The following is a 55,010-nucleotide window of genomic DNA, read 5'->3' on the forward strand; positions in this document are numbered from 1 at the left end:
AGTATTTGCCGGTGGATTCCATACAGACTTCATAGCATTCATTAACAAGAAGCCACTGTTTGAATTCAAGTATAGAATTGTTAAAAGTAGAAAAACGCTTTTTCAGGTAGTCAGGTTCTATTCTACCAGAAGTTTTGATGATTGTAGCGACGAGAAAAGATTTGTGAACATCGACACCACAACAGGTTTGGTAAGTAACTTTCATAGTCATGCTCCTTTCTAAAGTAAGATAAGAAGCCATTGACTGAACTGCCACACAATTTAACCAAGGCGTTAAAACAATTCTTAGTGTACGGACTCGTAGTACCACTTATTTGTGCTTGAAAAGGCAGGACTTACACTGATTATAATGCTGTCTAAAACGAGAAAGAATTTACAACTCCTCCTCCCGTGCTTTGTAGTATAGCTTCTTAGAAGCATTATCTCACGGAGTAGAGGTTTTGAAAATCTTTCATTACTATTTGTGCCGCGCCCGAAGGCGCGCGGAATGGAGATTATAATGAAACAGAAACTTGCCGCACTTGCGGCTGCAATGACTGTATTGTCAGCCGGATGCAGGCAGGATCCCGTATCCGGTCCGCCGGCGGCTGCAATACAGAATAAAGCCAATGTAGAACATGAGACAATCACGCAAGCTGCCGGGGAAGCTCCACGTATACTGATCGCCTACTTTACCCGGCTGGACAATACGGAAGCAGAGTTTAATGATATCCTTCAAGGCGGAGGCCCCTATGGTTCCCTGGGAAATTCCCTGGATGAAGCAGACCTGGATGCTGTTTCGTCCGCCAGTATCCAGGTAATAGACGGAGAAGTTGTGGGCAGTACAGAAGCTGTTGCACGAATGATTTACGAAAATACAGACGGTGATCTGTTTTCCATACAGACGGTGCAGGACTATCCTGTGGATTACAATACCCTGATCAGCCAGGGCGGTGAGGAACGGAATCAGGGCACAAGGCCGGAACTGTCAAGTCATGTGGAGAACATGCAGGATTATGATATTATATTTTTAGGGTTTCCCAACTGGTGGCACGATATGCCCATGCCCCTTTACAGCTTCCTGGAGGAATATGATTTTTCCGGTAAAACAGTAATCCCATTTGTCACCAGTGCCGGCAGCGGATTCTCCGGAACCATTGGTACCATTCAGGATACGCTGCCGGAAGCAGTTGTTGTAAAGGATGGATTTCAGGTACAGATGCGTTCTGTTACCGTGGCAAAGCCAGATGTGGATCATTGGATAGACGGACTGAAAATCACCCCTTGATGACAAAACAGTGGAGGTACGTTATGGATAAGAACAGATTTTACAGTTTTTCGGTTTTTCTTCTGTCAGCAGTGCTTTTGGCAGGATGCGGTACAGGCACAGGAGATGCAAAAACAGGCGGTTCCCTATCTCCATCCCAAAATCCGGAACACCTCGAACCGTTGGAGCAATTGGTGACTTCAGGCAGCGCCGGTTCCGGACAGGGTATACAGGGGGAGATTGGTGGGGATGAGTTCATACTTGTAGCTGGTGGAAGCTTTGATATGGGAAGTCCGGAGTCTGAGGCCTGGAGAAGTAATGATGAAACGCAGCATTCCGTTACAGTAGATGATTTTTATCTGTCTCCCTGCGAAGTGACCCAGTATGAGTACCGGCAGGTTATGGGCGCCAATCCCAGTTCTTTTATTGGTGAAAATCTGCCGGTGGAAATGGTCTCCTGGCTGGACGCGGTTAATTACTGCAATACCCGCAGCGAAAAGGAGGGGTTGGAACCGGCCTATGAGATCGGGGATGGCACCATAAGCTGGAACCGTAGCGCTTCAGGATACAGGCTTCCAACCGAGGCTGAGTGGGAATACGCCTGCCGGGCCGGTACAGTGACCCCATTTAATACCCAGACTTCCATCAGTGCGGAGGAGGCAAACTATTGGGGAGATTATCCCTATATGATTGAGGACAACTATTTTTCCCAGGGGAATCTGGAGACAAAGCCGGGCGTATACCGCCAGATCACAACGGCGGTGGGAAGCTTTCAGCCCAATGCCTGGGGATTCTATGATATGCATGGAAACGTAGGTGAGTGGGTGTGGGACTGTTACGGATCCTATGACAGTACCGACAGCGAAAATCCCACAGGGCCGGACAATGGGACCCGAAGGGTCAACAGGGGCGGAGGCTGGAATGACTTTGCTAAAAATCTCCGCTCCGCTTACCGCGCCGCAATGCCGGAGGACAATAAGAGTTATAACATAGGCTTCCGCCTTGCAAGAAATGCAGCGGTACTCTCCGGCGCGGTAGTAACGTCAAAAGGCCGGGAAAAGGAGGACGGCGGAAGTGGAAGGGTGCTGATCGCATATTTTTCCTGGGGAGGAAATACCAGGGGGATTGCCCGGGAAATTGAGCGCCAGACAGGGGAGGATCTCTTTGAAATAGAGATGGTGACTCCTTATTCCGCTGATTACAATACCGTACTTGACCAGGCACAGAATGACCAGAACATACAGGCAAGGCCGGAACTGGCAAACCATGTGGAGGACATATCCCAATATGACATCGTAATTCTGGGATATCCCAACTGGTGGGCATCGATTCCCATGCCGGTAGCAACCTTCCTGGAGGAATATGATCTCACAGGGAAGATTATCATTCCCTTTTGCAGCCATGGAGGCGGAAGGTTTGGGCAGAGCCTGACAGCTATTGCTAAGCTGGCCCCTGCTGCGGAAATCCGGGAAGGACTGGCAATTTCTTACTCCGGCGGTGACCGTATGCCTGGAGACGTGACGGAATGGCTGGAACAAAACGGTATTGATACCCAGTAATATGAAGCCGGATGGAGAGAGGAGTGATTTCGGCAGCAGTGGAAACGGGGGCGAAAGCTAGGAATGGGAAAAAAATACTAATTGCCTGTTTCTCCAATACAGGGAACACCTTAAGGGTTGCAAAAGTAATCCGGCGGATAACCGGAGGAACCTTATGCGTGATATATCCGTGGCAGCCGTATCCATCGGAATATTGCAAACTCAAAAAGCAGGCAGAAAAGGAAATCCGGGAGAACCATAGGCCCAGGCTTCTGCCATTTGAGACAATACCGGAAGGATATGATGTAATATTTATAGGAACACCTTGCTGGAGGGGGAGGATCTCCCCTCCGGCGGCTTCCTTTTTAGAACGGATACAAACAGATGGCAAAATTGTGATCCCATTCTGTACCCACAGAGGGGAAGAACGTGGATGTGTGGAGCAGGATATTGCCGTATTATGCCCAAACGCACAAGTACAAGCTGGATTTCATGTTACCAATGCCGGTGGAGACAGAATAGCGGAAGAACTGGAGTCCTGGATTCAGGGGCTGCAGAGGCAGGGGATGGATAAGATCAAGTAAAATCAGCATGGATAAAACAATAGAGAGGAGTCGATCGTACAATGAAAATGGTGAGAATGTTAGTGGGAATGCTGGGAGGGATGGCACTGATGCTAAGTGCATGCGGTTCGCAGGCAGATCAAGTACAAGAGTCAGAAAAGGGTTCTTCCAACAGTGTACCGGCAACCGGTACCTATCCGGACGGCAGTACCCCACAATTCAGCGGCAAACGGCTGCGTCTTACAGTGGACGGGAACGAGGTCATTATTGCCATGTATGACAATACAGCTGCGGATGCATACCTGGAAAGGCTGCCTTTGGATAACGTAGAATTCTACGATCTTTCCGGTATAGAAAAACCGGCAAGAAATGACGGTGCCCCATTCTCCATTGCTGATGAAGATCCGGGATATGACCCGGTTACCGGAGAGATGGTGATTTACCGGCCATGGGGCAGTTTTACGATTTTCTATGAAGATTTCCGCCACTCTAACGAACTTGTGCCTCTGGGGGTCGTGGAAAGCGGGCTGGAAGTATTGTCCGGGGAAGAGGATGACTTTACGGGGACCATTGAGTTTATGGAGTAAAGAGGAGGAGAAGATGAAATATACCAAACTAGGTAATTCAGACTTGACCGTATCCCGCATTTGCCTGGGATGTATGGGGTTTGGGGATCCACAGAAGGGCCAGCATAGCTGGACATTGGACGAAGAACGTTCCAGAGAAATTATAAAACGGGCGCTTGAACTAGGGGTCAATTTCTTTGATACGGCAATTGCCTATCAGAGCGGAACCAGCGAGCAGTTTTTAGGGCATGCGCTAAAGGATTTCACAGAGCGCAAGGATGTAGCGATCGCCACCAAGTTTCTTCCACGCACCCCGGAAGAAATCGCAAAGGGAGTCAGCGGACAGGAGCATATTCAGCGTATGATGGATAAAAGCCTGGAAAATCTGGGCGTGGATTATGTGGATCTGTATATCTACCATATGTGGGATTACCAAACGCCTCTTTATGATATAATGGACGGCTTAAACCGTGTGGTAAAAACCGGAAAGGCCCGGTACATCGGAATCTCCAACTGCTTTGCGTGGCAGCTGGCAAAGGCCAATGCACTGGCGCAACGGGAGGGCTTTGCAACATTTGTTTCCGTCCAGGGGCATTACAATCTGATTTTCCGGGAGGAGGAACGGGAGATGGTTCCGTATTGCAGGGAGGAAACAATTGCACTGACTCCTTACAGTGCACTGGCAGGAGGACGGCTGTCCAGGAGGCCGGGGGAATCCTCAAAGCGGCTGGAGGAGGACGCTTTTGCCAGATTCAAATATGATAAGACAACTGAGCTGGATCAGGTGATCATCAGCCGGGTAGCAGAGCTGGCAGACCGCAGGAACGTATCCATGACAGAGATCGCGCTGGCATGGCTTCTGACAAAGGTAACGTCCCCGGTGGTGGGTGCCACGAAATTCCATCATATTGAGGGTGCGGCAGCGGCAGTGGAGCTGGAATTGACCGATGAGGAGCTGACTTATCTGGAAGAAGCCTATGTGGCCCACAGCCTGACAGGCGTCATGGCGCAGAACAGGCCGGAGACAATCAGTGACAAGCATTTTGGCCGTAGGAGAACAGAAGATCTGACAAGGAATTTAAGGAGGGAAAGATGGAAATAAAAAGTTTATATGACACGGATCCCGAATTTGTGGAACGTGTGGAATATTTCATACGGGAGGAAGTTACAAAAGAGGAGGGACAGCAGCTGGAAGAACCGGTACGCTCCATGGTAATCCTGGCCTCATTGATTGGATGCCAGGGTGTTGAACTTTTCCGTGAACTCCTTCCGTCAGCCCTTGACGGAGGGCTGACACCGGTAATGATAAAAGAGATCCTTTACCAGTCCACAGATTATGTTGGTCTGGGACGGATGCTGGGATTCTTGACAGTGGTTAATGAAGTGCTTAAAAGCCGGGGCATTTCCCTGCCCCTTGAGGCGCAGGCCACCACCACGTTGGAAGACCGCCTGGAAAGAGGTTCCCAGGCGCAGGTGGATATCTTTGGCGAAGGGATGCGGGACTTTTGGAAAAAGGGACATATAAACCGATGGCTTGCCGCAAACTGCTTTGGGGATTACTATACACGCAAGGGTCTGAATCTGGCCCAGAGGGAACTGATCACATTTTGTTTCCTGGCGGCCCAGGGCGGATGCGAGCCCCAGCTGATCAGTCATGGGGCGGCTAATATGCGGCTTGGCAATACAAAGGAATATTTGATGAAAGTAATCTCACAGTGTTTACCCTATATTGGCTATCCGCGCAGCTTAAATGCCATCACTTGCGTGAATAAGGCGGTGGAAGGGAAATGACAGAGGGGAATAACGGGATTTTTGTGATGTAACAGTATCTCCCAGGTAACTATGGCACAAAATTGTGCTTACTTTACAATCCGTCTGTCCGGTCCTATGATAGTTGCATGAGGAACATAGAAGGGAATCATAGCTATATATGCTAAAGGATCCAGGAGGAAGCGGAAATGACAGGAGATCAGTACTTAAAAATCTTGGTGGAGGATATGCATTCCGCCATCATTGCCACCATTGGAACAGACGGACATCCCCAGACCCGTGTAATAGACATGATGCTTTGGGATGAAAGAGGGGTCTATTTTCTCACAGCAAAGGGAAAAGCCTTTTATGCACAGCTTATGGAGCAGAAGTTCGCAGCTGTTTCTGCTGCTAAGGATAAAAAATCCGTAACACTCCGCGGAAAAATTGAAAATATAGGCAATGAAAAACTGGATGAGATTTTTGAAAAAAATTCGTATATGCAGCAGATATATCCATCCCACACCCGGAGTGCACTGGAGGTGTTCCGGCTTTTCGAGGCCCAGGGAGAGTATTTTGATATCAGTATCCCCTCACATGTGGTCAGGAAACCCATATTGATCGGAAGGCCGAATGCGATACAGACATGTTATGTTGTGGGCGTGGAATGTATCGGATGTAAATTATGCTATTCAGTCTGTCCTCAAAAATGCATTGACATCAGCAGAAAGCCGGCAGTAATCAACCAGAACCAATGCCTGCACTGCGGACAGTGTGCGCAGATCTGCCCAAAGCAGACTATAAGCCGGCAGAGAACAGAAATTTAAACTTATATAAGGACTGATAATCCTGTTTGACAAGCCCGCCAGACTGTCCATCCTTCCTATTTCTATCATAAATTCACTGAACAGGCGCCGATGCTTCTTGAAGCAACAGGCCTGGGATATCCAGCATGGTGCTTGACATGTCCGGAATCGGCATTATAATAAAGGGTGAGAGTAAATTGCACCCCGAAGGTGTAAGAATGAGAGGGATGTATGGAAAGCAATAAAAGGGTATCCATTATCGATGTGGCAAAAAAGGCCGGGGTTTCCATCGCAACTGTCTCCAGGGTCATCAACCAAAATGGTGGATATTCCAAGGAGACGGAAGAACGGGTCAGAAAGACCATAGAAGAGTGCGGATTTACACCTAATGTCAATGCCATTGGCCTGCGGACCAACCGCAGCAACAGTATAGGCGTCATTGTCCCGGACATCACCAATGAATTTTTTGCCAGAATCATACGGGAATTGGATACCTTTCTTTTAAGCCGGCGCTATTCCCTTCTTGTCTGTAATTCCAATGAAGACTATATGCTGGAGAACATGCATATCAAGGGACTGGCTGAAAAGCATGTGGACGGAATCATCTATATATCGGGACAGAATGAGATCAAAGAGATCAGCGAGATCAAGAACCTACCCATTGTCTACATCGACCGGGCGCCCAAGAACGCGGAGGTTCTGATCCTTTCCGACAATGAGACGGGCGGATATCTGGCGGGCAGGGAGCTGATCGCCAAGGGATGCACGAAGATCCTGTTTCTTAGGGATATCCGCTATGCGTCCACGATCCGCAGCCGTAAGGAGGGATTTATTCGGGCACTTGGGGAGAACGGCATATCCTTCAGCGAGGAGCTGGAGATGAGCTGTTTTCCGGAATATGAGGAAACCAGAGGCGTGATGGAGCGTCTGCTGCGGGAAAAGGGATGTTTTTTTGACGGGATTTTCACTACCAATGATATGATGGCTCTGGCATGCATCAATGTGCTGATGGAGAACCGGATCAAAGTGCCTGACCAGGTCAGGGTGGTTGGATTTGATAATATTTCCCTGTCCCAGTTTGCAAGCCCCCAGATCACCACCATTGCCCAGGACACAAAGGAATTGGCCCTCCATGCAGGCGAAACCATACTGAAAATGATAGAAGGAAAAGAGATCAGGAAGAAAAAAACGATCATACCGGTGCGGCTGATCGCACGTGGGACCACATAATTGCATGCAGGCCCAACATAAGTGTACGCGTAACCACACGGTCTCATAAGAACCACATGGTCTTCGGTGAAATTATATGAATAGGAAAACCTTTCCGTAAGGCGGGAAGGCTTTTTTTACGCTTATTGAGAAAACGTTTACTGATATTAATATAAATAATGCACAAATTATCAATATTAATTTCGTCAAAATAGTAGAAATAAACATTTTATATTGACTTTTATTACGTAAAGGTTTACTATTCAGTTACAAGATACGAAAACCTTTACGTAAAACAGGAGGCTGCGGATGGATGAAAAAAAGAAACCTTCTATTGTGGATGTGGCAAAGTGGGCCGGAGTTTCTACGGCTACTGTATCCAGAGTGATCAACCATAACGGCGGCTATTCCAGAGAGACGGAGGAAAAGGTGAAAAAGGCAGTGAATGAGTGCGAGTTTACACCCAATGCCAATGCCATCGGGCTAAGGACCAACAAAAGCCGCTGCATTGGCGTGATCGTACCGGATGTGACCAACGAATTCTTTGCCAGGATCATCCAGGAGCTGGATTTTTATCTGCTGAAGCACAAATATTCTCTTTTGATCTGTAATTCCAACGAGGACTACGAGCTGGAGAATATGCACATCCGGGGACTGATCGAAAAGCACATTGACGGGATCGTCAACATATCGGGACAGAATGAGATCAAGCACACAGGTAAGATCCGGAACATTCCCGTGGTTTACATCGACCGGGCGCCCAAGAACGCGGAGATGCTGATCATGTCGGATAACCAGGAGGGCGGGTATCTGGCAACCAGGGAGATGGTCCGAAAGGGCTGTTTAAGGATTCTTCTGCTGCGGGATGTGCGCTGTGCCTCCACCATCCGATACAGAAAGGAAGGGTATCTGCGGGCGCTGAGGGAAGGCAATATCCCATATAACGAAGAGCTGGAAGTGAGTTGCTTTCCTGAGTATGCCCAGGCGCGCAGTGTTATGGACCGGCTCATGAAGTCCAGGGGATGTTTTTTCGATGGGATATTTGCCACCAACGACATGATGGCCCTGGCCTGTATCAATGTCCTTTTGGAGGCCGGGGTAAAGATACCGGAGGAGGTAAAGGTAGTGGGATTTGACAACATTTCCCTGACACGGTTTACCAGCCCCCAGATCACTACCATCACCCAGGACACAAGGCAGATGGCCCTGGCCGCGGGCAGCACGATACTTAAGATGATACAGAAGAAGGAGATCCGTGAAAAGACAACGATTATCCCGGTCACACTGGAGGTAAGAGGCACGACCTGAGGATGGACTGCAAGTACCGCGCAGGCCAAAAAGAAAAGAGGAGGATTTATGGAGACATTAGTAAAAATGGAAGGTGTTACCAAGGTGTTTCCCGGCGTCAGGGCCCTTGACAACATTTCATTTGAGATCAAGGCGGGAGAGGTTCACGTTCTCATGGGAGAGAACGGGGCGGGAAAGTCCACACTGATGAAGATATTAAGCGGCGTATACCAGCCCACCTCCGGGAAGATAACGGTGAAAGGGAAGGAATTTTCCCATCTGACGCCCACGGATTCCTATGAGTGCGGCATCAGCATCATTTACCAGGAGTTGAGCGTGATCAATGAGCTGTCCATCCTGGAAAACCTGTTTGTGGGAAAGCTGCCCACAAAGCGGGTGGGAGGAATCCCGGTGGTGGATTATAAGGGCATGACGGCCAGGGCCAAAGAGGTGCTTGATAAGGTGGGACTGAAGCGCAAACCCGGCCAGCTGGTGGAGGAGATCAGCATCTCCGAAAAGCAGCAGTGCGAGATAGCCAAGGCCCTGATCTCCAATGCGGATGTAATCATTATGGATGAACCCACCTCCTCCCTGACCACGTCCGAGACAGCCCATCTGTTTGAGATCATCCGGCAGCTGAAGGCGGAGGGAAAAGGAATCGTGTACATTTCCCATAAAATGGATGAAATCAAGGAGATCGGGGATGTGATCACGGTATTGAAGGACGGCACCTATGTGGGCACCAGGAACGTGAAGGAGATCACCCTGGATGATGTGATCCGCATGATGGTGGGAAGGGAGATCAAGGGAACCTACCACAATGAATCCGTCCAGGACTTCAGCGGGGAACCGGTTATCTTTGAGGCCAGGAACATGAACCGGAAGGACGGCCGGGTGCGCAATGTGTCCTTCCAGGTGAGAAAAGGGGAGATCGTGGGGTTTGCGGGCCTTGTGGGAGCGGGCCGAAGCGAGCTGATGAACGCAATTTTCGGAGCCGAGCCAAAGCTTTCCGGCCAGGTGTTTATCGGCGGGGAGGAAGTGACCATCCGCTCCCCCTATGAGGCCATCAAAAACGGTTTGGCCATGGTGACGGAGAACCGGCGCGAGACTGGATTCCTCAACAATTTCAGCATTAAACAGAACATTTCCATTGTCCCCTTTTTAAAGACATCCAGGGCAAACGGTCTGGTGGGCCTGGTGGACAACAAGGCGGAGGAGGAATACGCGGCAAAGCAGAAGCTGGATATGAACATCAAGTGCCGCGATGTGGAACAGAATATAACGGAGCTTTCCGGAGGCAACCAGCAGAAGGTGATCCTGGGAAAATGGATGGCTGCCGAGTCCAGAGTGATCATATTTGACGAGCCCACCAAGGGTATCGATGTGGGAAGCAAGAGCGAGATCTACGTGCTCATGCGGCGGCTGGCGGACCAGGGAAAGGGAGTCATCATGGTCTCCTCGGAGATGCCGGAGCTTTTGTCCGTGTGCGACACCATCTGCGTGTTCCGGGACGGCGAGATCCGCATGACCTATGGGATCAGTGAGGCAACAGAAGAAAATATTTTAAAATCATCAACCGGTGAAGAGTGATCAGGAGGGGAAGAACCATGAATAATCAGACGGAAATAAAAACAAAACCAAGTTTCGGCGTACTTTGGCAGAAATACGGCACCATAGGCATTTTCCTGCTGCTTCTGGGGGTGCTGACCATTGCAAAACCGTCCAGTATCTTTAACCCGGACAGTATTCCGCAGATCCTCAAACAGAGCGCGGTAAATATCCTTCTGGCCCTGGGTGAATTCTTTGCAATCCTGATCGCGGGCATCGACCTTTCCGTGGGCGCGGTGGCAGGCCTGGTGGGTATGCTCACCGCCATGCTGATGGTAAACGGCATCCCCGTGATACCGGCCCTTATCTTAGGCATCCTGATCGGCATGTTTATCGGCTTCTGCAACGGAATGCTGGTCAATAAGACCGGACTTCATCCCTTTATCATCACGCTGGGCACCCAGTCCATCTTCCAGGGCCTGATGCTTGTGATCTCCAATTCCAGGAATATTTACGGCTTCCCGGCATCCTTTACAAGGACCATGAGCGCCAGTATTCTCTACATACCGGTCCCTGTGATCATTGCGCTGATCGTGGCTGCCTTCTGTGCGTTTTTCACCACCAAATGCAAGGCGGGAAGAAACATCTACGCCCTGGGCGGAAACATGGAAGCGGCCTGGTACTCAGGCGTCAATGTAAACCTTCACCGTCTTCTGGTATTCATGATCTCCGGAACCTGCGCCGGAATCGCAGGCATCGTGCTTCTGGGACGCGTGGGAGCGGCTGCGCCCACGGCAGGTACGGGATATGAGACATACGCCATTGCGGCAACCATCATTGGCGGCACCAGCTTTATGGGCGGCAAGGGCAAGATCCTGGGCGTTGTGATCGGCGGTATGATCATCGGTATTATCAACTACGGCATGACGGCCCTGATGATCCCCAGCAGTTACCAGAAGATCGTAATGGGAGCCTTGATCATCATATCCGTGGCCATTGATCATTTTGTAGCGAAAGCTAAGAAATAAGGAGGAGAACTACAATGAAACCAATGTTTAACCCATCTCTGATGTGCATGGACCTGCTCAATATCAAGGAGCAGCTTCAGATTTTAAATACAAGGGCTGATTTTTACCATGTGGATATTATGGACGGACACTATGTGAAGAATATCACCCTGTCCCCGGATTTCTGCAAAGCCATCCGTCCGGTGTGCCGTATCCCCCTGGACTGCCATTTGATGGTCACAACCCCTGATGATTTTATCGAACCCCTGGCCAAGGCGGGGGCGGGATTCATCTGCCCTCATGCGGAGACCATTAACGCGGATGCGTTCCGTATTGTGAACAAAATCCGCTCCCTGGGGTGCAAGGTGGGTGTTGTGCTGAACCCGGCCACCCCGGTATCCTACATCCAGCACTACATCCATCTGCTTGATAAGGTGACGGTAATGACCGTGGACCCCGGCTTTGCAGGACAGCCCTTTATCAGGGAAATGCTGGATAAGATAAACGAACTTAAAGTACTGAAGGAAGAGAAGGGATACAAGTATCTGATCGAGGTGGACGGCTCCTGCAATGAGAAAACCTTTGGGGATCTGGCAAAGGCCGGCACAGAGGTTTTTATCGTAGGCACATCCGGCCTGTTTCATCTGGACCCGGATCTTGCAACAGCATGGGATAAAATGATGGATAACTTTAATAAGGCTGTAAGTCGGTAAGGTGGGAGCAATATGGGACTTGTAATAGGGATTGACATCGGAGGAACCAATTTCCGTCTGGGCTGCGTGGCAAAGGACGGAGTGCTAAGCCATTTTGAAAAAAAATCCAGCGCGTCCATGCTGAAGGAAGGCGCTGTGGAGATCCTGTGCAGGGAGATCAGGGATTACATGGAACGGTACTCTCTGGCAGGAAAGGTGGACGCCATATCCGTGGGAGTGCCGTCCGCTGTCAGCAAGGATAAGAGTTTTGTGTACTCCACCCCCAATTTAAAGGGGCTGGAAAATGTGGACCTGGGCCATCTTCTGGAAAAAGGCCTGGGAATCCGGGTGTTTGTGGACAGGGACGTCAACTATCTGCTCTGCCATGATATTAAGAAATATAATCTGGACCCGGAAGGGGATAAAACCATACTGGGCATGTATCTGGGCACCGGATTCGGCAACGCCATCTATGTAAACGGACGTTTCCACGCTGGCAAGAACGGGGTGTCCGGGGAGCTGGGCCATGTTCCATTCTTCCATCTGAAGGAAATATGCCCCTGCGGCAACGAGGGGTGCGCGGAGCTTCGGTGCTCGGGCGCCCATCTGCAGCGGATCCGCAACCAGTACTACCCGGAGACGGAGATCGGGGATATTTTCACAAAACACGGAAATGAGCCTGCCATCCGTGAGTATGTGGAATACCTGGCCTACCCCATCAGCACGGAGGTGACGATCCTGGACCCGGATTATGTGGTCATGGGGGGAGGCGTCATGATCATGAAGGATTTCCCCATGGACAATCTGATCCGGCAGGTAAAAAAGAGAACGCGCCATCCCTATCCATCGGAGAACCTGGAATTCATTTTCCCGGAGCACACACAGACCAGCGGTGTGGCAGGCGGCGGACTGGCGGCTTTTGACGCTATGAAGAGACAGTGAAATTCACGTCAGGGAGCGTGGCCGGGCTATCGTTCAGTCTGTGCTTCAGACATGCCCCCGTGGACGGGAAAAATAAAATCAAGATAAAAAAGGAGAGGTAAAAATGAAGAAAAGAATGTTAGCAGCAGCACTTTCAGTGGTAATGGCGGTAAGCCTTTCAGCGTGTACGTCCGGCGGTACGGCCGAGACAACAACAGCTGCGGCAAAAACCGAGGAAGCAGGGACCGAGGCGGCAAAGGACGGGGAGAGCGGGGCAGAATCCACAGAGGAAGCCAAAGAAGCTTCCGCCGGCACCAGCGACAAAAAATACGCGGTTATCTTAAAAACACAGGCCACGGACTTCTGGGTTAAGATGTGGAAGGGCGTTGAGGCGGAGACCGCGGCAAAGGGCGTGAAAGTGGACCTGTACTCCGCGCAGAGCGAGGATGACTTAGAGGGACAGCTCACCATCCTGGAAAGCTGTATCCAGCAGGGATATGACGGAATTGCCATCGCCCCTCTTTCCAGCGTAAATGTGCTTCCGGGCATTGGCGAGGCAACGGAAAAGGGCATTATCATCGTGGATGTGGATGAGAAATTTGACGAGACAGAGCTGGCTAACCAAGGCGGCGCATGCGTTGCGTTTGTTGCAACCGACAATGTGGCCGTGGGCGCCAAGGGCGCACAGTACATTGTGGACACGGCAGGCGAGGGAGCCAAGGTGGCCATCATAGAGGGGAAATCCGGCAACCAGTCCTCCGAGGACAGGACACAGGGCGCAAAGCAGGCATTTACAGACGGTAAGATGGATATCATCAGCAGCCAGGCAGCTGACTGGGACCGCCAGAAGGCCATGGATATCGCGTCCACTCTGATCCAGCAGAACCCGGATCTTAAGGGAATCTACTGCTGTAATGACGGCATGGCATTGGGCGCTGTCCAGGCTGTGATCAACGCCAACAAGCTGGGCGAGATCATGGTAGTGGGAACGGACGGGGATGCAGAAGCGGTTTCATCCATTGCAAACAATGAGCTTAGCGCAACCGTTGCACAGGATCCGGCACAGATCGGAGCAACCAGTCTGGATCTTCTGATCGATGCAGTTGCAAGCGGAACCAAGGGCGAGGTTGGCAAGTTCCCGGAAAAGACCCCGGTTGAGTCTGTTCTGGTAACTGCTGATAACGCAGCTGATTTCCAATAATGATATGAGAGATGGGGGCTGCATCAGACAATGCAGCCCCTGTTTTAATAAAACAGAGTACAATTTTGACGGAACAAAGCATTAATTTGACGGAGCATAGCACGAATTTTACAAATGCAGGAGGCGGAATATGAGAGTTGGATTTGGTAATGACCATGTGGCGGTTGAGCTTAAGAACGTATTGATGGAGCATTTGCGGGAAAAGGGATATGAGTGCATTGATTTTGGACCCTCTGATCCGGCGGACAAGGTGAATTACCCGGAGCCGGGCCGTCTGGTGGCGGAGGCCTTGATGCGGGGTGAGATCCATAAGGGCGTACTGATCTGCGGCACAGGGATCGGCATATCCCTGGCAGCCAACAAGGTGCCGGGCATACGGGCCGCCGTGTGTTCGGAGCCGTATTCTGCAAAGCTTACAGTGGAGCACAACAATGCCAACATCATTGCCATGGGCGCAAGAGTGGTGGGCACAGAACTGGCCAAGATGATCGTGGACGAATTCTTTGCAGCCCGGTTTGAGGGGGGAAGACACGCCATGCGTGTGGACATGATATCTGAAATCGAAGCAAAATACGGGGCAAAATGGCATGAGTAAGCTGATCGGTGTGGAGATAGGAGGTACAAAGCAGCAGATCGCGGTGGGCACGGCGGACGGGACCATCCTGGATGTAAGACAGGTCAAACTGGGCGAAAAGACAAATGCCGCTGATATCCTGGCCTGGATCAGGGAAAATATCTGCCTGATCATGAACGAGTGTGAGGTGGGAGGCATTGGAGTGGGGTTTGGCGGTCCTCTGGAGTCTTGTTCCGGCCGGGTGCTGTGTTCCCTGCAGGTGCCGGGATGGAAGGATTTCAGGCTGAAGGACTGGTTTGAGGAGCATTTTAATGTGCGGTCCGTGATTGTCAACGATACGGTGCTGGGAGGGATCGGGGAACTGATCCTGGGAAATGGAGCCGGGAGCAGCCGGTTTTTCTACACAAATATCGGCACCGGAATCGGCGGAGGACTGTATATCGACCGCAGGTATTATGACGGATCAGGCTACGGCGCCTGCTATCTGGGGAATACATGGGTTCCTGACTGGAGAGGCGCCGTGATGGGAGAGTGCTCCGTACCGGGAGCCGGGACCAGGCTGGAACTGATTTGTTCCGGGAAAAGCATTGAGGAACGGCTGAATATTCCGGGCTATGTCCCTGCCGGGTCTGTCCTTGCAAAAAAGGGCGGAAGGATCACATGCCAGGACCTGGCGGAGGGGGCGGGGAGGAATGACCGGTTCTGCCGTGAAGAACTGGAACGGACCGCTTCCACCTTTTCCATCGGTCTGGCCAATGTGCTGGCCATCGCAGCACCTGACCGGATCGCCATAGGCGGCGGTGTTGCCAAGATGGGAGAACCGCTCTTTTCGCGCATCAGGAAGTACACGGATGAATATTCCTTTGTGGCGGACCGGGGACATTATGAGATCGTGGAAAGCAGTCTCATGGACCATGCGGTGCTGGCAGGGGGACTGTTGGTGGCGGGAAGGCCGCAGCTGGCCGGGTGGAAAGGCGAAAAGGAATAGATGAAACTGCTGACACTTGAGGTTTTATACTCAAGTGTTTTTTATATCACAGCAAATAAATACAAATATAGACAGAGTTGCATATCTATGGTTATATTATGATCCGTCACTCGGGTACAAGGGATTAGGAGAAGTAAAAGATAGCTTTTATCAACAGGAATGTTGTCTGATTCAGGCGCTTATGCTATAATAAACAAATATGGACAGAGGTTCAAAGAGGCTGCGCCGCATACAATTTCGCCGGGCCATTCAGGTTCCTGATTATCCTGCCTCTTATCATCAAACAAAGGATATTTTACTCCATAAATGAGTTGAAAATACAAATGATCCGTCATGCCGTTTAAGTCCTGTACAAAACAAATGCAAAAGGCGTTGGCGATTAACCGGATGTGGAAAGGATGGTAGAGATGAAGAGTACAATGACAGCATGGGAGACGCTGCTCGAATTTTGCCGTGCCTGGTTTGAGCAGCGCAACGCTGAGGAGGCCCATGCCTTTTTAGCGGATGAGGTCTGCTTTGTGGGTACGGGAGAGAATGAGTTCGCCAACGGACTGCAGGAAATGCGTGAATATCTGGAACATGACATCCGGGAAATCCCGGAGCCTTTTTCTGTCAATCTCACACTCTATCAGGAGCAGGAACTCAATGACCATGTACGCAACTTGTCTGTTGGGATAACGCTCATCAATACGCAGTACAGCTGGAGGCTGAGGGGATTTTTTACCCTGGTCCGGATCAAAGGGCTCTGGCGCTTTTGCACGCTGTGGTTTTCGGAACCCGGAGGCAGCCAGCGGGGGGATGAGCACTATCCACGTGCTCTGGTTATGGAGAACATCGTCCGCCAGCGTCAGGAACTGCTTAACGATTCCCTGCCCGGAGGCATGATGGGCGGGTATCTGGAAGAGGGATTTCCGTTTTATTTTGTTAATAAACGGATGTTGGAGTACCTGGGATATGACTGCGAGGAGGAATTTGTTACCGATATCCACGGCATGGTCTCAAACTGCATGCACCCGGATGACAGGTCCATGGTGGACGGGGAGGTGGTCCGCCAAATGGCCAAAGGCCGTGAATATACGGTGGAATACAGGATGAAGAAACGGGACGGAACCTACATCTGGGTTCATGACCAGGGCCGCGAGACAACAGCGGAGAACGGCAAGCGGGCTATCCTGTCGGTGTGCATTGATATTACAGCGCAAAAAAAGGCCCAGGCTGAAATCATGCACTTGTATAATAATGTACCGGGCGCCGTGTTCCGCTGCCGGTTTGATGACGGCTTTACGGTTGCTGATGCAAACGATGGCCTGTATGAGTTTTTAGGTTATACCAGGGAGGAATTTGCCGCCCTGGGGAACCGGATGTCCTCTGTGGTCTGCCCTGAGGATATGGAGGCCATGAAATGCAAGATCGCGGCGGACACGGGCCGCGAGGGCGCCATACGGGACGAACACCGGTTAGTCTGCAAGAATGGGATCGTAAAATGGGTATCCCTGAAAGCCCAGATGTTCATGGAAGACGGCGAGCAGTATTTTTATGGCGTTTTTGTGGATATTACCGAAGAAAAGCAGGTGCAGAAACGGGTCCGGGAACTTTATGAAAAGGAATTGGCCTATTTTGCTCAGGCAGCCTCGGCAAAGGGGAGCATCCAGGGCCGTGTCAATGTCACGCAGAACAAGGTGGAGAACTACATGGCTGCATCTGATACCGCCATTGCTGCGCTGGGGGATTCCTATGAAAAAACCATAAAAAAGCTGGCAGGTTCCGCTGTGGATCCCGGTTATGGTGAGCATATCCGTACCGTCCTTTGCAGAAAGCGGGCGTTAGCCAGTTTTGCGGCAGGGAAAACGGATTACCACTTTGAATTTCTCCGCAAACGAAATGGCGGTGGAGCCTTTTGGAGCAGCACAAATTTCCGGTTTCATCAGAACATGGAAAGCGGAGATATCATTGCTTTTTTCTATACCCTGGATCTTACGGAGCAGAAATTACAGGAGCAGCTGCTCAACCGTGTTACAAATCTGGGGTATGATATTGTAACGGAGATCAATCTTTTGACCGGAGAATACCGGCTGGCGGGCCGGTCCAGTGATTGGGAAATGACGGTTCCCGTCCAGGGTGATTTTGGGGAGGAGGTCAGGCGGATCGCCCAAACCGCTGTTCATGAAGACGGACAGCGGGAGTTTATGGAAAAACTTGATTTTGAATATATGAAGCAGCAGCTTTCACAGCAGGATTCCTATACCTTTATCGTGGAATTGATCCAGGATGGCTGTGCCAGGGTCAAACGGTTCCGGCTGCTCTATATCAGTAAGGAATTGGGGCGGGTATGCATGACCCAGTCCGACCTGACAGATGTGATCCGGCAGGAACAAAGGCAAAAGGATGCGCTAAGCGCGGCTCTGGCAGCCGCAGAACAGGCAAATGCGGCCAAAAGCGATTTTCTTTCACGTATGAGCCATGAGATCCGCACCCCCATGAATGCCATTATCGGAATGAGTGCCATAGCGGCGCAGTCAATTGGGTCCGGGGATCATGAACAGGCAGCGGACTGTATTTCCAAGATCGGCATCGCCTCCCGTTTTCTGCTGTCACTTATCAATGATATCCTGGACATGAGCCGGATCGAGAGCGGCAAAATGCTTCTGAAAAATGAAAAGATCCCTACAGAGGAGTTCCTGGGGGGGATCAATTCCATCTGCTATTCCCAGGCAGCGGCAAAGGGCGTTGAATACGAGTGTATCGCGGACCCTGTGCTGGATGACTATTATATTGGGGATGCCATGAAGCTGCAGCAGGTCCTGCTGAATATCCTGTCCAATGCCATCAAATTCACAGGTGAGAAGGGCAAGGTCACCCTGTCCGCAGAACTTCGCAAAAAAGATAAGAGCGGAGCGGAACTTCGTTTCATTGTCAATGATACCGGGATTGGGATGGGGGATGAGTTCCTTCCCCATCTGTTTGAACCGTTTGCCCAGGAGTCCATGGGTACTACTTCCCTGTATGGAGGGACCGGGCTGGGCCTGTCCATTTCCAAGAATATCGTGGAACTGATGGGCGGAAGGATCACAGTGCGGTCCATCAAAGGAATCGGATCTGAGTTTACCGTGGATGTGCGGCTTGGGATCACCGAGGAGGAAAAGCTTCGTTACAACAAGAAAAAACAGACATATAATTTTTCTAATTTAAAAACCCTGGTGGTGGATGATGACGTGGCCGTATGCGAAAGCGCGGTGTCTACCCTGAGGGAGATCGGCATCACCGCGGAGTGGGTGGACAGCGGACTTAAAGCCATTGAACGCGTCCGCCAACTGTGGGCATCGGGCAGATATTATGATATCATCCTGGTGGATTGGAAGATGCCCGACATCGATGGGATTGAGACAGCCCGGCGCATACGGGAAATTGCGGGGCCGGAGGTCACCATTATCATAATGACAGCCTATGACTGGGTCGCCATTGAACATGAGGCCAGGCGGGCAGGCGTCAATCTGCTGATGAGCAAGCCGATGTTTAAATCCTCACTGATCTCCGCCTTTTCCAAGGCGCTGGGAGAAAAGGAGGAAAACCATCAGGAGGACAAGCCCGCCGTGTTCGACTTTACCGGCTGCCGCCTGCTCCTTGTGGAGGATAACGCCATCAACACAGAAGTGGCTGTTGTCCTTTTGGAACACAGGGGATTTGCCGTGGACACGGCTGAAAACGGACTCCGCGCTATTGAAATGTTCAGCAAGGCGGAGCCGGGCTTTTATGATGCGATCCTGATGGATATCCGGATGCCGCTGATGGATGGTCTCACTGCAGCCACAAACATCCGGCATATGAGTAATGCCGATGCCAGGACCATTCCTATTATTGCCATGACAGCCAATGCGTTTGATGACGATATGGAAAAGAGCAAAGCAGCCGGAATGAACGCACACTTGGCAAAGCCCATCGAACCGGAGCGGCTGTACCAGGTTTTGTATGATTTTATAATGGGCAGAGAGGAGTCATAGGCAAGATCGGAGCTGAAAGATGCCTGAGTTTTTTGTCAAAGTGGAAAGGAGGCGCGCAGCATGATGGGGGAACTCTCCTTATCCGGGACGCCGGAGAACAAATCGAAAGAGGAATGGGCCAACCTGCAGAATGAAGAACTGAGGGGAATCCTCAGCAGTATTCCCGGCGGGCTGGGCGTGTACCAGTATGACGGGGAACGCATTACGCCGGTCTTTCATAACCCTGCGTTTTATGCCATTATGGGGTATTCACCGGAGCATGCCCGGCAGGCGGAGCGGGAAATGACGTATCTGGGTGTGCACCCGGACGATATTCCAGTGTTAAACGGGCATGTGCAAAAGGCGCTCCGGGATAACGGGCGGCTGGAATACACGTGCCGCCTGTGGAATGATGAGCGCCAGGAGTACCGCTGGCTGCACACCACAGGTGTAGCCAAGCCCTGGAAAAACGGGAAAAAGCTGCTGTACAATATTTATGATGATGTAAGTGAACAGCATCAGCTCAAGGAGGAACTGGTCTCGGCCAATGAGAAAACCCAGAATATCATAAACGCAATCCCTGGCGGCATTGCCATCTACCGGGTCTCGGATATTTTTGAGACAGTATATTTCTCCGATGGCGTTCCGGCCCTGTCCGGTTACTCAGTGGAAGAGTACAGGGATCTGGTCCAACAGAATGCGGCACTTATGATCTATGAGGAAGATCTGGGACTGGTGGAAGCAAAGGCAAGGGAGATTATTAAAAGCCGCAAAACGGCTGTGATGGAATTTCGCAAAAAACACCGTAACGGCTGCCTGGTATGGGTCCGGGCCCAAGCCAAGTGGATGGGCGAGGATGGAGGGTATCCGCTGCTTCACTGTGTTTTCCACAATATTTCAGACCTCAAGGACGCGCAGTTTGAGATGGAGCAGCTGTTGAATTCCATTCCCGGCGGGATTGCCAGTTACCGGTTGGAGGAAGATCGTCTGATCCCTGTTTTTTATTCAGACGGAGTACCGGCCTTGTCCGGCCACAGCAGAGAGGAGTATGACACCCTGGTGGGTGAAGATCCCCTCTCTGCCGTCTATCCTCTTGACCGGGAAAGGGTAAGGGACTCTGTAACCGCGGCGCTGCTCAGCGGAGAAGTCCTGGATGTCTCCTACCGGATGTATCACAGGAATGGAAAACTGATCTGGCTTCATATGAGAGGCCGGCGCATGGGTCCGTTAACCGAAACAGCCAGATTCTATGCGGTGTTTACAGGCATGTCGGAGGAGACCCGCCTGTTCCAGAATATGGCCAACGACACCGCGGACGGCATTTACGTGATTGGAAAAGACAATTATGAGCTGTACTATGTAAACGAGTCCGAGGATCTGTTTGCCAAAGACCGTTCCTGTCTGGGACAAAAGTGCTATACTGCGCTTCACGGCAAAAATGAACCATGTGAATTCTGTACGTTGAGAAGCCATAAGCCGGACGGGAAAGAACACGAAATGGTCATAAAAGATACCGGCAAGATCTTTACCACACACTTTCGGGAAATAGACTGGAATGGAATACCGGCCTATGTGAAATATATCCGTGATGCCACAGAGGAGGCTGAGATGCGCAGGGAACGTGACCGTCTGGAACAGCATTTTCAGAACATGCTGAAAAATCTGCCCGGCGGTGTGGCTGTGGTCCGATATGAGGAGGATGGGAGTATGGTCCCTGAGTATATCTCAGAAGGCCTTGCGGCCACCACTGGAATGTCTTTGGAGGAAGCCTGGGCGCTCTACCGGAAAGATGCACTGACCGGTGTCCATCCGGACGACCGGGAGCATGCGCTGCAGCAGTTGTCCGAGTACCTTGCCAGCGGCAGGAAACGCTGGGAGATCGAATACCGGCTGTTGAATGGTTCCGGGGACTATGTATGGGTCAAGAATACACTGTCCCTCATTCAGCACAGAGGCGGGGAGCGGAGGATCTATTCCGTCTACAGTGATATGACAAAAGAACGGGAGGAAAGGGCCCGCGTCCGGCAGCAGTATAACGACCTGATCCTGCAGCATTATCAGAAATCTGATCCCAACGCGCTGGTGCTGGGCCACTGCAACATCACACAAGATTATATTATAGAGATCATAGACCGGACCGGTATGGACCTTAGAAAGACCTTCGGCTCTGTCCGTGAGGAATTTTTCACCGGTCTTTCCACCCTGATCCCAGATAAAAAGGAACAAGAGGGATTCCTGCATATCTACCTGCGCGAACCGGCCCTGGCCGCCTTTGAACGGGGAGAACTGGAACATACAAATGAATACTATGTGGAACTGCCCCATGAGGAGAGCGGCCGGTATATACAATTTAAGATGCACATGGTTTCCACACCTGACAGCGGGGATGTTACCGGAATTTTGACGGTAAGGGATATCACGGAGCAGACGGTTTCTCACCGGATCCTGCATCAGCTTTCGGTTACCGGTTATGATTTTGCAGCCGATCTGGATCTGACACGGGACACCTACAAGATCCTGTCCCTGGACGCCAACGCCCGATTTGTGCCTCCCAAACAGGGAAACCATTCCCAGTGGACAGAATATATGATGGAGAACCGGGTCGTTCCAAAGGACCGCAAGCAATATTGGAACAGTCTGAACCTGGACCAGATGGCCCGGCGCCTGAAACAGGAAGGCGCCTATACATTTTCTTTCTCCCTGATTGATGATGATGGGGATATCAGGACCAAGAACATGACGGTTTCCTCCATTGACCTTCGGCTGGGACGGGTCTGCCTGTCCAGAACAGACATTACAGAGTCTATCCGGGAACAGCAGCGCCTGCTGCGGGTGATCGCCTATACCTGTGAACTGGCAGGTTTCATTGACGTTTCCACAGGCAGTCTTTCCATGTATACCAGGCAGATGGTCTTAGAGAACCTTCCGCCCCATACGGCACCGGATTATAACGGAGTATTGGATAATTTGGTAGGTTACTACGAAGCAGCAGCGGACCGCAAGGCCATAAAACGGCAATTTTGCCTGGAAACCCTGATGGATCAGCTGGAGGAAAAACCGGAGGGCTATGATCTTGTTCTGCCTTATCAGTGGAAGAACAGTTTGCGGTACAAACAGGTCAATGTATTGTGGGGAGACCAGAACCACCGGACGGTCTGTCTGGTGCGGTCTGATGTGACGGAAATGCTGGCCGCAGAGCGGGCATCGAAAGCAGAGCTGGAGCGGGCGTTGTCGCTGTCCAGGGAAGCCAGCCGGGCCAAAAGCGATTTTTTGTCAGCAATGAGCCATGACATCCGCACCCCTATGAATGCCATCATGGGAATGACCACCCTGGCAAACGCCAATATAGGCGATCCCGACCGTGTACAAAGCTGCCTGCAGAAGATAGCCACATCTTCCAAGCATCTGCTGAGCCTGATCAATGATATCCTGGACATGAGCAGGATCGAGCAGGCCAAGATCAGACTGAACCGGGAGCGGATCTGCCTGCCCAAACTGACCCAACAGGTATCGGAGATCATAGAGACTCAGGCGGATGAGGCCGGACTGCGGTATGACGTCCGGATCGGCAGGATACATACCCCGTATTTCTATGGGGACGCCCTGCGCATCAGCCAAATTTTGATCAACATCCTGGGAAACGCGGTAAAGTTCACGCCAATGGGGGGAACCATAGGATTTTCTGTGGAGGAGCTTTCCCCTGCAAAAGGGAAACACCAGGCATGCTATCGCTTTACGGTCAGCGACACCGGGATCGGAATGTCGGGCGAAACCCAGGCGCAGCTGTTTGAACCATTTATCCGAAGCAATGCGGTGTCCAGGGTAGAGGGGTCCGGGTTGGGTCTGAGCATTGTCAAGGGATTGGTGGATCTGATGAATGGGACTATATCCGTACAGAGCGAACTGGGAAAGGGTTCCGCCTTCACGGTAGAGTTGGAAAGCGAAGCCGCACCGGCCCCGAAGGATGAGGGGATTGAAACAGAAAAGTTGGAGGAACCGGCGGGCCGGCCCTTTGCCGGATGCCGATTCCTGGCGGCGGAAGACAATGAGCTCAATGCTGAGATTCTGTGTGAGATCCTTCGGATGTACGGGGCGCGGTCCGAGGTTAAAGGAAACGGGATACAAGTGTTGGATGCATTTTTTGCCGCAGCCCCCGGAACCTATGACGCGATCCTTATGGATATCCAAATGCCGGAGATGAACGGCTATGAGGCGGCCCGGGCCATCCGGTCCGCCGACCGTACCGATGCCGGGACGATCCCGATCATTGCCATGACCGCCAACGCCTTTGAGGAGGATATCAGGGCCGCTATGGAGGCAGGAATGGACGCACATATCGCAAAGCCTGTGGATATAGAAGTACTGAAGACAACATTAGGCAAAACGCTGGCAGGCAGCCGGGAAAGGAATATGACGTGAGGCTAGGAAAAACGAAAAGATTCCCAAATCCATCAAAACACCTGACAGGGATGCTGGCAATGGGCCTGGCCATAGGGGTCCTGGTCACCTTACTGTTGTTTATACGCGCTTACCAGAAATTAAATGCATCCATCCTGAATGAACGGGTGGAGGCAGTGCAGCAGTTAGGGTTTCTTCTCTCCGACAAGGTGGCCATGCTAAAGGATGCTTACGCGGATGAGACCAGGCAGCTGGCTTTCATGCTGGAGAATTCCCAAGTGACCAGCAGGGAGGAGATGCGCCGCATGTTTTCCGGCAGCGGTGATATCCTGCTGGTGACGGCAGCCGGAAATCTTCAGGCAATGGACGGGAGAATGTGGATCATTAAAGATGATGATCTGCGCATCAATGTCTCTCAGGGGACAAATGTGGAATCTTCCTTTGCAACGATCCAGACACAGGGGGACTTTTGGCTTTTTTCCCTGGGATTAAAAGGCGTAACCCTGGACGGGGAGGAGATCGCGGGCCTTGTTAAGCCGGTGAATGCGCAGGAATACGCCGATATTGCCACCATCCCCCTCTACAATGGGATGGGGGCTTCCTATGTGATAGACAGAGATGGGCGTATCGTGATGCGGCCCAATGCAACGGAGGCCAATGATCTGTTTAATGGGTATAACCTGTACAGTATCATGGCAAAAGAAGGCGTAAGCCTTACGGAGCTGGAACAGCTGAAAACAGCGGTAGCCCAGGGGCAGTCCTTCCAGTTTGTCACATCCATGCGGGACATGACATGGCTGATCCAAAGCGTCAGCACAGATGCGAATCGCGGGATCATAATCGCAGTTCCCATCTCGGTCACTGCAAAGGATACCTATGGTCAGATGCGAAGCGTTATTTTCCTTATTACCCTAGTGGTGCTGTTCCTGGCCGCCCTGGTGCTTTCCGCCCTGGTGCTGATGATCAAGCGGAACCAGGCGGTAAGCCTGGAGCAGGCAAAAGCCAGGGCGAAAAATGATTTCCTGGACAAGATGTCCCATGATATCCGTACCCCATTAAATGCCATCATAGGAATGCATGAACTGGCCCTGGGTTCCCCGGATGATCCGGGTCTGGTAACAGACTGCCTGAAGAAAGCAAAGATGTCCAGCGAATATCTGGTTTCTGTGATCAATGATGTGCTGGATATGAGCAAGATCGAGAGCGGGAAAATGACTGTCAGCAACCGGCAGTTTAACATGGAGGAGCTGCTGGACCACGTGATGCAGATGGAAGAGAACCCTGCCAGGGAGAAAAGGCTGTCCCTGTTTCTTGACCTGGAAAGCCCCATTGATACGGATTTCATCGGTGACCCGCTGCGCATACGCCAGTGCCTGATCAATCTGGTATCCAATTCAATAAAATTTACACCGGAGAGCGGGGAAATCCATCTGTCCTACCGGGTGGAGCCCATAGATGAAACATACTGCCTGGGCCGGTTTAAGGTACGTGATACCGGTATCGGCATGAGTGAGGACTTCCTTGAGCGGATCTTTACACCCTTTGAGCAGGAGTATTCTTCACTTACCAGTTCCTATGTGGGAAGCGGGCTGGGCCTCTCCATTGTAAACAGCCTGGTATCCCTGATGAATGGAACGATCTTTGTTGAAAGTGATTTGGGGCATGGAAGCTGCTTTACCATTTCACTGCCCTTGCCCATGGCCCCCAAGTCAGCCGCCTCCAGGCCGGTAATGGATGAAGAAGGACTTGTGGAGCAATTAAAGGACAGGAGGGTCCTGGTAGCCGAGGACAACGATATCAACAGAGAAATCATCTCTCTGATGCTGGAAAAATTGGGCCTTGCGGTTGACACCGCGGTCAATGGCCGGGATGTATTGAACAAATTTACGCAGTCTTCTCCGGATTCCTATTCCATGATCCTGATGGACATCCAGATGCCTGTTATGGATGGCCTGGAGGCCGCAAGACAGATACGTGCGTCCGCCCGTCCGGACCGCAGGATCCCCATTGTAGCGCTTTCCGCCAATGCCTTTGACGAGGATACACAGCGCTCGCTGGATGCAGGGATGCAGGCGCATCTGGCAAAGCCCGTGGACATCATTGAGTTAAAACGGATACTCAAACTATATATAAAGTGAGGACAAAGGATGCAAAACAGATGTCTTAGAAAAACAAGAAGAGCAGCAGCCCTGACGGCCGTATTGCTTTTGTTGGGAGGATGCTCCCAACAGGCTCCAACACCCGTATCAGATTCCGGCAGCTATTGGAATCTGACTGCGGACAATGAGATTATCAGCTATGCACCGGTGCAAGCCGGTAAGACGATCATCACTATCGGGAAGTATCAGGCTTTTGATGAAACACCTCTTGAAAATGCCATCGAAGCTGAGTTCCCGGATCTGGACATCATTTTTGTGGAGTCTCTTGGGGGATCGGATCCCATTGCCTATATGGCCTTACAAAGCCAGGCTGATGCCCTTCCGGACCTGATGCTCTCCACCCGGTCGGCACCGGATAATGAGTTTTTATACGACTTGTCGGCAGAGAGTTTTGTCAGCCGGTACAACCTTTCCTCACTGAATGTCATGGATATCGGAGGAAAGCTTTTCCAGATTCCAGCAGCCAATACGGTCATCGGCATTGCTTATAATAAGACCTTGTTTGAACAGAACGGATGGACGGCGCCCGAGTCCCTGGAAGAGTTTTATTCGCTGTGCGACACCATTGCCGCAAACGGGATCCGTCCTTTTGTTCCCTGTCTGAAATACTATACCACCTTAGAGTCCATAGGCCTTGGGCTCAGCTATGACAGTGTTTTCTCTGATTTGGAAAAACAGACCCATTACAATGCCTTTATCAGGCAGGAGGCGTCTTGTGAGGGGCTGATGGAGCCTATGTTTGAAACATTGAGAACACTGTATGAAAAAGGCATCATCACGGAAGCGGATTTTTCCTCCAGTGCCACGGAGGTCCGCCACAGCTTATATGCCGGCGAATACGCCATGATGGCCACAAACCTGGATATCGTTGCCCTTTATCAATCGGAACAGCCGGACTGCGAGATCGACTTCATCGGTTTCCCCACCAATACACCGGGAGAGCGTTGGATGCAGATGGTATCAGGGACAAAACTGTCCGCCTCCAAAAAATCCATGGAGGACACGGGAAAACAGCAGATCCTCCTGGATATTCTGGATTACTTCAGCACGGACCAGGGGCAAAGCGCCCTGTTCCAGTCCTTTTCAGGCGTCAGCAGCCTTACCTCCTATCAGCAGAAGGCTGTTTTTGCTTATGAGGATATTCAGACATGTATCCAATCAGGCCGCATTTTCTTTGCAGATTACTTTGGGTCCAATGATGATATTCCTGTGTTCAGGGATTGGACAATGGGTAAAATGGCCATGGCGGAAATGATAAAGGCGGTTGATGATTTTAAGCCCATTGACGAGTTGAAGCTGTTGGAGGAAGATCCCATTGGGACTGCGAAGGAGGCATTTACCAGACTGGAGACCAGCATCTATATGGCGGATGTAATGCAGCAGATTACAGGTGCGGAGATTGCCTTAATGCCCAATAATTATTATTACCGCTCCAATTTTGCGGAGATATTTCAGGGGCCCATTGTTTATCCTGAGAGGTTTATCCTTAAGGGGACCGGCGCCAAGGATTACCTGGCTACTTACCAGATCACCGGCGCCGCGCTGCGGGAACTGTTGGAACACCCGGTCATCAATGGAACACAGGTCAATGTTCTATATGCCCCTGCCGGGCTGAAGCTGGAGTACGCACCCTGGGCGGATATGGATGAAAATGTGCGCAGCATTACCTTGGCTGACGGCACTGCTCTTGACAATGACAGGTTGTACACAGTTGCGGCAAGAGCCGGATGTATCGATGAACAATACATCACCGGACCCGTTAAGGAGTATCCTGAAGCTGGATCCAACCAGGAGATGATGACCGCGGCCATCCGGGCTGCAGGTACGATCAGCCCGGCAAGAGACGGCCGGGTGAGCCTGATCTGGGAATAAACAAATAACCATAAACAAAGATGAATAGAGACAAATAAGAGACACGTAAGAGACAAGTAAGAACAAGTAAGAGGATGGACGGGAAGGGCGGAAGAAGAATATGGGAACCGATTGTGAACGCTATAAAATTGTATATGAGTGCTATGAGTCAAGGATACTGTTTGGTTTCTATGCCTATGACGACCTGCTGCCTCCTGTCCCCACAATATGTAACTATTTCAGAATGCCCATGGCTACGGTACGTTTTGCACTGGCCCGCTTAGAGGAAGCGGGGTATATCCAAATAACGGACCGGAAGCCGGCAAGGGTTGTCTATAAAGCAAATTTACAAAAATACCGCCGGAACATGGCGGAGTATTTTGTGATGCGCAGGGATGGGATCGCAGATCTTCTTGCATCCGGCGGACTTATGCTGTCCCAGCTTATTGAGTCGGAACTGGGAAAATGGGGTGAGGACAACTGGAACTGCCTGAAGGATGATTTATTCCACCCGCATTCCGGAGGGGTATCCGCCGCTGTCCGGTTTTACGCCCTGGTTTTTGAAGGGACGGGGAATCATCTGCTGCCAAACCTTTACTCGGAGATCATACGGTATCTTGGGTTTCCCTATCTGGCGGAGGATGATGCACCGGAACAGGTGAAGGAGGCTGCTTCCCGGGAGGAGGCTTTGGCCTTGTTTCTAAAAAACTTTCAGGCGGACCGCGATTATGCGGTTGCCAAATTGTATGATTTTATCAACAGGGCCGGAGAAGAATTTTCTTTGACAGAGGAAGAGCAGATCCCGTTTCGTTGGAATGTTTACCGGAACCGGCCTCAGATGAGATATACGGCGGCTTCTTTTATCATACAGGAGATCATTGGCGGGCAATACCCTGTGGGCAGCTATCTGCCCTCCCTTCCCCTTCTGGCGCAGCAGCATGAGGTGGGCATCAATACGGTGCGCAGGGCCCTTGAGATCCTGAACAAGATGGGAGTGACCGAGACCTTTCACGGAAAAGGGACGCTGGCCTGTATGAAACCAGCGGAGATTGATTTTACAGATCCCGACCTGAGTGAGGGGCTTCACCTGTTTATGGAGAGCCTGCAGATGCTGGCCCTGACCATACAGCCTGTCCTGCTCCATGTTCTGGATACATCCGCGCCGGAACAGAGGAAAGCCCATATACGGAAGTATGCATATTTGAGAAAAAAACAGGAGAGTTACCGGGGGATCGATGTGTGTATGCGTTTTATTGAGGAAGTCTGTCCTATGGCCTTTATTCGGGAATGCTACCGGAAAATACGGGAACTTCTGGCCTGGGGATACCCGATTGCCATCCTGCGGGCCAAGGAAGAAGGGCGGAGCATCCATGAAATTTACGCAGGATCAATGGAGAGGATCGAGACTTATTTGGAGAAAGGGGATGATCTGGCTGTTTCAAACGAGTGGAAGCAGGTTCTGGAGGCTGACGTAAAAGCCTATGTCCCCAGATGCTTCCCATAGGCGTCCTGGGACGGGCAGATAATGAGCGCCCGCTGTATGCCGGATTTTGATTCCAATAAACCGTGATGTCATTTACTGCGGTGTTGAGGATCCCATACGCGGCTACACAAGAAAGAAACTGGAGTATCGCTATTATGACCGAGATGAGCAGATGGTCCTTTTATCCAGAACCGACCTGACGGACCTTTATCTGGAGCAGCAGAGGCAGCAAAAGGAATTACAGGAGGCGCTGAAAACAGCGGAAGAAGCCAACAGGGCCAAGAGTCAGTTCTTTTCCAACATGTCCCATGACATCCGTACGCCTATGAATGCCATTGTAGGATTTGCCACCCTTTTGGAGAGGGAGGCATCCAACAAGGAGAGGGTGCAGGAATATACGGAAAAAATCCTTAACTCCAGCAAGCTGCTGTTATCATTGCTCAATGATGTTTTGGACATCAGCCAGATTGAAAGCGGAAAAGCCGTGCTGAATATCTCCATGATCAGTATTTTAGAATTGGTGAATGAACTGGATACCATGATACGTCCCCAGGCACAGGCACGGAAACAGGAGTTCCATGTGCAGATAGAGCCAATGGCACACCGGTATTTCTCAGGAGATAAAATACGCATCACCCAGGTTCTGATGAACATACTAAATAACGCGGTCAAATATACACCGGATGGCAGGCGGATTGACTTTATGGTCAGCAGTTCAATACATCGGGCCGATGATCAGGGGGAGATCTGTTTTGTGGTCAAAGATACCGGCATTGGAATTGCACCGGACTTTGTAAAAGATCTGTACGAACCTTTTTCCAGAGAGTCCAATCCAGTTGTGGACCGAATCCAGGGAACAGGGCTGGGTCTGTCCATAACCAAGGATCTGGTGGAGTTGATGGGCGGCGTGATTCAAGTGGACAGTGAGAAGGGAAAGGGAAGTACATTCACAGTCCGGTTCCGGTCACAGGTCTCCGAAGAAAGCAGCATTTCTCCCAGGACAGAAGGAAGAGAAGGGCAAAAAGCCGCCGCGGCCGGCTATCTGCCCTTGCAGGGAATCCGTGTATTGGCAGCCGAGGACAATGAACTGAATGCCAAGATCCTCTCAGAACTATTGCGCATAGCGGGCGCAGAATGCGAAATTGTCCCCAACGGACAGGCAGCGGTCCGGCGTTTTCAGGAATTACAGCCGGGCGGATGTGACCTGATCCTGATGGATGTCTGCATGCCGGTTATGGACGGATGTGAGGCAGCCTGCAGGATCAGACAGCTGGACTGCGAACAAGCCGGGACCATACCCATCATTGCCATGACCGCCAATGCCTTTACGGAAGATGTCAGGAAGGTATTGGATGCCGGGATGGATGCCCACCTTTCCAAACCTGTGGATGTGGAAAGACTGATCAGTACCATTCGGAAGTATGTGTATTCGTAGGTATTTGCAGCAGCACGCGGATTCCGGTAAAAGGATCATTTCGCCCCATGTGCGGTTGCCAAATCAACATAACATTTGCTATGTTTTGTTATATAGAAAAGCCTGGGGATTTTTGTCCTCAGGCTTTATAACACATCTTTATATTGATCTAAAATACTGCGTCTTCATGACTGCTAACCTTTGCTTTTTCCGGAAGGATCAGCAGTAATCCAATCACGGAGAATGGATCAGATCCTCCAGTGTGATCCCATCCAGATAATCGTTGATCAATGTGTCCAGCTTCTGCCACACAGGCCGTGAGAGGCATGTTTCGCGCCGGGAGCATTCCCCAAAGGATTCCTCCACGCAGGCCACGGGCGCCAGACTTCCCTCTGTGAGGCGCAGGATCTCACCCAGGGTATACTCGCCGGGCTCCTTTGTCAGGCGGTAACCGCCGCCTTTTCCCCGCAGACCGGTGAGCAGATGATTTTTCACCAGCACCTTTAGTATGATCTCCAGATACTTTTCAGAAATATCCTGGCGGTTGGCAATTTCTTTTAATGGAACATACCGGTCCGTTGTCTGCTGGGCCAGGTCCAGCATGACCCGCAGTGCATAACGCCCCCTTGTGGAAATGATCATTCCATATCCCTCCCTCTGATGATCCAAATCTTATATTCCTATTATACAACAGGGGAAATAGGAATATCAATAGCAAATATAATTATAAACCTATTGACAAAGTAGGTTTATAATATTATGATGTTTATAAACCAAGTGAATTAGTAGGTTAATATAATAAAACGAAAATAGCGGGAGATGGAGGACAACTATGTCAAATCAATTGCTGGAAATAAAAGGACTGTCTGTTCATGTGGAAGATAAAGAAATTCTTCATGGAATCGATCTGGAGATCAAAAAAGGGGAGACTCACGTACTCATGGGGCCTAACGGGGCTGGAAAATCCACCTTGGGCTACGCGCTGATGGGAAACCCGCGCTATGAAGTGACGGCGGGAGCGATCCGGTTTCAGGGAAAGGAGATCACCCGGGAGGCGCCGGACAAACGTGCCAGGGAAGGGATGTTCCTATCCTTTCAAAACCCTGTGGAAGTTCCCGGGCTGACGCTGGGAACATTTATCCGCAATGCCATGGAACAGCGCAGGGGAGCCAGGGTACGGCTTTGGGACTTCCGAAAAGAGCTGGAAAAGGCCATGGAGCTGCTGCAGATGGACCGGGCTTATGGTGACAGGGACCTGAATGCAGGTTTTTCAGGCGGTGAGAAAAAGAAGGCGGAGATCCTTCAGATGCTGCTCTTAAAGCCCAGCCTGGCGATCCTGGATGAGACGGATTCCGGCCTGGATGTGGATGCGGTCCGCACCGTGTCCCAGGGTGTAAAGGAGTACCAGAAGGACCGGGACGGAGGATTGCTCATCATTACCCACAGCACCCGGATCTTAGAATCCCTGCAGGTGGATAAGACCCACATCATGGTGGATGGCAGGATCGTAAAGACAGGGGACGCATCCCTGGTGGAACGGATCAACCGGATGGGGTTTGAACAATTTTTGGATGAGGCGGACCAGAATTCCCTGTGCCCGGAAAGGATGGAGGACAGCGATGGAAGAAAAAACATATGTAGATGATATAGACAGAAGCATATATGATATCCGGAATGAGGAAAGGGATTCCTACCGCATTGAGGAGGGGCTGAGTCCGGCCATTGTGGAACAGATCTCAAAGGAAAAAAAGGACCCTCTATGGATGGAATTGTTCCGCCTTCAGTCCCTGCAGATCTATAACAACATGAATATACCGGACTGGGGACCGTCCCTGGACGGCCTGGATATGAACCATATCGCCACCTATGTGCGTCCCAACACCGGTATGAGGGCTAAGTGGTCTGATGTGCCGGATGAGATCAAGGACACCTTTGAGCGCCTGGGGATCCCTCAGGCGGAGCGAAAGTCCCTGGCAGGGGTAGGCGCCCAGTATGACTCGGAATTGGTATACCACAATGTGCGCCGGGAGGTGTCGGAGCAGGGCGTGGTGTACACGGACCTGGAGAGCGCATTAAAAGGCGGATATGGGGACATGGTGAAAAAACACTTTATGAAGCTGGTGAAGCCTTCCGATCATAAGTTTGCGGCCCTTCACGGAGCAGTCTGGTCAGGCGGTTCCTTTGTCTATGTGCCGCCCGGTGTTACCGTGGAAATACCCCTGCAGTCCTACTTCCGGCTCAACGCCCCCGGAGCCGGGCAGTTTGAACATACGCTGATTATCGTGGACGAGGGCGCCAGCCTTCATTTTATCGAGGGCTGCTCAGCGCCCAAGTACAATGTGGCCAACCTCCACGCCGGATGTGTGGAGCTGTTTGTGGGCAGGAATGCAAAGCTGCGCTATTCCACCATTGAAAACTGGTCAAAGAACATGTACAACCTGAATACCAAGCGTGCCCAGGTGGAGGAAGGAGGGACCATTGAGTGGGTATCCGGTTCCTTTGGATCCCATGTTTCTTACCTTTATCCCATGAGTATCTTAAAGGGACGCGGCGCCAGGATGGAATTTACAGGGATAACATTTGCGGGACAGGGACAGAACCTGGATACCGGTGCAAAGGTGGTCCACGCCGCTCCGGAGACCACCTCCTACATAAATACAAGATCCATATCCAAAAGCGGGGGCGTAAGCACCTTCCGAAGCTCCGTGGTGGTAGCCAAGGGAGCAAAAAACAGCAAAGCCGCTGTTTCCTGCCAGTCGCTGATGCTGGACCGGATCTCCCGGTCGGACACCATCCCCGCCATGGATATACGGACCCCGGACGCGGATATCGGGCATGAGGCAAAGATCGGACGGATCAGCGATGAAGCTGTCTTTTACCTTATGTCCAGGGGAATGAGTGAGGAGGATGCCAGAGCCTTGATCGTAAGCGGTTTTGCGGACAATGTATCCAAGGAACTGCCTCTGGAGTATGCAGTGGAAATGAATAACCTGATCCGGCTGGAGATGAATGGGAGTATAGGGTAATGGGAGCGATAAGATCAATACGTTTGACAGGCTTGATGGGATCACAGGTTTTCCCCGGAAAGCGGAAAGGAGGTCCCCTATGGGACTTGGACTAAATTTAAAAGTAAACAGGCTCCCTGCCAGGACATGGAACTGGCTGGACATGAATGAGGCAAGCCTGAAGCAGATAGAAGCAGGAGATGAACACACGGTCATAACAGAAGGGATTGCAAAAGAAGTTACGGGAACAGAGGCCTGGCAAAAGGAGTTCTCAGCCATCGCCACAGGAATGGGCGCAGATATGGACCGTCTGGCCAGGGAGGCCAATGTTTCCCCCATACGGATCCAGTCCGCAGCTCAGTCTGCAGCTCAATCCGAATCTCAGTACGGATCTCAGTACGGATCCGGGTCCGGGGCATTCCAGGATAACAGGCGTGCAGCTCTTCACTTTGTCTTTGGAGACGGGAAAAAAAGTTTCCAGCCCGTGGAGATCCTTGTGAGGGAAGGGGAAATGCTGACCGTTGTCATGGATTTTACCTCCGCGCCTGAAGCCGGAGGTTTGGCGGCGGTGCAGACCCGGTTCAGGGTGCAGGCCAATGCCAGGCTTCGCCTGATCCAGATGCAGCTTCTGGGAAGCGGCTATACCATGCTCAATGATATGGGCGGACGCTGTGACACAGGCGCCTCTGCGGAGGTGATCCAGATGTTTTTAGGCGGCGATAAGACCTATGCGGGCTGCCGGACCGATCTGTCCGGCAGGGAAAGCAGTTTAAATGTGGATGTGGGATATTTGGGCAGGGACGGCCAGCATTTTGACATGAACTATGTGGCGGACCATTGGGGAGAAAAGTCTAAAAGCCGGACCCGGGCCAAGGGTGTGCTTTCTGACAGGGCATTTAAACTCTTTCGCGGCACCATTGATTTTAAGGCCGGGTCCGTGGGAGCAGAAGGCGAGGAGACGGAGGATGTGCTGCTGATGGGTGAGGACGCAGTCAACCAGACCATACCCCTGATTCTTTGCGGCGAGGAAGATGTCCAGGGCAGCCATGGCGCTACCATTGGCAGGCTGGATGATGAACTGCTGTTTTATCTCTGTTCCAGAGGTATGAGCCGGCAGGCTGCCAATAAAATGATCACCCGGGCCAGGCTGGATGCTGTCTGCCGCAGGATGGAGGACGGGCCGGCCACACAAATGGTACAGGATTACTTAGAGGAGGTAATAGGAAATGAATCATAAAAATCAGTATCGCAATGATTTTCCCCTTTTAGCGGAAAATCCGCTGGTCTATTTAGACAGCGCGGCCACAGCCCAAAAGCCTTCCTGCGTAATCCAGGCGGAACGTGACTTCTATGAGCGTTACAATGCCAATCCCATGCGCGGTTTCTATGCCCTGAGCCTGGAAGCCACGGACCGGCTGGAAAAGGCCAGGGACGAAGTGAGGCGGTTTATCAATGCGTCATCGGCAGATGAGATCATCTTTACCAGAAATACAACGGAGAGCCTGAATTTGGCGGCTTACAGCTACGGGCTGTCCCATTTGAAGGCCGGAGATGAGATCCTGGTAAGCGTGATGGAGCATCACAGCAATCTGCTTCCATGGCAGATGGCAGCCCGGCAGACAGGGGCAAGCCTGCGCTTCCTTGAATGTGAGGAGGACGGCAGGATCACTCAGGAAAGGCTGGATCAGGCATTTTCCCGCCATACCAGACTGGTGGCCATCGCCCATGTGTCCAATGTGCTGGGCTGCGTCAATCCTGTTAAAGAGATCGTGTCCATGGCCAGGAAGCATGGAGCCGTGGTGGTTTTGGATGCGGCCCAGAGCGCTCCCCACATGCCCATCGATGTCCGGGCGCTGGATGTGGACTTTCTGGCATTCTCCGGCCACAAGCTCATGGGCCCCATGGGCATCGGAGTACTGTACGGAAAACGTGCCCTTTTGGAGGAAATGCCGCCCTTTCTCACCGGAGGGGAGATGATCGACTCCGTTACCAGGACCAACGCCGTATTTGCTCCGGTTCCCCATAAGTTTGAAGCGGGCACGGTCAATGCAGCCGGAGCGTGGGGGATGAAGGCAGCCATGGATTACCTTAAAACCATTGGTTTTGATGAGGTGCACAGGCAGGAATCAGCCCTGACCACCGCGGCTCTGGAAGGACTCAGGCAAATTCCCCATGTACATGTATTAGGGTCTGAGAAACCGGAGGGGCACTGCGGCATACTGACATTTACCATAGATGGGGTCCACCCCCATGATGTGAGTGCCATTCTGGACTCTGACGGGATCGCTGTCCGCGCAGGCCATCACTGTGCCCAGCCGTTGTTTGAATATCTGAAGGTCAGCTCCGCAACCAGGGCCAGCCTTTGTTTTTACAATACCCAGGAGGAGATTGCCGCATTTTTAAGAAGTGTATCCGGGATCAGGAGGAAAATGGGATATGGAGAATAGGAATTTTTACAATGAGATACTGACGGAGCACAACCTCCGTCCCGCCCACAAGCACGACCTGCCGGACGCCAACCTGGTGCTGGAGGGTGTGAACCCCAGCTGCGGGGATGACATCTGGCTCAAGCTGAAGGTGGAGGAGGGCGTGATCCGGGACGGCGCTTTTGTTGGGGACGGATGTGCTGTGTCCCAGGCTTCCGCGGATATGATGCTGGATCTGGTGATCGGGAAAAAGAAGGAGGAGGCCGTGGAACTGGCTGAAAATTTCTTCAGCATGATCCGGGGAACGGCAAAGGAGGAGGAACTTCAGGCCCTGGAGGAGGCCTCGGTCCTGCGGGACATTTCCCATATGCCTGCCCGTGTAAAATGTGCGGTGCTGGGCTGGCGGACATTAAGTGAAATGTTGGAAGAGAATATAAAGTGAAAAAATCCTGGGGAACCGGTTCAGTTCCTCAGGATTTTCCATGTGCTTTTGCCGCTTTTCTTGGCCTGGTACATGGCGGTGTCCCCTTGTTCTTATTCACAGTCGGGTTCCAGGACATCTCCTGACACAGGATACCCATGTGAGATGTAAAAAGACGCGGCCCGGTGCGCGGTGCGGATGCACTTCTCAGGCGCCCATCCCTTTAATTTGGCATAACAGTAGCCTGCGTTAAAATTGTCGCCCGCACCGGTGGAGATCACAGGATGGTCCACATGCAGGGTTGGGATAAGGTACTCCTTTCCATGGACCAGGGAACGCGTAACTTTATTGGAATGGACAACGATCTCCGGGATCCGGAAGGTCTGCTGGAGCAAGCGTATGATCTGACCGCAATCAGATGCGCCAAACAGCCTTTTCCCAATCTGCAGGGCCTCATTTTCATTGACACTGAGGATCGCGTAACGGCAGGTTCCATATGTTTCCATGGTGTTAAGCATGGCCCGGATCTTGGTTTCATCATGGGAGGAGACATCGGCCGGGTCAAAAAATATGATGTCCTGTTCATCCTTCACAGTGTCCTCTCTTAATTGGGAAAAATACTCACAGAAGATTTCCTCCCACAATGTCTGCATAAAGTAGACCTCGCCCCAATTGAGAAAGGCCAGAAGATTGGATGCAAGGGCATCTTCTAAGGAAAATCCACAGCGGTCAGCCCCTTGGAGCAATGCTTTAAGGGGCTTTTTCAGGTCGGGCGCCGTGGGGCACATCATCACTTTCCCATCCTCAAATTCCAGCGCAAGTGTTTCCATGGGATCGGAAAAAGAGCATAATTCTTCCGGAGAGAAAGACTCCGCAAAAAGAGGATGAATGGTATCCGCTCCAAACATGCCTGCCAGTTTCACATTAATTCCCATCTGTTTTAAGGTGCGTCCAAAGATCGGACCATTGCCGCCTAGCCGGCTGGAAACCCGGTCCAGCTGGATGGAGCAGCTTTTCCCGCCTTTTCCTATTATGTATTGTCCCATGTCGCTGATGGTGGTGAAATAATCATAGCTGCGGCCCTGTACAGAAGAAATAGGCCTTAAAATCTGGTCAATATAACCATCAAATCCAATAAAAGCTGTTTTTTTCATACAAATTCTCCTAAAACAATTGACAAATATTATATACTTATAATATTATATGTTTATAAGGTTATGATATCTTATTATAGCACAGTATCTCTAATAACACAACAAATTACAGGAGGGTACAAAATGAAGAAGTATGCGGGTATGATCGTGGGAGGAATGGCGTTTACAATGGCGGCGCTGTCCGGGTGCGGGCAGAATGTAAAGGTGGAAACCACCGCGGCTGCGGTACAGACACAGACCGCTGCCGCTGAGACAAAAGCGGATGAATCTAAAACAGATGAATCTAAACCGACAGAAGGGGCGACATGGAAATTCAGTTGTTTTGACGCGGAGGGGACTCCTTATGTGGAAGCTTATAAAGCCATGTGGGATCGTGTTGAGGAGGAGACCGGCGGTAAGATAAAAGTTGAGATATATGACCTGGGACAGCTTGGAAATGAATCCGACCTTTTGTCCATGCTGCAGACAGGGGGAATTGACGCGGCACAGATCGGCGCCTCCCTGCTGGCAGGGTATGACGATGCATTTAATGTGGGGGACCTTCCCTTTATCTTTGATTCCTATGAACACGCGGACCGGTTTGCCAAGACTCCGGAAGCGGAAGAGATGTACGCAAAACTGGAGGATGACGGACTGAAAATGTATTATATGGGGATCATCGGATACAGGCAGCCTAATCTGGTTAAAAAGGTGATCAACTCCCCGGACGATTTTAAAGGCTTAAAATGGAGAGTTATGGATTCCCCCATCCAGATCAAGACCATGGAAGCGTTGGGGGCCAATCCCATGATCGTTGCATACAGCGAGATCTATTCAGCCCTGGATACAGGAGTGGTGGATGCGTGGATGAATGACGGTGTTGCCTTCAAGAACCTTTCTATTGCAGAGGTTGCGCCATATTATACGGATATGCCTTTGTTTGCCTCCACCCAGACCTGCATTGTCAGCAAAAAGTCTCTGGATGCGCTGGATGAGGAAACCCGCAATACGGTGGAGAGCATTTTGAAAGAGGATCTGCCGGGTGTTGTAAAAGCAGGGTGGGACCAGAATAAAGCCGGACTGGAAGACTTAAAGGCCAATGCCTTTAAAGAATATTCAGTGGTGGAAGATACGGCACCATACCTGGAAAAAGTGCAGGGTGTATATGATGATCTGGTAAAGGATTACCCCGATTGCCAGAAGTACATAGATGCGATCAACAGTGTCCGTTAGATGATGAGAGGAAGATACGATGCTGAAAAAGCTAAGCGATTTTATTTATAAAATAACCGGCGTGTTTATCTCAGTGGATTTGGCGGTTATCGTGGTTTTATCCTTCTCACAGGTGGTATCCCGGTATGTATTTTCATTTTCCATTTCATGGGCCCAGGAACTGGTGACCTATCTTTTGGTATGGCTGGTTTTTATGGGATGCTGCATGGGGCTTAGGGACAATGAGGTGGCCGCGCTCACCATTGTGGTGGATAAGCTTTCACCAAACATGAAAAAGACGGCAAGGATCCTGGTGCAGGTGCTGCTGATCATGTTCTGTGTGGTGGGCTTCTGGGCGAACCAGGAGATCATTGCAAATATGTGGAATAAAAAAAGTTCCATCCTGCGCATGAATTTGGGCTATGTCTCATTAGCATTTTCTGTCTCAAATGTAATCATTATATTCAATGCGGTATTGGAGATCGGAAACATTTTAAAGTCACTGATAGTCAAGCCGGGAGAGGAGGACAAAGAATGAATATTGCGGTTATGTTTCTGATCTTTCTGCTGCTGATGGTCATCGGAATGCCCATTGCGTATTCCCTTGGGCTGTCTTCCCTTGCCTATCTGATCTCCAACGGACAGCCTCTGACCCTGATTCCCCAGAAAATGACCGTGTCCCTGGAAAGCTTTTTGTTCGTTGCCCTTCCTCTGTTCATTCTCTGCGGTGAGATCATGAATACCGGGGGGCTGACACGGAAGCTGGTAAATGTGGCAAGAGCTGTTGTGGGCCGCTTTAAGGGAGGGCTGGCCTATGTAAACGTGGTGGTGAGCATGCTTTTTGGCGGCGTCCAGGGCCTGGCAACCGCGGATACGGTTGCCATCGGTTCCGTGCTGATCCCGGCCATGACAGAGGAGGGCTACAGGAAGGATTTCAGCGTTGCGATCACCGTGGCGTCCTCCACCATTGGGGCCATCATTCCTCCCAGCCTGCTCTTTGTAATATACGGATCTGTCACAGGCGTTTCCATTGGAAAAATGTTTATGGGCGGTCTGATCCCCGGAATCTTACTGGGGCTGGGGCAGATGGTGTATGTCTTTTATCTTGGAAAAAGCAGGAAATACAAAGATTACATTCCGGTGGGTGAAAAACTCCCCTGGAAAACCTGCCTGAAATATTTGATCGAAGGCATTCCCACCATGATCCTGCCGCTTATTATTATCGGCGGTATTGTGGGCGGTGTGGTAACAGCGGCGGAATCCGCGGTACTGGCCGTGGTATATGCCATTATCCTTGGATTGGCGTCAAGGGAACTGAAACTCAGGGATCTGCCGGGGATTTTCTGGAAGTCGGCCAAGACGGTGGGGTCTGTCATGATTATTTTAAGCGCATCCACTATCTTTGCCTATATCCTGACACAGGAAAAGGTTCCTCAGATGGTGGTGAACATTTTGCTGAATATTACGGACAACCGGATCCTCCTTCTGCTGATCATCAATGTGTTTTTACTGTTTGTGGGTACCTTTATGGATTCAACGCCTGCTGTTACGATCTTGGCGCCCATCCTTCTCCCGGTGCTCACACAGATGGGGATGAATCCTGTCCACATTGGGGTGTTTATGTGCTTTAACCTTATCATGGGACTGATAACCCCGCCGGTGGGTTCCTGTCTTTATCTGGCATCCGGGATCAGTCATATGTCGGTGGAAAAAATTTCAAAGGCCATGCTTCCTCTATATGGCGTTAACTTTTTGATTTTAATGCTGGTCACCTATATTCCAACCCTGTCACTTCTGATTCCCTCTATGCTGGGAATGGGATAAGGAAACTATACGGACAAAAAGGAGCAAACACATTATGACTGGATTTTATGAGGAAGTTATGACACAGCCGTCAAAGCTGGCCGGACTTTTGGAAATCTATAAACAGGAGGGCTATGAGACGGTCAGGGAAGCGGCTGCAATGATCACACAGGGAAACCATGTATATTTCGCAGGAATGGGGACTTCCCTGAACGTGGCTTCCTGTATACTTGGACGCCTGAGCCAACAGGTAAGCGCCTCGGCGCTGGAAGCAGGGGAGCTGCTGGAAATGCCCGGGCTGCTGAGAGAGGGAGATGTGCTGGTGCTGATCTCCCAGTCAGGAGAAAGCATTGAGATCTGCCGGCTCTTTGAACAGATAAAAGGAAGGGTAAAGATCATCGGTATCACAAACAATGAAGGATCTGTTTTGGCCAAAAACAGCGACCTGGCGCTTTTTCTCTATGCCGGAACAGAAGAGAGCATTACAAATAAAACCTTTACCAACACCATGGCCGTCTTATACATGATCGAATCCGTGATCAATGGAAAAGATCTGAGTGAACTGGAAGAAAGGCTGTACTCAGCCATTCCCGTCATGGAAGAACTCCTGAAAACAGGGAAAGAGGAGATCCGGCAGTGGGCACAGCGGCTTTCCCCCGCAGACGTGATCCACTTTATCGGTGCAGGGGCGGCCGCGGCTTCCCTTGCCCAACAATCAGCTTTAATCTTCATGGAAGGGGCCCAATGCTCGGCAAGGGCATTTTCCGTGGGCGGGTTCAGACATGGCCCCATTGAGATCTGTTCTAAGCAGCACCGGGTGGTTTTATATCTCAGTGACGGAAAATATATGGAAAAGATATTGAATTTAGCCAGGGAAATGCAGTATTATGGTAGTGAGGTGGTAATCGTTTCCAATCAGTCCATGGATTTTGGATCCCATTTCTTTGTGGGCAGCATGGCGGAAGAAGGATTTGCGATGGCTGGTGCGCTTTTTATGGAGATCCTTTTATACCAGGTGGCGTCCATGAGAGGTGTGGCAGCCGGGGAATTCCATATTACCAATAAAATATGTAAAAAGGAATAATAAATCTTATGAAAAAGTTAGAACGGGAAGGTCCATTGACATTAACCTATCAGTTGACGGAAGAATTAAGGAAACTGGTAATGACCCAGTACAAACCGGGCGATCTGTTTTTAAGCGATAAGGAGATCGTAGAAAAGTATGGGGTCAGTGTGATCACTGTGCGCAATGCGGTGGAAAATCTTGTGTCCGAAGATCTGCTGGTCAGAAAAAGGGGGAAGGGCACCTTTTTGACGGATAAAAAGATTTCCAACAATATTACGGTACTGCAGAGCGGGACTGAACTGTTCAAAGCAATGGGAATCGAAAGCACCATAGAACTCATATCCGCGGAGCAGATCAAGGCGGATCATCTCCTTTCCAAACGGTTTGAAGTTCCCTTTAAGACGGAATTATATAAACTTGTAAGGGTCAGGAAGATTGCCGGGATTCCCTACAGCATAGAGACAAATTACTTTACAACGGAAACCTGCAGGGATATCATTCATTTATATCAGGGGAATTCCCTGTACGCATTTTTAAAGGATACGTATGATATCTGTGTGCTTAAATCACATGAGACATATAACGCGGTGCTGCTGGATGAGGAGCATGCAAAGCTCCTGGATCAGAAAAAGAAGTCCCCTGCATTTCGTATGGAAGGCAGGGTCTATGACCAGTACGACAGGCTGATATCCCTGGAAGAGAGTATTTACAGGGCTGACAAATATGAGATCGTGGTTGATACGGACGCCGGACAGCACCGGGCCACTTATGTGATCGGGGAGTGACGGCTGCAGACATAATAAGGCGTACTCTTGGAGTTTCCAAGGGTGCTCGAATATGTATTGGAGGAAGTTATGGGCAAACATTTTCAGGGAATCATGGTCCCTGTCTTAACGCCGTTTGACATCAACGGCGAAATAGCGATCAATGAATTTAAGGAGCACCTGCTGTTTCTGCTGGAACACCAGGTGGATTCCCTCCTGATCCCAAGCGGAACAGGGGAATTTGCTAACCTGACATTTGAGCAGAAAAGGCAGTTAATAAAAGCTGCTGCAGACACAATAAAAAAACGGGTGCCTCTTGTGGCGCTGATCAGCGACTGTTCCACCGCAAATGTACTGGAATTACTTAAAATGGCCCAGGAGGAAGGGGCGGACGAAGTAATGCTTACCCCTCCCTATTATTCAAGGATCGACCAGAGGGCCATACTTACGTTTTACCAGACAATTGCCGACAAGGCAAAGGTGCCCCTGTGGATTTATCAGCAGCCGGGGGAAACCAAACTGAGCCTGGATCCTGAAACTGTGATGGCTTTATCAAAGCATCCCAACATCTGTGGAATCAAGGTGGCATGCGGGGATGATTTCTTTTACTTTACCAATCTTGTACATACAATGAAGGGCGATCCTGAGTTTTCCGTCTTAAATGGGGAAGACTACTGTACGCTTCCCTCATACTGTGTGGGCGGGGACGGCTCTGTCTCCTCCATAGCCAACGTGATACCCGGAGAGCTTACAGGCATTTGGAGCGCCCACAACCAAAAAGATTATGAGAAGGCAATGGCCCTGCAGGATCGGATCATGGAGTACTGCACCTTCCTGGAGATGGTTGACACCGGCGCATATCAGAGCGCATGCAAGACGGCTCTGCGGGAGATGGGCCTGTACAGTACCAACAAGGTCAGCCGCCCCTTTGTGGAGGTGCTTCCACAGGAAGAAATGAATATCATAAAAAGGATAAAGGAAATGAACCAATCATAAAAGATCCCAAAGCCTCCGGCGGATTTGCCCCGGAGGCTTTCTATGTTATACGGCTCATCACATACAACTCCTGCACCAAAAAAATATTTGTATTTGCCCCAGGTTATGCTATACTGATTTAAGGAAATAATGCAGGAATTCAGATAGATGGAGGGCGGATGAAAAAACATTCAGGCATTCTGATCATGGTTTTGATATGTACCGTATTTATGGCATTGGCCATACCTACGGTATCTTATGGACAGAAAAACAGTAACCCTGAGATGCTTCGCGTTGGTTTCTTTCAATATGACGGTTATCATGAGATGGATGACATGGGAAATAAAAGCGGCTATGGTTATGAGGTCCTGCAGCTGCTGGCCCGATATGAAAACGTCACTTACGAATATACAGGATATGAAAAGAATTGGTCCCAGATGCTTGAGATGCTGGAGGCCGGTGAACTTGACCTTCTTACATCAGCGGAGAAAACATCTGAGCGGTTGGAAAAATTTGATTTTTCAGAGCGTGACATAGGTTCCAGCAGCACCATTTTAACGGTTAAAGCCGGCAACGACAGACTGGTGGCAGGTAATTACGCCACCTATGACGGAATCCGTGTGGGAATGATCGCTGACAACAGCAGAAATGACCGCTTTGCAGATTTTGCCAGGGAACATGGGTTCAGCTACGTCCCTGAGTATTTCACATCGGAACAGGAGTTGACAGATGCCCTTCAAGACCAAAGGATAGACGCTGCCCTGACCAGTAATCTCAGGACATTAAGAGATGAATGGATTTTAAATGTGTTTGAAATGGTCCCCTTCTATGTGATGGTAAAAAAAGGGGATTCCCACATGCTGTCCATGGTAAACAATGCTATCGAGAAATTGGATATGGATTCGCCCAAATGGAGGGATGGACTTTACAGTAAATACTATCAGAGAGACATGGGCGAGCAGCTTCATCTGTCAGTGGAGGAGCGGGAGTTTTTAAACGACCAGAAGGACACTGTGTTTAAAGTTGCAATGAACCCGGACCGCTATCCATATTCCTGGTTTGAGGACGGAACGGCGAGGGGGATCATGCCGGAACTGTTTGCCGAGATAGCCAGGAGGGCAGGCATCCGCTATGAGATCATAGAGACAGCCAGCCGCCCAGAGTATGTGGACCTGCTAAGTTCACATAAGGCGGATCTGTGTATGGACATTCATGACGATTTCTCCAAGGCGGAATCCATGGGGATGAAGATCACCGACAGTTATTTATTAACTGATTTTTCCTGGGTCGTCCGCAAAAATTTTCACGGGACAATGGAACGGGTGGCAACCATTGGCCCCAGCGCTGCAGCTACCACGGTTTTGCCTGAACTGGTGGGAGATGCCCAGGTCCTTTATTTTGACTCGGTGGCAGAATGCCTCAATGCGGTGCGCAGCGGGAAGGCGGACGGTTACTATACATATACCTTCCAGGCGGAACGGTTTGTGTTTGATGATGTACACAATGAACTGGCAACCGTGCTCACATCCCACTATGAACGTTTCAGTATTGGCGTTGGTCATCATCTGGATTCCAATCTGCTTACGATTCTGAATAAAGGCGTAAACAGCCTGGATGCTTATTATTTGGAAAATGTAACCCGGAGGAATACGGAATTCGGAGAGCGTCCCATGAGTCTCACCAGATTGTTCTACGAGTTTCCTCAGTTGATGGCGGCCATGTTCCTCTTTCTGGCCGTAATCGCGGTTTTATGTACAGCCACTATAGTGCAGAGACGGTATCACCGGAGGCTCAGACTGGCCCTGCATGATGCGGAAATAGCCAATCAGGCCAAGACCGATTTCCTGGCCAATGTATCACACGATATCCGTACTCCCATGAACGCTATCATCGGGATGGCCACCATTGCCGGGATGGAAGAGGACAATGTGGACCAAATGCGAAGATGCATACACCAGATCAAAAAATCCTCCATCCACCTGCTTGCCATTATCAATGATGTTCTGGATATGAGCGCCATCGAGAAGGGGAAGTTTACCGAGAAGAGGGCACCCTTTCAGATCACAGAAAGGCTAAGCGGACTTGCCGGTATCGTGGAGCAGCAGACCAAAGACAAATCGCTGAGATTTGAGATGGACATGTCCGGTCTCCTCCATGACCACGTGATCGGGGATGGGGATCACTTAAACCGCATTGCCATGAACCTGATTAACAATGCTGTAAAATTCACAAAAGCCGGCGGGTGGATCAGGGTAAGCTTGACGGAACAGGAATGGGATCAGGAAAATATGGCCGCATACCAGCTAAAGGTCAGCGACAATGGAAGGGGCATGAGCAGAGAATTCCAGCAGCGGCTGTTTGAGCCGTTTGAACGGGAGCACAGCAGCACGGACAGCAAGCTGGAAGGAACCGGTTTAGGACTGTCTATTGTCAAGCATATCGTGGATATGATAGGCGGGGAGATCCAGGTGGAAAGCGAGCTGGGAAAGGGGACTGAGATAACGGTTTCATTCCGCCTTGAGATCGATACCTGTCCGGCTGAAACAGAAAAGGAGAGATCAGAAGCGCCCCTTTACAATGACAAGCGAGTCCTGCTGGTTGAAGACAATGAAGTGAACAGGGAGATCGCGGCCACCATTTTGTCACACGCCGGACTCACGGTTGACACTGCCTCCGATGGTTTGGAGGCGGTGGAGATCATGGAATCCATGGAAAAGACGGGCCCGGGGACGTATGACCTTATCTTTATGGATATTATGATGCCGCGGATGGATGGATATGAAGCATCCCGCCGCATACGCAGCCTGGGAGTATCAACCCCCATTACAGCCATGACCGCAAACGCCTTTGCGGAGGACCGGAAAAAGGCAATGGAAGCCGGGATAGACGAGTATCTGGCAAAGCCTCTTGAGATGGAAGAACTTTACCGGGTGTTGAGGAGATTTTTGGGGTAGGAGAAGGATAACCCGGAGATCAAGGACATTGCCGACTGGATTTTCAGTCTTCCCTAATATCCGATTTCTGATATTACCCGCAGAATAAGCAGAATAAAAAAAGCAAAAAACCGTATTCACAGGAAATGTTGTGGATGCGGTTTTTTGATTCCGAAACATACCGGAAAATAACCCCCCGGTTTTTTGATGAATAAATATACCTTACAATAAAGAAACTAAAAAGGTCATATTAAAAGATTAGTGTATTCTCGTAAAGCAGGATGCTAAGGAGACTTTGGGAGTACACGACCATGAAACGGAGGTTGTTATGGAAAGGGAAAGGCTTATAAAGGAATTTGCGGATTATCTGCAGATGGAGGAGAAATCAGATGCCACTATCAGTAAATATCTGCATGATGCGGCGGAAATGTTGGATTTTATGGATGCTGGGAAGTTTGGGGAAATAAACAAAGAAATGCTCATACAGTATAGGCAGTATCTAAGCACACAGTGCAGGGCACAGACAGTGAACGGAAAATTATCAGCAGTGAACTCGTATTTAAGATATATGAACATGGAGATGTATAAAGTCAAATTCCTGAAGGTCCAAAGAAAGGCATATGTGGATGAAAAGAGGGAGATGACCGAGCGCGATTATAAGCGGCTTCTGGAAACCACCATCCGCCAGGGAAAGACCCAGATGTATTTCCTTATGCAGGTTCTATACGGCACCGGGATCAGAATCAGTGAACTTCCCTATGTAACTGTGGAAGCAGTGGACCAGGGAAAAGCGGAAATATATTTGAAAGGAAAGTACCGGGTGATTATTTTTCCAAGAAATCTTGTTAAAAAGCTGAAAGAATATATAAAAAACATGAAAATACAAAGCGGCTGTATTTTCAGGACCAGGAGCGGACGGTGTCTGGACAGAAGCAATATATGCCATTCCATGAAAAAGATATGCCAGGAAGCAGGGGTGGAGAAATCAAAAGTATTTCCCCATAATTTCCGTCACCTGTTTGCTAAAAGTTTTTACGCGATTGAAAAAAACCTGGCTCATCTGGCGGACATCCTGGGCCATTCCTCCATTGAAACAACGCGGATCTATGTGGCAGCCAGCATAAAACAGTATGAAAAGGTGATGAACCGGATGAACATTGTGGTGGACGAAAAAATACCACAGAATATTCATTCTGCGGTCAGCCAAATTATGGAAATACCACAGAATATTCATTCTGCGGTCAGCCAAACTATGGAAATACCACAGACTATTCATTCTGTGGTGCCATGTCAACATATTTAAATAATTAGGACTTAGACTCCTTGTATTTTATAACAAAAACTGGATGGAGTCAATATACATACACTTATTTTTCTCAAACCAAACAGACCGGGAAGGAAAATATATGCTTGCCGGCCTGTTTGTGCGTCAAAAAATACAATTGTTGTTTTTTCAATATACGAAACATCCCCCCATGTCCATCTCAACCTTGAAAAATACTATGGAAGTACCGCAGAATGAATAGTCTGTGGTAACCAAAATCAAATGTCGTGTCCGATTAAATAAATATAAGGAATCCCAGGCGGTTCTGAGTATAGAAAGGAAGATGTATGGACGCGGGAATGCTTGAAGACTACATCATTGCGGAAGACGATATCCCAAGGGACGGCGGAAAATATCCCGAATATACAGCCACCATGTTTATTGTGATCGAATGTTATTACAACAGTATCGCAAAAGGCTATCTGCAGACGTTCTACCAGGAGCAGCCGTTCCCCTTCTTTGGCCTTGACAATATGCTGATACAGCTTGAGCGCATTATGGACATGGCAGGTGTGCCGAGCAAGTGTAATGAATACAGGCATATGGTGAATATTTCTTCTGCAAGAAAAACAAAAAAAGATTTACCACACATGGAATCTGATCAAAAATTTCAGCCTGTTAAATTCAATCCCAACAACATATGCGCGGCCAAACATCTTTTTTCCATCAGAGTATATTCCAGGCGGAACGCAAGTATTCAGGGCATACTGAGAAATGCTAAAAAGCAGATGAGTTTCAGAAGCGGGATCGATGTGATCCGAGGGATCCATGAATGCATGAGCGAGGTGCTGGAGGAAGGAAATCATGTTGAATAAAGGATGGATCGATATACATGCCCATGTATTGCCTGGAGTGGATGACGGGGCGCGGGACTGGGAGGAATCCAGGGCACTGTTAAAGCTGGCATATGACCAGGGGATACGGCACATCATAGCTACCCCTCATTATACATATAAACAGGATGTGGAAAAACTTCAGGATTTAGGCTCACGCCTGGATCTGGAGGCAAAATCCATTGCACAGGATTATGGGGTCAGCCTTGGGCAGGAGATCATGTATTTTGAAAACCTTACAGCTTATCTGGACCAGAATAAAGCACTTACCCTGGCCGGAAGCAGATATGTGCTGGTGGAATTTGAACCATCGGACAGCCTGGGCAGGATCCAAAGGGCAGTGCGCCAGTTGATACAGGCTTCCTATTTTCCCGTAATCGCCCATGTGGAGCGTTATACATCCCTTAACCATCTGGAGGATTTGGCGGAATTGGTTGAATGCGGGGCATATCTTCAGATGAATTCCCGGAGTCTGGATGGCGGATGGACGGATCAACGTGCCAGGAGGTGTAAGCGATGCTTAAGAAAAGGGATCATTCATTTCATTGCCACTGATATGCATAATCCATGGAACCGACCACCGGACATCAAAAACGCAATTTCATGGATTGAACGCAATATAGGGGGGAACACAGCGCTTCAGGTGACCATGGTAAATCCTGAATTCATTCTTCTGGACAGAATGATATAGCAAAAGAAAGTATGGAAAAGGTAACAGCAATGGAAAACAACATATATGAAGATCGGAACGAGAACGAAATTGAAATTGATGTATTAGAGTTATTGTTTGTATTTAAGAAAAAAGCATGGGTGATCATTTTGGCCGCGTTGGCGGGATGCCTCGGATCCGGTATATACAGCAAAATGATTTTAAAACCAGTGTATACGTCCACCTCCATGGTGTATGTACTGTCAAAGGAGACAACTTTGACCTCCCTGGCCGATCTGCAGATAGGAAGCCAGCTCACAAAGGATTACAGTGTAATGATCACCAGCAGGCCTGTTTTGGAACAGGTGATTGAAAATCAGGGGCTGAATCTATCATACACCCAATTAAAAAATATGATACGCATCTCCAACCCTGCCGATACAAGGATCCTAAACATGTCAGTATCAGACACTGATCCGGTAAGAGCCAAGGCCATTGTAGATGCGGTGGCCAAGGCGTCCTCAGATTATATTGGGGATATTATGGAAATGATCCCGCCTAAGATCATAGAGAACGGTGTGGTTCCCTCTGTCCCTACATCCCCTAATATAAAGAAAAACGCGGCGCTGGGAGGGCTGGCCATGATCGTGGCAGCCTGCGGTATCATATCCCTCCAGGTTATTATGAACGATACCATACGCTCTGAGGAAGATGTGTCCCGGTATCTGGGGATCAGTGTTCTGGCCGCCATACCTGAAAATGGGGAAACGGAAAATAATCCGTTGGTCCAAAAAAACAAGCGAAAGAAAAGCCGGAAAAAACAGAAGCCCATATCAAAAAAGGGCTGAGAGGAGAGAGACAAGGTATGGATCAAATATTAAATCTGAAAAATACAGGGGAGAAGAATTATCATTTTGAAGAGTCCATCAAAACGCTCCGGACCAATATGCAGTTTTGCGGAAGCAGCCTGAAAACCATCATGTTCACAAGTTCACTGCCCAATGAGGGGAAAAGTGAGATTACATTTTCAGTGGCCGCCTCCCTTGGCAGCATAGGAAAAAAAGTATTGATGATCGATGCGGATATACGCAAATCTGTACTGATAAAAAGGTATGAGATCAAGGGCAATCCCAATGGGCTCTCCCAGTATCTCAGCGGACAAAAATCCCTGGATGAGATCTGTTATGCCACTGACGTGGAAAATTTTGACATCATCCTTGCGGGTCCCTATTCCCCAAATCCGGCTGAACTGTTGGAAGACTCATTGTTCCGGGAATTGTTGGAAAAAGCTAAGGAAAGATATGACTACATCATCATTGACACACCGCCAATGGCAAATCTCATTGACGGGGCCATTATTGCTAATCAATGTGACGGGGCAGTCATTGTAATAGAGAGCGGTACTATCAGCTATCATTTGGTCCAGAAAGTAAAAGGTCAATTGGAAAAGAGCGGGTGCCGTATTTTGGGAGCTGTGTTGAACCGGGTAGACAAGGAATATGAGAATGGATATTACAAAAAATATTATGGGAAATACTATGGGAAATATGGAGAGGCGTAAAAATATAATGGATTGATGCAGGCAATGAGCAATATGAGGAGAACAAAAAGCAGACAGCGATTAAAAGATAGGAAATGGAAGAATATGGCAGCGACATCCATTTCACTTCTGGCAGCATTTTTAATTTACCGGACAGGTCAGCTCTATACAGAAAACCGAACAGCGGTAGAAGATGCAGTGCAGTGGCGCCAGGAACAGGCAGAAGGCAGATTTGATAACACAACCCAACGGATAGAGTACCAGGGGAATATATATCGCCGCAATACTTATGTAAAGGCCATATTATGTATGGGAATAGACAGACCCGGAAGTCTGAAAGAAACCACGGTTTCCGGTTCCGGAGGTCAGGCTGACGCAATTTTTCTTATTGCTCAGGACATTGCCAGAGATAAGGTGAAAATCCTCATGATACCAAGGGATACCATGACGGAAATAACGCTGACGGATCTGAGTGGGAATGTTTTAGGCAGAAATATCCAGCATATCACCCTGGCTTATGCCTACGGAGATGGCAGGGAAAAGAGCTGCCAGTATATTACGGAAGCTGTCAGCAACCTGTTGGGAGGCCTGACCATAGATGGGTATATAGCAATCAGTATGTCGGCTTTACCGGTGGTCAATGACGGGGTGGGGGGAGTCACCGTAACTATAGAAGATCAGAGAATGGAACAGATCGCCCCTGAATTTGGTTATGGAAAGACGGTTACACTAAAGGGCAGACAGGCGGAGGCATATATCCGCTACAGAGATACCGGGCGGACACAAAGTGCGTTGGACCGTGCAGAACGACAGAAATCTTATATACAGGGATTTCTGCAGTCCGCCAAGGCACAGGCTGCAAAAGATGACAGCTTCGTTTCAGAAATAATGAACGATATATCACCATATATGTTAACAGATATGACAAAAGACAGATACATGGATATGGCGCTGGCCTTTTTAGGAAGCGGACAGGATGTGGGTATGTCAGATATGACCACACTTCCCGGTCAGGCAATGGAAACAGCAATCTATGACGAGTATTATCCTGATCAGGAAGGGATACAGCCAGTCATTCTGGATATGTTTTACCGGCAGGAATGAAATTATGGTATGTTTCGGACATACGTCATACGTGTGCCGGACATGTACCGGTTTCAAACTAATGAAAATAGGTATGCAATTAATACTTATTATAAATAGTCAATTTGATTTAAGAAAGGAAGGATAGGAATGATGAAAAAAAAGCTTACAACCATAGCGTTAGCTGCTGCACTTGCAGTATCACAGGCTGTTTGCTCCTATGGAGCCAACAGCCCGGGAACAGGACCGGTTATTGGGGATAACAGCGGGGATAGTGATTATGATATTGGGGATCGGGTGGATAGCGTCACAGGCGGCGGTTCAACTGCAGGAAGTTCTTCTGTTCCCGGATCTGGGCAGGGAACCAATACAGTTGGAATCGGGGTTGGGCAGACCGCCGGTGAAACAGCGGTTACCACAAACAGCAGAGGTCAGGCCGTAGTGGGGGATACTGCACTTGAGTTTATACAAGGAAGCGATAGCGCCGTGTCAGGACTTCCTGAAACCGTTGTAAACACAATCAATGGCATTAACAATGGACAGCCCTTAAATGAGGTGGTTCCCGGTGTGGACTTATCCGGGTATAACGCTCTTGTAGGAACACATGCTATATTGACAAAAGATGCAACGGCTAACACAGAAAAGGCTGGTCAGGTGGAAGTCCCTCTATATGTTCCGAATCTGGTGGACGGACTAGGAGATGTTCAGGTGCTCTTTTACAATAACCTGACAGGCACCTGGACTGTGATTCAACCAAACAGGATTGATACGGCTTCTAAGATGATTTGGTTTAGTATTCCAAACTCAGGTACTCTTTCCGTTATCTACAAACGTTAACGCCAGCGCTCTGATCAGCTGAAAAAAGGTGGGTATGAAAGTGGCATGTAAAAACAAACTTGTTTTAGAAAAATGTCTGCCCCATAGCAAACGGGTAAGAATGGGGGTCCTCTGGGCCTATGACATGGCAATGGTCTGGATTTGTGCATGCCTGGCTCTGGGGCTTAGATTTGACCTGAACCTGCCGGCCGTCCCGATCCAGTATGCCAGGGAACTGTGGAAGTACGGTTTTCTGCAGATGGCAGTGGTGTCCCTCGTATTTTACGGGGGACACCTGTACGCCATCATGTGGGGAACAGCCGGTATACGGGAAATGGTACTGGTAGGCCTGTCCTGCCTGTCGGCTGCACTGGTGCAGCCGGTTGGGATACTGCTGTTTGATGCACGGATGCCCAGAAGCTATTATGTGCTGTGGTTTGTGCTTATGACGGCAGCGTCCATGTGGGGGCGCAGCAGTTTTCAGGTGATGCAGAGAATCGTAAACAGGCTGAACCGGGCGATGGACAAGGAAGAGCCTCCCCGTGTCATGATCATTGGCGGAGGAAAGGCAGGGACCCTTATTGTCCGGGAGATGAAGGGCAGTGAGAAGATCCACGGCCTGCCTGTGTGCATTGTGGATGACGACAGGGACAAGCAGGGCCGGATGATCGATGGTGTTCCCATAATGGGGACCAGGCAAGACATCGCAAAGCTTGTAAAAGAAAAGGAAATAGATAAGATATACGTTGCCATCCCGGCCGCCGCGCCTGAGCAGATACGAAATATTCTTGGAATATGTCAAAAGACAGGATGCCAGGTTAAGACACTTCCCGGCGTATATCAGCTGATGAACGGCGAGGTGAATATTTCCAGGCTCCGGAAGGTAGAGATCGAGGACCTTTTAGGCAGGGAGCCGGTCCGTACCAATCTGGATGAGATCATGGGCTATGTAAAGGATAAGGTAGTCCTGGTCACCGGGGGCGGTGGTTCCATTGGCAGCGAGCTGTGCAGGCAGCTGGCGGGACACAAGGTAAAACAGCTCATTATATTTGATATATATGAAAATAATGCCTATGAGATCCAGCAGGAACTGAGACGTAAGTACCCGCAGATGGATCTGGTGGTGCTGATCGGTTCCGTGCGCAATACAAACCGTCTGGAATATCTGTTCCGTACATACAGGCCAGACATTGTATATCATGCAGCGGCCCATAAGCATGTGCCTCTGATGGAGGACAGTCCCTGTGAGGCCATTAAAAATAATGTGATGGGAACCTATAAGACAGCCAGGGCAGCCATCAAATATGGGGTAAAACGCTTCATTCTCATTTCCACGGATAAGGCGGTCAATCCCACCAATATTATGGGCGCAAGCAAACGGCTCTGTGAAATGGTTGTGCAGATGAGCAACCAGAAAAGCAGTACGGAGTTTGTTGCGGTCCGCTTTGGAAATGTTCTGGGAAGCAACGGAAGTGTCATCCCGCTGTTTAAAAGACAGATTGAAAGCGGCGGACCGGTAACTGTGACACATAAGGATATCATACGGTACTTTATGACCATACCGGAGGCGGTCAGCCTGGTGATACAGGCAGGAGCCTATGCAAAGGGCGGGGAAATATTTGTCCTGAACATGGGAAATCCGGTCCGGATTCTGGACATGGCCGAGAACCTGATCCGTTTGTCCGGCTATGAGCCGTACAAGGACATTGATATCTGCTTTACCGGACTCAGACCCGGGGAAAAACTGTATGAGGAGCTGCTCATGGATGAAGAAGGTCTCCAGAAGACGGAGAATGAGCGCATTTTCATAGGAAAGCCCATAGAAATGGATTATGACAGGTTTGAGCGGG

At 50.0% G+C, this 55,010-nt stretch carries 44 protein-coding genes and 1 pseudogene; 42 read left to right on the forward strand and 3 right to left on the reverse strand.

The genetic code is table 11. From position 1 onward, the window contains the following. A pseudogene (locus tag HMPREF9469_RS28855) lies at positions 1-205 on the reverse strand (IS110 family RNA-guided transposase); the annotation flags it as partial. Positions 206-499: 294 nt separating this feature from the next. Between HMPREF9469_RS28855 and HMPREF9469_RS28860 the strand changes: the two are divergent. The 22 genes from HMPREF9469_RS28860 to HMPREF9469_RS28965 all read left to right on the forward strand — a co-directional run bounded on the left by HMPREF9469_RS28860 (position 500) and on the right by HMPREF9469_RS28965 (position 31,198). Further along, positions 500-1,267, forward strand: coding sequence for a flavodoxin (locus HMPREF9469_RS28860; RefSeq protein WP_007870924.1), 768 nt, complete (start codon positions 500-502; stop codon positions 1,265-1,267). Positions 1,268-1,290: 23 nt separating this feature from the next. Further along, the gene (locus tag HMPREF9469_RS28865) at positions 1,291-2,805 is read left to right on the forward strand and encodes a flavodoxin (protein WP_007870926.1); all 1,515 of its coding nucleotides are present in this window, start codon (positions 1,291-1,293) and stop codon (positions 2,803-2,805) included. An 11-nt stretch (positions 2,806-2,816) separates the two neighbouring features. Beyond that, entirely contained in the window at positions 2,817-3,368 is a 552-nt protein-coding gene (locus HMPREF9469_RS28870; RefSeq protein WP_082197821.1) for a flavodoxin, read from the forward strand. A 41-nt stretch (positions 3,369-3,409) separates the two neighbouring features. Further along, the gene (locus tag HMPREF9469_RS28875) at positions 3,410-3,934 is read left to right on the forward strand and encodes a cyclophilin-like fold protein (RefSeq protein ID WP_007870932.1); all 525 of its coding nucleotides are present in this window, start codon (positions 3,410-3,412) and stop codon (positions 3,932-3,934) included. Positions 3,935-3,947: 13 nt separating this feature from the next. Further along, the gene (locus HMPREF9469_RS28880) at positions 3,948-5,015 is read left to right on the forward strand and encodes an aldo/keto reductase (RefSeq protein WP_007870935.1); all 1,068 of its coding nucleotides are present in this window, start codon (positions 3,948-3,950) and stop codon (positions 5,013-5,015) included. Beyond that, positions 5,006-5,704 carry a carboxymuconolactone decarboxylase family protein gene (locus HMPREF9469_RS28885; RefSeq protein WP_007870938.1) on the forward strand — a complete coding sequence of 233 codons (699 nt, stop codon included), beginning with the start codon at positions 5,006-5,008 and terminating at the stop codon, positions 5,702-5,704. The genes HMPREF9469_RS28880 and HMPREF9469_RS28885 overlap by 10 nt, the downstream gene beginning before the upstream one ends. Before the next feature lie 167 nt (positions 5,705-5,871). Next, the gene (locus tag HMPREF9469_RS28890) at positions 5,872-6,489 is read left to right on the forward strand and encodes a 4Fe-4S binding protein (protein WP_007870940.1); all 618 of its coding nucleotides are present in this window, start codon (positions 5,872-5,874) and stop codon (positions 6,487-6,489) included. 210 nt (positions 6,490-6,699) lie between these two features. Continuing rightward, a complete protein-coding gene (locus HMPREF9469_RS28895) occupies positions 6,700-7,698 on the forward strand; it encodes a LacI family DNA-binding transcriptional regulator (protein WP_007870945.1) in 999 nt (332 codons plus the stop codon). A 288-nt stretch (positions 7,699-7,986) separates the two neighbouring features. Further along, a complete protein-coding gene (locus HMPREF9469_RS28900; RefSeq protein WP_007870947.1) occupies positions 7,987-8,985 on the forward strand; it encodes a LacI family DNA-binding transcriptional regulator in 999 nt (332 codons plus the stop codon). 48 nt (positions 8,986-9,033) lie between these two features. Then, a complete protein-coding gene (locus HMPREF9469_RS28905) occupies positions 9,034-10,554 on the forward strand; it encodes a sugar ABC transporter ATP-binding protein (protein WP_007870948.1) in 1,521 nt (506 codons plus the stop codon). A gap of 17 nt (positions 10,555-10,571) precedes the next feature. Next, entirely contained in the window at positions 10,572-11,540 is a 969-nt protein-coding gene (gene alsC, locus HMPREF9469_RS28910; protein ID WP_007870950.1) for a D-allose ABC transporter permease, read from the forward strand. Between the two features lie 14 nt (positions 11,541-11,554). Continuing rightward, positions 11,555-12,232, forward strand: coding sequence for a D-allulose 6-phosphate 3-epimerase (gene alsE, locus HMPREF9469_RS28915; RefSeq protein ID WP_007870952.1), 678 nt, complete (start codon positions 11,555-11,557; stop codon positions 12,230-12,232). A 12-nt stretch (positions 12,233-12,244) separates the two neighbouring features. Further along, a complete protein-coding gene (alsK, locus tag HMPREF9469_RS28920; RefSeq protein ID WP_007870954.1) occupies positions 12,245-13,153 on the forward strand; it encodes an allose kinase in 909 nt (302 codons plus the stop codon). A 103-nt stretch (positions 13,154-13,256) separates the two neighbouring features. Then, complete coding sequence (alsB, locus tag HMPREF9469_RS28925; RefSeq protein WP_007870956.1) at positions 13,257-14,333, forward strand: D-allose transporter substrate-binding protein; 1,077 nt, start codon at positions 13,257-13,259, stop codon at positions 14,331-14,333. 130 nt (positions 14,334-14,463) lie between these two features. Then, a complete protein-coding gene (gene rpiB, locus HMPREF9469_RS28930; RefSeq protein ID WP_007870960.1) occupies positions 14,464-14,928 on the forward strand; it encodes a ribose 5-phosphate isomerase B in 465 nt (154 codons plus the stop codon). Then, positions 14,921-15,895 carry an ROK family protein gene (locus tag HMPREF9469_RS28935; protein ID WP_007870963.1) on the forward strand — a complete coding sequence of 325 codons (975 nt, stop codon included), beginning with the start codon at positions 14,921-14,923 and terminating at the stop codon, positions 15,893-15,895. Before rpiB ends, HMPREF9469_RS28935 begins: the two co-directional genes overlap by 8 nt. A 407-nt stretch (positions 15,896-16,302) precedes the next feature. Then, positions 16,303-19,893 (forward strand): response regulator, encoded by a 3,591-nt coding sequence (locus HMPREF9469_RS28940; protein WP_007870966.1) that lies wholly within the window; start codon positions 16,303-16,305, stop codon positions 19,891-19,893. A 60-nt stretch (positions 19,894-19,953) separates the two neighbouring features. Beyond that, the gene (locus HMPREF9469_RS28945) at positions 19,954-24,291 is read left to right on the forward strand and encodes a hybrid sensor histidine kinase/response regulator (RefSeq protein ID WP_007870970.1); all 4,338 of its coding nucleotides are present in this window, start codon (positions 19,954-19,956) and stop codon (positions 24,289-24,291) included. Next, positions 24,288-26,408: an ATP-binding protein gene (locus tag HMPREF9469_RS28950; protein ID WP_040417684.1), complete on the forward strand. Its 2,121-nt coding sequence runs from the start codon at positions 24,288-24,290 to the stop codon at positions 26,406-26,408. Before HMPREF9469_RS28945 ends, HMPREF9469_RS28950 begins: the two co-directional genes overlap by 4 nt. Positions 26,409-26,417: 9 nt before the next feature. Continuing rightward, positions 26,418-28,301 (forward strand): extracellular solute-binding protein, encoded by a 1,884-nt coding sequence (locus HMPREF9469_RS28955; RefSeq protein WP_007870975.1) that lies wholly within the window; start codon positions 26,418-26,420, stop codon positions 28,299-28,301. 100 nt (positions 28,302-28,401) lie between these two features. After that, positions 28,402-29,784, forward strand: a complete 1,383-nt coding sequence (locus tag HMPREF9469_RS28960; protein WP_007870977.1) for a GntR family transcriptional regulator — start codon at positions 28,402-28,404, stop codon at positions 29,782-29,784. Positions 29,785-29,830: 46 nt separating this feature from the next. Continuing rightward, on the forward strand, positions 29,831-31,198 hold the full coding sequence (locus HMPREF9469_RS28965; protein ID WP_050814502.1) for an ATP-binding protein: 1,368 nt from the start codon (positions 29,831-29,833) through the stop codon (positions 31,196-31,198). A gap of 213 nt (positions 31,199-31,411) precedes the next feature. Here the strand turns inward: HMPREF9469_RS28965 and HMPREF9469_RS28970 are convergent, their stop codons facing one another. Then, positions 31,412-31,819 carry an RrF2 family transcriptional regulator gene (locus HMPREF9469_RS28970; protein ID WP_007870983.1) on the reverse strand — a complete coding sequence of 136 codons (408 nt, stop codon included), beginning with the start codon at positions 31,817-31,819 and terminating at the stop codon, positions 31,412-31,414. A gap of 190 nt (positions 31,820-32,009) precedes the next feature. Here HMPREF9469_RS28970 and sufC point away from each other — a divergent pair, with 190 nt between their 5' ends. The 5 genes from sufC to sufU all read left to right on the forward strand — a co-directional run bounded on the left by sufC (position 32,010) and on the right by sufU (position 37,050). Then, positions 32,010-32,822, forward strand: a complete 813-nt coding sequence (gene sufC, locus HMPREF9469_RS28975) for a Fe-S cluster assembly ATPase SufC (RefSeq protein WP_007870986.1) — start codon at positions 32,010-32,012, stop codon at positions 32,820-32,822. Further along, positions 32,797-34,203, forward strand: coding sequence for a Fe-S cluster assembly protein SufB (gene sufB / locus HMPREF9469_RS28980; protein ID WP_007870989.1), 1,407 nt, complete (start codon positions 32,797-32,799; stop codon positions 34,201-34,203). Before sufC ends, sufB begins: the two co-directional genes overlap by 26 nt. A gap of 79 nt (positions 34,204-34,282) precedes the next feature. Then, entirely contained in the window at positions 34,283-35,419 is a 1,137-nt protein-coding gene (locus tag HMPREF9469_RS28985) for a SufB/SufD family protein (RefSeq protein ID WP_007870992.1), read from the forward strand. Beyond that, positions 35,409-36,629, forward strand: a complete 1,221-nt coding sequence (locus tag HMPREF9469_RS28990) for an aminotransferase class V-fold PLP-dependent enzyme (protein ID WP_007870995.1) — start codon at positions 35,409-35,411, stop codon at positions 36,627-36,629. Before HMPREF9469_RS28985 ends, HMPREF9469_RS28990 begins: the two co-directional genes overlap by 11 nt. Beyond that, complete coding sequence (sufU, locus tag HMPREF9469_RS28995) at positions 36,619-37,050, forward strand: Fe-S cluster assembly sulfur transfer protein SufU (protein ID WP_007870997.1); 432 nt, start codon at positions 36,619-36,621, stop codon at positions 37,048-37,050. The genes HMPREF9469_RS28990 and sufU overlap by 11 nt, the downstream gene beginning before the upstream one ends. A gap of 92 nt (positions 37,051-37,142) precedes the next feature. On the opposite strand, the gene HMPREF9469_RS29000 is transcribed toward sufU, so the two are convergent. After that, a complete protein-coding gene (locus HMPREF9469_RS29000; RefSeq protein ID WP_007871000.1) occupies positions 37,143-38,183 on the reverse strand; it encodes a carbohydrate kinase family protein in 1,041 nt (346 codons plus the stop codon). Positions 38,184-38,306: 123 nt separating this feature from the next. Between HMPREF9469_RS29000 and HMPREF9469_RS29005 the strand changes: the two genes are divergently transcribed. The 15 genes from HMPREF9469_RS29005 to HMPREF9469_RS29075 form a co-directional block, all read left to right on the forward strand. Continuing rightward, positions 38,307-39,395, forward strand: coding sequence for a TRAP transporter substrate-binding protein (locus HMPREF9469_RS29005; protein ID WP_007871003.1), 1,089 nt, complete (start codon positions 38,307-38,309; stop codon positions 39,393-39,395). A gap of 19 nt (positions 39,396-39,414) precedes the next feature. Beyond that, on the forward strand, positions 39,415-39,912 hold the full coding sequence (locus HMPREF9469_RS29010; protein ID WP_007871006.1) for a TRAP transporter small permease: 498 nt from the start codon (positions 39,415-39,417) through the stop codon (positions 39,910-39,912). Beyond that, entirely contained in the window at positions 39,909-41,198 is a 1,290-nt protein-coding gene (locus HMPREF9469_RS29015; RefSeq protein WP_007871009.1) for a TRAP transporter large permease, read from the forward strand. Before HMPREF9469_RS29010 ends, HMPREF9469_RS29015 begins: the two co-directional genes overlap by 4 nt. 34 nt (positions 41,199-41,232) lie before the next feature. After that, positions 41,233-42,261 carry an SIS domain-containing protein gene (locus tag HMPREF9469_RS29020; protein ID WP_007871011.1) on the forward strand — a complete coding sequence of 343 codons (1,029 nt, stop codon included), beginning with the start codon at positions 41,233-41,235 and terminating at the stop codon, positions 42,259-42,261. A gap of 8 nt (positions 42,262-42,269) precedes the next feature. Continuing rightward, complete coding sequence (locus HMPREF9469_RS29025) at positions 42,270-43,028, forward strand: GntR family transcriptional regulator (RefSeq protein ID WP_007871013.1); 759 nt, start codon at positions 42,270-42,272, stop codon at positions 43,026-43,028. Between the two features lie 69 nt (positions 43,029-43,097). Further along, positions 43,098-44,003 carry a dihydrodipicolinate synthase family protein gene (locus HMPREF9469_RS29030; RefSeq protein ID WP_007871014.1) on the forward strand — a complete coding sequence of 302 codons (906 nt, stop codon included), beginning with the start codon at positions 43,098-43,100 and terminating at the stop codon, positions 44,001-44,003. 158 nt (positions 44,004-44,161) lie between these two features. After that, the gene (locus HMPREF9469_RS29035) at positions 44,162-46,936 is read left to right on the forward strand and encodes an ATP-binding protein (protein ID WP_007871017.1); all 2,775 of its coding nucleotides are present in this window, start codon (positions 44,162-44,164) and stop codon (positions 46,934-46,936) included. Between the two features lie 307 nt (positions 46,937-47,243). Continuing rightward, on the forward strand, positions 47,244-48,218 hold the full coding sequence (locus HMPREF9469_RS29040) for a tyrosine-type recombinase/integrase (protein ID WP_007871019.1): 975 nt from the start codon (positions 47,244-47,246) through the stop codon (positions 48,216-48,218). Positions 48,219-48,526: 308 nt separating this feature from the next. Continuing rightward, a complete protein-coding gene (locus HMPREF9469_RS29045; protein ID WP_007871021.1) occupies positions 48,527-49,054 on the forward strand; it encodes a hypothetical protein in 528 nt (175 codons plus the stop codon). Next, positions 49,044-49,763, forward strand: a complete 720-nt coding sequence (locus HMPREF9469_RS29050; RefSeq protein ID WP_007871023.1) for a CpsB/CapC family capsule biosynthesis tyrosine phosphatase — start codon at positions 49,044-49,046, stop codon at positions 49,761-49,763. The genes HMPREF9469_RS29045 and HMPREF9469_RS29050 overlap by 11 nt, the downstream gene beginning before the upstream one ends. A gap of 29 nt (positions 49,764-49,792) precedes the next feature. Continuing rightward, entirely contained in the window at positions 49,793-50,569 is a 777-nt protein-coding gene (locus HMPREF9469_RS29055; RefSeq protein ID WP_007871024.1) for a YveK family protein, read from the forward strand. Between the two features lie 17 nt (positions 50,570-50,586). Beyond that, a complete protein-coding gene (locus HMPREF9469_RS29060; RefSeq protein WP_007871026.1) occupies positions 50,587-51,282 on the forward strand; it encodes a CpsD/CapB family tyrosine-protein kinase in 696 nt (231 codons plus the stop codon). An 84-nt stretch (positions 51,283-51,366) separates the two neighbouring features. Further along, positions 51,367-52,365 (forward strand): LCP family protein, encoded by a 999-nt coding sequence (locus tag HMPREF9469_RS29065; protein WP_007871028.1) that lies wholly within the window; start codon positions 51,367-51,369, stop codon positions 52,363-52,365. Between the two features lie 132 nt (positions 52,366-52,497). Beyond that, complete coding sequence (locus HMPREF9469_RS29070; RefSeq protein ID WP_007871036.1) at positions 52,498-53,181, forward strand: hypothetical protein; 684 nt, start codon at positions 52,498-52,500, stop codon at positions 53,179-53,181. 100 nt (positions 53,182-53,281) lie between these two features. Continuing rightward, on the forward strand, positions 53,282-55,010 hold a 1,729-nt coding region (locus tag HMPREF9469_RS29075; RefSeq protein ID WP_416390402.1), incomplete at its 3' end, for a polysaccharide biosynthesis protein.

The organism is [Clostridium] citroniae WAL-17108 (assembly GCF_000233455.1).
GTDB classification, from domain to species: domain Bacteria; phylum Bacillota; class Clostridia; order Lachnospirales; family Lachnospiraceae; genus Enterocloster; species Enterocloster citroniae.

Excerpts from the sequence above, each read along its gene's own strand:
- rpiB (WP_007870960.1), top strand. The coding sequence starts at position 14,464 with ATGAGAGTTGGATTTGGTAATGACCATGTGGCGGTTGAGCTTAAGAAC.
- HMPREF9469_RS29015 (WP_007871009.1), top strand. The coding sequence starts at position 39,909 with ATGAATATTGCGGTTATGTTTCTGATCTTTCTGCTGCTGATGGTCATC.
- HMPREF9469_RS28880 (WP_007870935.1), top strand. The coding sequence starts at position 3,948 with ATGAAATATACCAAACTAGGTAATTCAGACTTGACCGTATCCCGCATT.
- HMPREF9469_RS28940 (WP_007870966.1), top strand. The coding sequence starts at position 16,303 with ATGAAGAGTACAATGACAGCATGGGAGACGCTGCTCGAATTTTGCCGT.
- alsB (WP_007870956.1), top strand. The coding sequence starts at position 13,257 with ATGAAGAAAAGAATGTTAGCAGCAGCACTTTCAGTGGTAATGGCGGTA.
- HMPREF9469_RS28885 (WP_007870938.1), top strand. The coding sequence starts at position 5,006 with ATGGAAATAAAAAGTTTATATGACACGGATCCCGAATTTGTGGAACGT.
- HMPREF9469_RS28985 (WP_007870992.1), top strand. The coding sequence starts at position 34,283 with ATGGGACTTGGACTAAATTTAAAAGTAAACAGGCTCCCTGCCAGGACA.
- sufU (WP_007870997.1), top strand. The coding sequence starts at position 36,619 with ATGGAGAATAGGAATTTTTACAATGAGATACTGACGGAGCACAACCTC.
- HMPREF9469_RS29055 (WP_007871024.1), top strand. The coding sequence starts at position 49,793 with ATGGAAAACAACATATATGAAGATCGGAACGAGAACGAAATTGAAATT.
- alsE (WP_007870952.1), top strand. The coding sequence starts at position 11,555 with ATGAAACCAATGTTTAACCCATCTCTGATGTGCATGGACCTGCTCAAT.
- alsK (WP_007870954.1), top strand. The coding sequence starts at position 12,245 with ATGGGACTTGTAATAGGGATTGACATCGGAGGAACCAATTTCCGTCTG.
- HMPREF9469_RS28955 (WP_007870975.1), top strand. The coding sequence starts at position 26,418 with ATGCAAAACAGATGTCTTAGAAAAACAAGAAGAGCAGCAGCCCTGACG.
- HMPREF9469_RS28860 (WP_007870924.1), top strand. The coding sequence starts at position 500 with ATGAAACAGAAACTTGCCGCACTTGCGGCTGCAATGACTGTATTGTCA.
- alsC (WP_007870950.1), top strand. The coding sequence starts at position 10,572 with ATGAATAATCAGACGGAAATAAAAACAAAACCAAGTTTCGGCGTACTT.
- sufC (WP_007870986.1), top strand. The coding sequence starts at position 32,010 with ATGTCAAATCAATTGCTGGAAATAAAAGGACTGTCTGTTCATGTGGAA.
- HMPREF9469_RS29035 (WP_007871017.1), top strand. The coding sequence starts at position 44,162 with ATGAAAAAACATTCAGGCATTCTGATCATGGTTTTGATATGTACCGTA.
- sufB (WP_007870989.1), top strand. The coding sequence starts at position 32,797 with ATGGAAGAAAAAACATATGTAGATGATATAGACAGAAGCATATATGAT.
- HMPREF9469_RS29025 (WP_007871013.1), top strand. The coding sequence starts at position 42,270 with ATGAAAAAGTTAGAACGGGAAGGTCCATTGACATTAACCTATCAGTTG.
- HMPREF9469_RS28865 (WP_007870926.1), top strand. The coding sequence starts at position 1,291 with ATGGATAAGAACAGATTTTACAGTTTTTCGGTTTTTCTTCTGTCAGCA.
- HMPREF9469_RS29005 (WP_007871003.1), top strand. The coding sequence starts at position 38,307 with ATGAAGAAGTATGCGGGTATGATCGTGGGAGGAATGGCGTTTACAATG.
- HMPREF9469_RS28900 (WP_007870947.1), top strand. The coding sequence starts at position 7,987 with ATGGATGAAAAAAAGAAACCTTCTATTGTGGATGTGGCAAAGTGGGCC.
- HMPREF9469_RS29045 (WP_007871021.1), top strand. The coding sequence starts at position 48,527 with ATGGACGCGGGAATGCTTGAAGACTACATCATTGCGGAAGACGATATC.
- HMPREF9469_RS28905 (WP_007870948.1), top strand. The coding sequence starts at position 9,034 with ATGGAGACATTAGTAAAAATGGAAGGTGTTACCAAGGTGTTTCCCGGC.
- HMPREF9469_RS29030 (WP_007871014.1), top strand. The coding sequence starts at position 43,098 with ATGGGCAAACATTTTCAGGGAATCATGGTCCCTGTCTTAACGCCGTTT.
- HMPREF9469_RS28935 (WP_007870963.1), top strand. The coding sequence starts at position 14,921 with ATGAGTAAGCTGATCGGTGTGGAGATAGGAGGTACAAAGCAGCAGATC.
- HMPREF9469_RS28990 (WP_007870995.1), top strand. The coding sequence starts at position 35,409 with ATGAATCATAAAAATCAGTATCGCAATGATTTTCCCCTTTTAGCGGAA.
- HMPREF9469_RS29000 (WP_007871000.1), bottom strand. The coding sequence starts at position 38,183 with ATGAAAAAAACAGCTTTTATTGGATTTGATGGTTATATTGACCAGATT.
- HMPREF9469_RS29070 (WP_007871036.1), top strand. The coding sequence starts at position 52,498 with ATGAAAAAAAAGCTTACAACCATAGCGTTAGCTGCTGCACTTGCAGTA.
- HMPREF9469_RS28895 (WP_007870945.1), top strand. The coding sequence starts at position 6,700 with ATGGAAAGCAATAAAAGGGTATCCATTATCGATGTGGCAAAAAAGGCC.
- HMPREF9469_RS28960 (WP_007870977.1), top strand. The coding sequence starts at position 28,402 with ATGGGAACCGATTGTGAACGCTATAAAATTGTATATGAGTGCTATGAG.
- HMPREF9469_RS29065 (WP_007871028.1), top strand. The coding sequence starts at position 51,367 with ATGGCAGCGACATCCATTTCACTTCTGGCAGCATTTTTAATTTACCGG.
- HMPREF9469_RS28870 (WP_082197821.1), top strand. The coding sequence starts at position 2,817 with ATGGAGAGAGGAGTGATTTCGGCAGCAGTGGAAACGGGGGCGAAAGCT.
- HMPREF9469_RS28945 (WP_007870970.1), top strand. The coding sequence starts at position 19,954 with ATGATGGGGGAACTCTCCTTATCCGGGACGCCGGAGAACAAATCGAAA.
- HMPREF9469_RS29020 (WP_007871011.1), top strand. The coding sequence starts at position 41,233 with ATGACTGGATTTTATGAGGAAGTTATGACACAGCCGTCAAAGCTGGCC.
- HMPREF9469_RS28875 (WP_007870932.1), top strand. The coding sequence starts at position 3,410 with ATGAAAATGGTGAGAATGTTAGTGGGAATGCTGGGAGGGATGGCACTG.
- HMPREF9469_RS29050 (WP_007871023.1), top strand. The coding sequence starts at position 49,044 with ATGTTGAATAAAGGATGGATCGATATACATGCCCATGTATTGCCTGGA.
- HMPREF9469_RS29040 (WP_007871019.1), top strand. The coding sequence starts at position 47,244 with ATGGAAAGGGAAAGGCTTATAAAGGAATTTGCGGATTATCTGCAGATG.
- HMPREF9469_RS29060 (WP_007871026.1), top strand. The coding sequence starts at position 50,587 with ATGGATCAAATATTAAATCTGAAAAATACAGGGGAGAAGAATTATCAT.
- HMPREF9469_RS28890 (WP_007870940.1), top strand. The coding sequence starts at position 5,872 with ATGACAGGAGATCAGTACTTAAAAATCTTGGTGGAGGATATGCATTCC.
- HMPREF9469_RS28970 (WP_007870983.1), bottom strand. The coding sequence starts at position 31,819 with ATGATCATTTCCACAAGGGGGCGTTATGCACTGCGGGTCATGCTGGAC.
- HMPREF9469_RS29010 (WP_007871006.1), top strand. The coding sequence starts at position 39,415 with ATGCTGAAAAAGCTAAGCGATTTTATTTATAAAATAACCGGCGTGTTT.